Source organism: Scytonema sp. HK-05 (genome assembly GCF_963872035.1).
Taxonomy (GTDB): Bacteria; Cyanobacteriota; Cyanobacteriia; order Cyanobacteriales; family Nostocaceae; genus Kalymmatonema.
Genome location: NZ_CAWMYC010000111.1, coordinates 1 through 57671, shown reverse-complemented (window position 1 = coordinate 57671; position 57671 = coordinate 1). Strand labels below are relative to the sequence as shown.

52 protein-coding genes (1 of these 52 running past the window's edge) are annotated in these 57671 nt (G+C 42.8%); 24 read left to right on the top strand and 28 right to left on the bottom strand.

Features of this window, described 5'->3' with window-relative positions; all coding sequences use genetic code 11:
* Positions 1-414 carry the 5' portion of a beta-lactamase hydrolase domain-containing protein gene (locus AACT52_RS21865; RefSeq protein WP_073633352.1) on the bottom strand. The gene continues 12 nt to the left of window position 1, outside the view, so the window shows 414 of its 426 coding nt (coding positions 1-414); its start codon is at positions 412-414; its stop codon lies beyond the left edge, outside the window.
* A 156-nt stretch (positions 415-570) separates the two neighbouring features.
* Here AACT52_RS21865 and AACT52_RS21860 point away from each other — a divergent pair, with 156 nt between their 5' ends.
* Positions 571-1866: an APC family permease gene (locus AACT52_RS21860; protein WP_073633351.1), complete on the top strand. Its 1296-nt coding sequence runs from the start codon at positions 571-573 to the stop codon at positions 1864-1866.
* A gap of 332 nt (positions 1867-2198) precedes the next feature.
* Here AACT52_RS21860 and AACT52_RS21855 read toward each other — a convergent pair whose 3' ends face one another.
* From AACT52_RS21855 to AACT52_RS21840, 4 genes are all read right to left on the bottom strand, one after another.
* On the bottom strand, positions 2199-3044 hold the full coding sequence (locus AACT52_RS21855; protein ID WP_073633350.1) for a nitrate ABC transporter ATP-binding protein: 846 nt from the start codon (positions 3042-3044) through the stop codon (positions 2199-2201).
* A 168-nt stretch (positions 3045-3212) separates the two neighbouring features.
* Positions 3213-5216 (bottom strand): ABC transporter ATP-binding/substrate-binding protein, encoded by a 2004-nt coding sequence (locus tag AACT52_RS21850; RefSeq protein ID WP_073633349.1) that lies wholly within the window; start codon positions 5214-5216, stop codon positions 3213-3215.
* Between the two features lie 148 nt (positions 5217-5364).
* Positions 5365-6204 carry a nitrate ABC transporter permease gene (gene ntrB, locus AACT52_RS21845; protein WP_073633348.1) on the bottom strand — a complete coding sequence of 280 codons (840 nt, stop codon included), beginning with the start codon at positions 6202-6204 and terminating at the stop codon, positions 5365-5367.
* 38 nt (positions 6205-6242) lie between these two features.
* A complete protein-coding gene (locus tag AACT52_RS21840) occupies positions 6243-7604 on the bottom strand; it encodes a CmpA/NrtA family ABC transporter substrate-binding protein (RefSeq protein WP_073633347.1) in 1362 nt (453 codons plus the stop codon).
* A 719-nt stretch (positions 7605-8323) separates the two neighbouring features.
* Between AACT52_RS21840 and AACT52_RS21835 the strand changes: the two genes are divergently transcribed.
* A complete protein-coding gene (locus tag AACT52_RS21835) occupies positions 8324-9187 on the top strand; it encodes a DUF6671 family protein (RefSeq protein ID WP_073633346.1) in 864 nt (287 codons plus the stop codon).
* Positions 9188-9305: 118 nt separating this feature from the next.
* Here the strand turns inward: AACT52_RS21835 and AACT52_RS21830 are convergent, their stop codons facing one another.
* Positions 9306-10520 (bottom strand): RNA-guided endonuclease InsQ/TnpB family protein, encoded by a 1215-nt coding sequence (locus AACT52_RS21830; protein ID WP_073633345.1) that lies wholly within the window; start codon positions 10518-10520, stop codon positions 9306-9308.
* 389 nt (positions 10521-10909) lie between these two features.
* On the opposite strand from AACT52_RS21830, the gene prfB reads away from it, so the two are divergent.
* From prfB to AACT52_RS21795, 7 genes are all read left to right on the top strand, one after another.
* A protein-coding gene (prfB, locus tag AACT52_RS21825) for a peptide chain release factor 2 (RefSeq protein WP_096549389.1) occupies positions 10910-12029 on the top strand; the annotation gives its coding sequence in 2 pieces (ribosomal slippage) (positions 10910-10981 and positions 10983-12029; 1119 coding nt in all).
* A gap of 156 nt (positions 12030-12185) precedes the next feature.
* Positions 12186-12341 carry a DUF3285 domain-containing protein gene (locus tag AACT52_RS21820; protein WP_071838507.1) on the top strand — a complete coding sequence of 52 codons (156 nt, stop codon included), beginning with the start codon at positions 12186-12188 and terminating at the stop codon, positions 12339-12341.
* A 37-nt stretch (positions 12342-12378) separates the two neighbouring features.
* Positions 12379-12903, top strand: a complete 525-nt coding sequence (gene ybeY / locus AACT52_RS21815; protein WP_073633343.1) for an rRNA maturation RNase YbeY — start codon at positions 12379-12381, stop codon at positions 12901-12903.
* Positions 12904-13044: 141 nt separating this feature from the next.
* The gene (locus AACT52_RS21810; RefSeq protein ID WP_073633342.1) at positions 13045-13521 is read left to right on the top strand and encodes a diacylglycerol kinase; all 477 of its coding nucleotides are present in this window, start codon (positions 13045-13047) and stop codon (positions 13519-13521) included.
* 187 nt (positions 13522-13708) lie between these two features.
* Entirely contained in the window at positions 13709-14317 is a 609-nt protein-coding gene (locus AACT52_RS21805; protein ID WP_073633377.1) for an anthranilate synthase component II, read from the top strand.
* A complete protein-coding gene (locus AACT52_RS21800) occupies positions 14314-15084 on the top strand; it encodes an MBL fold metallo-hydrolase (RefSeq protein WP_073633341.1) in 771 nt (256 codons plus the stop codon). Before AACT52_RS21805 ends, AACT52_RS21800 begins: the two co-directional genes overlap by 4 nt.
* A 704-nt stretch (positions 15085-15788) precedes the next feature.
* Positions 15789-17459: an MBL fold metallo-hydrolase gene (locus AACT52_RS21795; protein WP_073633340.1), complete on the top strand. Its 1671-nt coding sequence runs from the start codon at positions 15789-15791 to the stop codon at positions 17457-17459.
* A 97-nt stretch (positions 17460-17556) separates the two neighbouring features.
* On the opposite strand, the gene AACT52_RS21790 is transcribed toward AACT52_RS21795, so the two are convergent.
* The 10 genes from AACT52_RS21790 to AACT52_RS21745 all read right to left on the bottom strand — a co-directional run bounded on the left by AACT52_RS21790 (position 17557) and on the right by AACT52_RS21745 (position 26330).
* A complete protein-coding gene (locus AACT52_RS21790) occupies positions 17557-17868 on the bottom strand; it encodes a DUF6679 family protein (protein ID WP_073633339.1) in 312 nt (103 codons plus the stop codon).
* Positions 17786-18037 (bottom strand): hypothetical protein, encoded by a 252-nt coding sequence (locus tag AACT52_RS21785; RefSeq protein ID WP_143172849.1) that lies wholly within the window; start codon positions 18035-18037, stop codon positions 17786-17788. The genes AACT52_RS21790 and AACT52_RS21785 overlap by 83 nt, the downstream gene beginning before the upstream one ends.
* Positions 18038-18940: 903 nt before the next feature.
* Positions 18941-20113 carry a glycosyltransferase gene (locus AACT52_RS21780; protein WP_073633338.1) on the bottom strand — a complete coding sequence of 391 codons (1173 nt, stop codon included), beginning with the start codon at positions 20111-20113 and terminating at the stop codon, positions 18941-18943.
* A 564-nt stretch (positions 20114-20677) separates the two neighbouring features.
* Positions 20678-21481, bottom strand: coding sequence for a Nif3-like dinuclear metal center hexameric protein (locus AACT52_RS21775; protein WP_073633337.1), 804 nt, complete (start codon positions 21479-21481; stop codon positions 20678-20680).
* Positions 21482-21566: 85 nt separating this feature from the next.
* Complete coding sequence (locus tag AACT52_RS21770) at positions 21567-22313, bottom strand: hypothetical protein (protein ID WP_073633376.1); 747 nt, start codon at positions 22311-22313, stop codon at positions 21567-21569.
* Positions 22314-22353: 40 nt separating this feature from the next.
* A complete protein-coding gene (locus tag AACT52_RS21765; protein ID WP_041041526.1) occupies positions 22354-22770 on the bottom strand; it encodes a secondary thiamine-phosphate synthase enzyme YjbQ in 417 nt (138 codons plus the stop codon).
* 27 nt (positions 22771-22797) lie between these two features.
* Positions 22798-23055: a hypothetical protein gene (locus tag AACT52_RS21760; protein WP_073633336.1), complete on the bottom strand. Its 258-nt coding sequence runs from the start codon at positions 23053-23055 to the stop codon at positions 22798-22800.
* Between the two features lie 11 nt (positions 23056-23066).
* Positions 23067-23549 carry a hypothetical protein gene (locus AACT52_RS21755; protein ID WP_073633335.1) on the bottom strand — a complete coding sequence of 161 codons (483 nt, stop codon included), beginning with the start codon at positions 23547-23549 and terminating at the stop codon, positions 23067-23069.
* A 143-nt stretch (positions 23550-23692) separates the two neighbouring features.
* Positions 23693-24772, bottom strand: coding sequence for a glycosyl transferase (locus AACT52_RS21750; RefSeq protein ID WP_073633334.1), 1080 nt, complete (start codon positions 24770-24772; stop codon positions 23693-23695).
* Positions 24773-25139: 367 nt separating this feature from the next.
* On the bottom strand, positions 25140-26330 hold the full coding sequence (locus tag AACT52_RS21745; protein WP_073633333.1) for an aminotransferase class V-fold PLP-dependent enzyme: 1191 nt from the start codon (positions 26328-26330) through the stop codon (positions 25140-25142).
* A 193-nt stretch (positions 26331-26523) separates the two neighbouring features.
* Here AACT52_RS21745 and AACT52_RS21740 point away from each other — a divergent pair, with 193 nt between their 5' ends.
* Together AACT52_RS21740 and AACT52_RS21735 are read left to right on the top strand one after the other, a co-directional pair.
* Complete coding sequence (locus tag AACT52_RS21740) at positions 26524-28068, top strand: TM0106 family RecB-like putative nuclease (protein ID WP_073633332.1); 1545 nt, start codon at positions 26524-26526, stop codon at positions 28066-28068.
* Between the two features lie 343 nt (positions 28069-28411).
* Positions 28412-29593, top strand: a complete 1182-nt coding sequence (locus AACT52_RS21735) for an esterase-like activity of phytase family protein (protein WP_073633331.1) — start codon at positions 28412-28414, stop codon at positions 29591-29593.
* Between the two features lie 8 nt (positions 29594-29601).
* On the opposite strand, the gene AACT52_RS21730 is transcribed toward AACT52_RS21735, so the two are convergent.
* Positions 29602-29874: a hypothetical protein gene (locus AACT52_RS21730; protein WP_143172848.1), complete on the bottom strand. Its 273-nt coding sequence runs from the start codon at positions 29872-29874 to the stop codon at positions 29602-29604.
* Between AACT52_RS21730 and AACT52_RS41470 the strand changes: the two genes are divergently transcribed.
* Positions 29771-29986 carry a CU044_2847 family protein gene (locus AACT52_RS41470; RefSeq protein ID WP_443216663.1) on the top strand — a complete coding sequence of 72 codons (216 nt, stop codon included), beginning with the start codon at positions 29771-29773 and terminating at the stop codon, positions 29984-29986. The two genes, AACT52_RS21730 and AACT52_RS41470, sit on opposite strands and share 104 nt — an antisense overlap.
* Here the strand turns inward: AACT52_RS41470 and AACT52_RS21725 are convergent.
* From AACT52_RS21725 to AACT52_RS21715, 3 genes are all read right to left on the bottom strand, one after another.
* Positions 29946-30224 (bottom strand): hypothetical protein, encoded by a 279-nt coding sequence (locus AACT52_RS21725; protein ID WP_073633330.1) that lies wholly within the window; start codon positions 30222-30224, stop codon positions 29946-29948. The genes AACT52_RS41470 and AACT52_RS21725 overlap by 41 nt on opposite strands.
* 204 nt (positions 30225-30428) lie before the next feature.
* Positions 30429-32165, bottom strand: coding sequence for a S8 family peptidase (locus tag AACT52_RS21720; RefSeq protein WP_073633329.1), 1737 nt, complete (start codon positions 32163-32165; stop codon positions 30429-30431).
* A 595-nt stretch (positions 32166-32760) separates the two neighbouring features.
* Positions 32761-32979 (bottom strand): hypothetical protein, encoded by a 219-nt coding sequence (locus AACT52_RS21715; protein ID WP_041041516.1) that lies wholly within the window; start codon positions 32977-32979, stop codon positions 32761-32763.
* A gap of 517 nt (positions 32980-33496) precedes the next feature.
* Between AACT52_RS21715 and uvsE the strand changes: the two genes are divergently transcribed.
* Positions 33497-34465 (top strand): UV DNA damage repair endonuclease UvsE, encoded by a 969-nt coding sequence (uvsE, locus tag AACT52_RS21710; RefSeq protein ID WP_083630473.1) that lies wholly within the window; start codon positions 33497-33499, stop codon positions 34463-34465.
* 101 nt (positions 34466-34566) lie between these two features.
* On the opposite strand, the gene AACT52_RS21705 is transcribed toward uvsE, so the two are convergent.
* Both AACT52_RS21705 and AACT52_RS21700 read right to left on the bottom strand, forming a co-directional pair.
* A complete protein-coding gene (locus AACT52_RS21705; protein ID WP_073633328.1) occupies positions 34567-34914 on the bottom strand; it encodes a hypothetical protein in 348 nt (115 codons plus the stop codon).
* A 9-nt stretch (positions 34915-34923) separates the two neighbouring features.
* On the bottom strand, positions 34924-35196 hold the full coding sequence (locus tag AACT52_RS21700) for a hypothetical protein (RefSeq protein WP_073633327.1): 273 nt from the start codon (positions 35194-35196) through the stop codon (positions 34924-34926).
* Between the two features lie 206 nt (positions 35197-35402).
* Here AACT52_RS21700 and AACT52_RS21695 point away from each other — a divergent pair, with 206 nt between their 5' ends.
* Complete coding sequence (locus tag AACT52_RS21695; RefSeq protein ID WP_073633326.1) at positions 35403-37001, top strand: Hsp70 family protein; 1599 nt, start codon at positions 35403-35405, stop codon at positions 36999-37001.
* Positions 37002-37303: 302 nt separating this feature from the next.
* Here AACT52_RS21695 and AACT52_RS21690 read toward each other — a convergent pair whose 3' ends face one another.
* A complete protein-coding gene (locus AACT52_RS21690) occupies positions 37304-37816 on the bottom strand; it encodes a L,D-transpeptidase (RefSeq protein ID WP_073633325.1) in 513 nt (170 codons plus the stop codon).
* 978 nt (positions 37817-38794) lie between these two features.
* Between AACT52_RS21690 and AACT52_RS21685 the strand changes: the two genes are divergently transcribed.
* Together AACT52_RS21685 and AACT52_RS21680 are read left to right on the top strand one after the other, a co-directional pair.
* Positions 38795-39358 carry a ferric reductase-like transmembrane domain-containing protein gene (locus tag AACT52_RS21685; RefSeq protein WP_073633323.1) on the top strand — a complete coding sequence of 188 codons (564 nt, stop codon included), beginning with the start codon at positions 38795-38797 and terminating at the stop codon, positions 39356-39358.
* A gap of 44 nt (positions 39359-39402) precedes the next feature.
* Entirely contained in the window at positions 39403-40806 is a 1404-nt protein-coding gene (locus AACT52_RS21680; RefSeq protein WP_073633322.1) for a WD40 repeat domain-containing protein, read from the top strand.
* On the opposite strand, the gene AACT52_RS21675 is transcribed toward AACT52_RS21680, so the two are convergent.
* The gene (locus AACT52_RS21675) at positions 40799-41431 is read right to left on the bottom strand and encodes a bifunctional 4-hydroxy-2-oxoglutarate aldolase/2-dehydro-3-deoxy-phosphogluconate aldolase (protein ID WP_073633321.1); all 633 of its coding nucleotides are present in this window, start codon (positions 41429-41431) and stop codon (positions 40799-40801) included. The genes AACT52_RS21680 and AACT52_RS21675 overlap by 8 nt on opposite strands.
* A 354-nt stretch (positions 41432-41785) precedes the next feature.
* Here AACT52_RS21675 and AACT52_RS21670 point away from each other — a divergent pair, with 354 nt between their 5' ends.
* The 6 genes from AACT52_RS21670 to AACT52_RS21645 all read left to right on the top strand — a co-directional run bounded on the left by AACT52_RS21670 (position 41786) and on the right by AACT52_RS21645 (position 49541).
* A complete protein-coding gene (locus AACT52_RS21670; RefSeq protein ID WP_073633320.1) occupies positions 41786-42628 on the top strand; it encodes a DUF2382 domain-containing protein in 843 nt (280 codons plus the stop codon).
* Between the two features lie 290 nt (positions 42629-42918).
* Positions 42919-43827: a DUF2382 domain-containing protein gene (locus AACT52_RS21665; protein WP_073633319.1), complete on the top strand. Its 909-nt coding sequence runs from the start codon at positions 42919-42921 to the stop codon at positions 43825-43827.
* 241 nt (positions 43828-44068) lie between these two features.
* Positions 44069-44965, top strand: coding sequence for a PRC-barrel domain-containing protein (locus AACT52_RS21660; protein WP_073633318.1), 897 nt, complete (start codon positions 44069-44071; stop codon positions 44963-44965).
* 1073 nt (positions 44966-46038) lie between these two features.
* Entirely contained in the window at positions 46039-47097 is a 1059-nt protein-coding gene (locus AACT52_RS21655) for a permease (RefSeq protein ID WP_073633317.1), read from the top strand.
* Positions 47098-47185: 88 nt separating this feature from the next.
* A complete protein-coding gene (locus tag AACT52_RS21650; RefSeq protein ID WP_073633316.1) occupies positions 47186-47959 on the top strand; it encodes a TIGR03943 family putative permease subunit in 774 nt (257 codons plus the stop codon).
* A 79-nt stretch (positions 47960-48038) separates the two neighbouring features.
* Positions 48039-49541, top strand: coding sequence for an Ig-like domain-containing protein (locus AACT52_RS21645; RefSeq protein ID WP_073633315.1), 1503 nt, complete (start codon positions 48039-48041; stop codon positions 49539-49541).
* 146 nt (positions 49542-49687) lie between these two features.
* Here AACT52_RS21645 and AACT52_RS21640 read toward each other — a convergent pair whose 3' ends face one another.
* Entirely contained in the window at positions 49688-50674 is a 987-nt protein-coding gene (locus tag AACT52_RS21640) for a KamA family radical SAM protein (protein WP_198940974.1), read from the bottom strand.
* Positions 50675-50855: 181 nt separating this feature from the next.
* Positions 50856-51038, bottom strand: coding sequence for a hypothetical protein (locus AACT52_RS21635; protein ID WP_143172846.1), 183 nt, complete (start codon positions 51036-51038; stop codon positions 50856-50858).
* A gap of 284 nt (positions 51039-51322) precedes the next feature.
* On the opposite strand from AACT52_RS21635, the gene AACT52_RS21630 reads away from it, so the two are divergent.
* Positions 51323-52756, top strand: a complete 1434-nt coding sequence (locus tag AACT52_RS21630) for a hypothetical protein (protein ID WP_073633314.1) — start codon at positions 51323-51325, stop codon at positions 52754-52756.
* 49 nt (positions 52757-52805) lie between these two features.
* Here the strand turns inward: AACT52_RS21630 and AACT52_RS21625 are convergent, their stop codons facing one another.
* Complete coding sequence (locus AACT52_RS21625; RefSeq protein ID WP_073633313.1) at positions 52806-54953, bottom strand: NAD(P)/FAD-dependent oxidoreductase; 2148 nt, start codon at positions 54951-54953, stop codon at positions 52806-52808.
* Between the two features lie 160 nt (positions 54954-55113).
* Here AACT52_RS21625 and AACT52_RS21620 point away from each other — a divergent pair, with 160 nt between their 5' ends.
* Positions 55114-55347: a hypothetical protein gene (locus tag AACT52_RS21620; protein ID WP_073633312.1), complete on the top strand. Its 234-nt coding sequence runs from the start codon at positions 55114-55116 to the stop codon at positions 55345-55347.
* A 275-nt stretch (positions 55348-55622) separates the two neighbouring features.
* On the opposite strand, the gene cimA is transcribed toward AACT52_RS21620, so the two are convergent.
* The gene (cimA, locus tag AACT52_RS21615; protein ID WP_073633311.1) at positions 55623-57239 is read right to left on the bottom strand and encodes a citramalate synthase; all 1617 of its coding nucleotides are present in this window, start codon (positions 57237-57239) and stop codon (positions 55623-55625) included.
* Positions 57240-57671 lie beyond the last annotated feature (432 nt).

Sequence of the window (57671 nt, the reverse complement as noted above, 5' to 3'; positions counted from 1 at the left end):
TTCCAAAAACTGTTTAAGGTGCGGCTGATTTATGTTAATTCCTAGTTCCTCTGCTTTTTTCAAAATCTGCTCGCGGCTTAACCCCTCCTTAGTGGCAAGAGCAATCAAAGCGAGGGCATCAGCTCTTGCCCCCGCACCGCAATGCAACAAAATTGGCGTTGGTAAGCCCGAAATCTCCTTGAGAACCTTAGCTGTCAATTCATCATCAGCCTTCTTGGGATTTAGCGGCACGTTGACGTAATTGAGTCCCGCCGCTTCCACCTGCTGCTGCTCATCCGAAAGAGAATCCGCTTCATCGGGAGAACGTAAATTAACGACAGATTTAAATCCCTCCTGAACTGCTTGTTGCAAATCTCCAGATGTTGGTTGCCCAGCAGTATAGAGTTCATCACTGACCTTTTTAGCGTTCTCCATAAATACTCCGGTATGTTGCTAAAAATAGTGTACTTTTATTGAACAGATCATACACGACTTATGCCATTTTATATATAGAAAAACGATATCGATATACGATAATATTAGCGCATCCAAACAAGTGGTAAGAAACTCAAGCTCACGAGGAGATTTCTTGTGTCAGGTAAAACGATAACACCCCAACTGCAACGAGAGTTGGGAGTGCTAGGTGCAACCATGATGGGGCTGGGGTCAATTATTGGCACCGGCGTGTTTGTGAGCATAGGTATTGCGGCTGGAATTGCTGGACCTGCGGTGATTGTTGCAGTAGCACTTGCCGCTTTTGTCGCTACCTGCAACGGTCTGAACAGCGCCCAACTAGCTGCTAATCATGCCGTGAGTGGTGGAACATATGAATATGGGTACAAATATTTAAATCCTTGGTTTGGTTTTATAGCTGGCTGGATGTTTCTTTTAGCTAAAACAGCATCTGCTGCCACTGCTGCCTTAGGTTTTGCCAGTTACTTATTGACCACAACCAATTTAATGGGGCGTGGCTTGCTCGTTCCCACGGCTCTTTTCGCTGTCATCGTTTTTACGGCAATTGTCCTAAGTGGAATTCGGCGCTCTAACCTCGTCAATATTATCATCGTATCGGTGACATTGCTGTCTTTGGGTTTATTTGTCATTGTCTGTTTGCCGCGTGCTGTCACCGTCGGTGCTGAAAATCTAACACCCTTCTTCTCAGGGAATGCCGCATCAGTACTCCATGCTACAGCCCTAATGTTTGTGGCTTACACAGGTTATGGTCGGATCGCTACAATGGGCGAGGAAGCAAAAGAACCGCGAAAAACCATTCCTAGAGCTATGATTGTCTGTCTGCTGCTGACAATGCTGCTTTACATTACAGTGGCAGCAGTTGGCATTGGGGCAGTGGGAGCAGGTGTGTTGGGCAACGTGACTCAACAAGCACAAGCTGCACCTCTTGAAGTAGCCATTCGTAATGTTGCTGGTCCTGCTGCTGGTTTGGTTGTAGCGATCGGGGCGATGACTGCAATGCTAGGGGTGCTACTGAACTTGATTTTGGGATTGTCCCGTGTTGTACTGGCAATGGGAAGACGCCGGGATTTACCACGGTTGTTTGCCAGATTGAATCAGTCAGGAAGCACACCCGTTTTGGCAGTGCTGGTTGTGGGAGTTGCGATCGCAGGCTTGGTTCTGATTGGAGATGTGAAAACCACATGGTCGTTCAGTGCCTTTAACGTTTTAATTTATTATGCAATTACGAACTTTGCAGCACTGCAATTGTCACCCGAGGAACGGCTTTATCCTAAATGGATAGGTTGGGCGGGCTTGGCTTCCTGTGCGTTTCTAGCCTTTTGGGTAGAACAGCAAATTTGGTTGGTGGGTTTAGCGTTGATTGTTGCTGGACTCATCTGGCGTACGGCAGTACAACTATTAACACAAAATTAGTATTTTGTCAACAAATATTTAGAGGATTTATCAGTTCTATTAAATAGATATCTTGTGGGATGGGCATCTTGCCCGTCCGTAATAGCTAACTCCTAATTTTTTGGCATACTCAGATAGCTTCATGACAACAACCAAAGATTGCTGTCAACTAGTCTAGCATATCTGCTGATGTCTGCTAATATTTGCTAATATTTTCATGAACTTGTTTTAATACCATTTTGAAAAAAGAATGTGACAAATAGATTTTGTAGAGACGCTTCAAACAGCGCGTCTCTACGTATGGATGTGTTGCAAATATTTTTTCAACCTAATGGGCAACGAGGTGTCAATCTCTATTCGTCGTGAGCAAAGCGGTGGAAGAGGAAATCAAGGGCGTGGTTCCGCAGTTTGTAGTATTCTGGGTCTTCCATAATCCGAGCGCGATCGCGGGGACGAGAGAAAGGAATGTTTAAGATTTCACCGATTTTAGCAGCAGGTCCATTAGTCATCATCACCAAACGGTCTGCTAGGAATAGTGCTTCATCAATGTCGTGAGTAATCATCAACACTGTGCATCGCCGTTCGTTCCAAATTTTCAATAATTCTTCCTGTAATTCTTCTTTGGTAATCGCATCTAACGCTCCAAAAGGTTCATCTAAGATCAAAACTTGCGGACGAATCGCCAAAGCTCTTGCAATAGCAACCCGTTGTTTCATCCCCCCAGATATTTGTGTCGGCTTTTTGTCGGCTGCCTCTGTGAGTCCCACCAGTGCTAGATGATCGCGTGCAATGGCTGACTTCTCTGCCCTTGTTTTATTTGGGAAGACGGCATTAAGAGCCAAGTAAATGTTTTCAAAAGTAGTCAGCCAAGGCAACAAAGCGTAGTTCTGGAAAACCATCATCCGGTCTGGGCCTGGTTGGGTGATGGGTTTGGAGCCGAGCAATACATTTCCATGGGTTGGCTTGGTAAATCCTGCAACCATGTTCAGCAGTGTTGATTTGCCACAACCCGAGTGACCTATAACGCAGATAAACTCTCCTTCATGCACTGTGAGGTTAACGCCTTGTAGTACTGTAAAAGGACCTTTTGGCGTGGGGTAGATTTTAGAAACTTCTTCAATGAGCAAGAAAGGATTGGAACGGCTACGTGTTGTAGACTCTCTTGATGTTTCCGTGTAAGTCAAAGTCCGGTTGTGCATATTTATTTTGGATTTTTGATTTTGGCTTAAGAAGTGGTAGAGATGCTTTAAACAGTGCGTCTGTTAATTATTCGTTGCTCCATAGTTTTCAGATTTTGGATGATGGGGTTACTCCTTGGAATTTCCGCATTAGCTATATCAGTATTCCCAATCCAAAATCTAAAATTCTTAGGCAGCCACTGAAGAACGTGAGTTAATCACAACTTCTGCCACTGAAACATTGCGTTTGATATCCAAACTATTGAGATAGGCAATGGGGTCATCAGCATTAAACACAGAGCCATCGAACAACTGGATAGGACCGCGATGATACTTGATATCAAGCAGACCTAGTTCTCGTGCTGCGGTACTGAACACATTGACTCGACAAACTCGTTCGAGGATTTCCATCCAGTTCCGGGGGAAGGGGATATCGCCCCAACGTGCCATTTGGGTCATCATCCACAAATGTTCCGTGCGGCTGGGACGATTAACGCCATCTCCGAAAAACAGATGATGGGCATACTGTCGCATTGGTTGTTCTAGGCTACAAGCATAGGAGTTTGGATCGCCAAGTTGGATGTATTCCTCATTGGTACTGACATACTCACGCCGAGATAAAATTTCACGAACTTCTTGAGAATTTCTCTCATCAGTGCAGTATTGACAAGCTTCTAATAAGGCTTTGACGAGGGCTACATGGGTGTTGGGATATGCTGCTGCCCAATCTTCACGGACTCCTAAAACTTTGCCTGGATGTCCTTCTAAAATTTCTAAATCTGTAGCGATGGTAAAGCCAATACCTTCTGTGGCTGCCCGCAAGTTCCAAGGTTCGCCCACACAGTAACCATCAATACTTCCTGCTTGCAGGTCAGCGACCATTTGAGCCGGAGGAATAGTTTTGAGGGAAACATCGTGGTCAGGGTCAATACCACCGGCTGCTAACCAGTAACGCAGTAGTATGTTGTGCATTGAGGAAGGATGAACCATCCCCAGAGTATGGCGTTGATTTGCAGACTTTTGCAGCACTTGTTTGAAGTCTGCTAGAGTATACACCCCCTGGTCATAAAAACGTTTATCTAGGGTAATGGCATTACCATTGCGGGTGAGAGTCAGGGCGCTCACAACTGGCACAGGGCGACCGTCATGTCCTCCCACAGTCAACCAAACTGGCATTCCACCAGGCATTTGAGCAGCATCTAAATATCCGCCAGTAATGCCATCGGTAATTCCACGCCAGCTGGATTCGCGCACCAAGGACACTTCATCTAGACCATACTTGGTAAAGAAGCCTTTCTCTTTAGCTACAGCTAGAGGAGCGCAGGCAGTCAGAGGGAGGAAACCAATTTCGAGGTTAACTTTTTCTAAACCGTGACGGGCGATAACGGCTGTTTTCCTTGCCCTAAGTTTCTTAATTCGTTTTTGTTGATTGAGGAAGTAAATCATCTCACTCCGCAAACTGTAGTAGCTGGGATGTTCTACCACTTCCATGCGCTTGCGAGGACGAGGAATATCCACTTCCAAAATGTCTCCAATCTTGGATTCTGGCCCATTTGTCAGCATCACAATCCGGTCGGACAACAGCACTGCTTCATCGACATCGTGCGTCACCATGACGGCAGTGACTTCGTTTTCCTGACAAATCTGCATTAACTGTTCTTGCAGGTTGCCTCGCGTCAGTGCATCTAACGCTCCAAACGGTTCATCTAGCAAGAGTAATTTTGGACGAATTGCTAAGGCACGAGCGATCGCCACTCGCTGTTTTTGTCCACCTGATAACATTCCTGGCTGTTTATCAGCATGAGGACGCAACCCCACCATATCGATATGCTTTTCTACAATTGCCTTGCGTTCACCCGCAGGCAATTCATTCATAACTGAGTCTACCGCAAGGGCAATATTTTCTCGTACTGTCCGCCAAGGCAACAAAGAATAATTTTGGAAAACCACCATCCTCTCTGGACCAGGTTTAGTGATTCTTTGTCCTTCTAGAGTCACGACACCCTCAGTTGGCAAATCCAGACCGGCAATCATATTTAATAAGGTAGATTTCCCACAACCTGAGTGACCAATGAGAGAAACAAATTCTCCTTTTTTAATTTGGAGGTCTATTCCTTTGAGGGCAATATATTTACCACCATCGGTTAAGGAAAAGACTTTATCAATTTGATCAACGGCAACAAAAACACTCATTTGTCCTTTGTCCTTTGTTATTTGTTATTTTTATTTGTTATTTCTTATTTGCCCTTTGCCATTTACTAATGACTAATGACAAAGGACCCTTTGGGTTCGCCAGTCGCCTGCGGAGGGAAACCCTCCTGCAGCGCTGGCTCACTAATGACTATTTCTGTTCTTCTGGCAAAATTCTTGACTGTACCCAAAGCATCGCTTTGTCAAGTATCAAGCCTACGACACCGATGTAGACGAGAGCCAAAATAATTTCACTGACTTTGTTATTTTGATAGGCATCCCAGATAAAGAAGCCAATTCCAACGATGCCGGACATGATAATTTCTGCGGCAATAATTGCTAACCAAGCCAATCCAATCGCAATCCTTAACCCTGTAAAAATGTAGGGTAGAGCAGAGGGTATGAGGATATTGAAGAAATAATCTCGACGAGAAAGTTGCAGAACTTTGGCTACGTTGTTGTAATCTTGGGGAATTTGCTTTACGCCCACTGCTGTATTTATCAAAATGGGCCAAATTGCCGTGATAAAAATGACGAAAAGGGCAGATGGTTCGTTTTGTCGCAAAGCAGCAAGAGCAATCGGTACCCAAGCCAGAGGGGGTACAGTTCGGAATAATTGGATCATTGGATCTAAAGCCTTGTACATGACTTTATTTGTACCAATCACAATACCCAAGGTAATACCGAGAATTGCCGCCAATGAGTAACCAATCGCTACCCGTTGTAAGCTTGCAAGAATCTGCCAAAATAAACCTTTGTCTATTCCGCCTCGGTCATAAAAGGGATACAAAATCAGTATCCACGTGTCTTGCACCACTTGGATAGGTCCTGGTAGTGTTGCTCCAGGAGTCCAAGAAAACAACTGCCAAATAACTAAAAAGATGGCGATCGCTGCAATTGGCGGAATAAGATCGGGATATTGCTTTTGCAGACGGGACAACCAAACATTCTGAACAGTATTTGCGCTATTGCGTCTTTGCAGCGTTACCATTATTAGAGTCCTCCTGAAATATCGCGTCTAAACTTTGACTAAACTTTGACTTTTTTAATTTTGAGGCTCTGCAAGTAAGCCTTAGGATTTTCTGGGTCAAACTTGATGCCATCAAAAAATTCTTCAACTCCACGAGATGTACTGGTGGGAATATCAGCAGCAGCAACGCCCATTTCTTTGGCGGCTTCTCTCCACAAATCCTCGCGGTTAACTTTATCTATAAGGGTTTTGGCATTTGTTAGGGTATCCTCTGGCAGGAAGCCCCAGCGCACGCTTTCTGTTAAAAACCAGAGGTCATGGCTCTTGTACGGATAGGAGACGTTACCTTTTTCATCTTTCCAGTACAGAGATGCCATTTTTTTATCGTTAATGGTGCGACCATCGCCCATTTCGTACTTGCCCATGAACGGACCGTCCAGAACGTCTGCAGGCACATTGAAGTAATTCCGCCCTGCAAGGATTTGAGCGAGTTCTTTTCTGTTGTCAAAATTGTCACACCATTGCTGCGCTTCAATGAGACCCTTTAAAAGGGCTTTGGTCGCTTTTGGATGTTTGTCAACCCAATCTGCCCTCATGGCAAAGTATTCTTCTGGATGGTTTTTCCAGATTTCTGCGGTTAATGCCGCCATGAAGCCAATCTTATCTTTGACAATCCGGTAAGGCCAGGGGTCACCCGTACTAAAGGCATCCATCGACCCCGTCTTCATATTTGCAACTGTCTGAGCTGCTGGTACTGTCAGGAGTTGAACATCACTGTCTGGATCAACACCCGATGCAGCTAACCAGTAGCGAATCCAGAAATCCTGATTGACTTGTGGGAAGGTGTAAGCAGCTTTGAAGGGAGCTTTTGCTGCTTTTAACTGAGCAAAAAATGTTTCCTTACCAGCAATCTGTACGCCAAGACCCTTGCCCAGATGCTTATTTGCGATCGCAATTCCATTACCTTGGGTAATCAACTGAGCCAAGACATACATGGGTATTTTTTTGTTGCCTTTGGTGATGCGCCCTTCTGAAATTTGATAGGGCATGGGCATCTGCCATTGACCTCCATCAATACCACCTCCAGCAGCCCCAATTTCTATGTTGTCCCTTGCCGAACCCCAGTTGGCTTGCTTGGATATATCAACATTGGTCATGCCGTACTTTGCAAAGAAGCCTTTTTCTTTCGCAATAATAAAGGGAGCAGCTTCAACAATGGGGATATACCCTAGCTTGACCGTGGTTGTTTCTGGTGCATCTGCTACACTGACATTGGTAGCAGTAACTTGTTTTGTTTGAATTGTGTTACCGGTTTCCGGAGGGTTTCCTAAACACCCCTTGAGGAATACAGAACCCACCGCAGAAACTCCAGCTGTTAACAGAAATTTACGTCTAGAAAATTGATTAGAAAATTCAGTCATAAACTCTCTTTTTGCTAATTTCAATTGTTTTTGGTCAAGTGAATCAGGGCAACAGAACAATTGTGTTCCTTGCTATCGCGGTTATGTATATGTAATGTGAAAACTATGACAGCCTCAATTACATTAACTAGAAGCTTCTGGGTGACTTAACTCATCTGTTGAAGATAAATTTATCACCTTTTCAAAAGAAATTGTTAAAATTTCAACGTGATTGTTAAATAAATATTATATACCTACCATAAGCAAATACTTATTCGCTCGCTTACCATCATTTAACAAAACTTATCCATAAAGACAAGTTGATAATAACTATTGAATATGATTGATGATACTCTTCATATGCCAATAAGTAAATCGCCGTAAAACATTTTTCTATGTAACGAAATGTAAAGCCAACGAATACCTTAAAAATAGGTCATTCCACAGTTTTTACAAAACTAAACATACATTGGTTTTATCGTGCCGACTTACTTACAGTTCAGATAAGCATTAGCCTATAAACGTGGTAACTTGTGCAAAACCGGGTTTCTTTGCCTTCAGCTATCCTTCATGGAACTGTATTGTTTCATATCCAATTCTTTTCATAAATAAGTTATTCATAGAATCCCATTTATAGCAACTATAAGATTTTGCGTATGAACATACGTGACTTGTAGAGGGCTGCCAAAGCTGCTATCAAGTGCTGTATGTTGAACTAAAATACGGAAATGCAGAGGAATATGAAACAACATCCGCTATTTGTTAATCGAGTAGCAGTACTAGCAACTATGCATCACAAAGAGAAAGTGATTGCTCCAATTATTGAACAAGAGTTAGGAATAAAAGTCATAGTACCGCAAGATTTTGATACAGACCGTTTTGGTACATTTACAAGAGAAGTTAAAAGGACAGGAAACCAAATCGAAGCAGCAAGGCTAAAAGCAGAAAAAGCCTTGGATGCCACGGGTGAGACTTTGGCGTTAGCTAGCGAAGGTACATTTGCTCCTCACCCTATTAGCCCGTTTATACCTTGTAATCGGGAAGTCGTCCTTTTATTAGATAAAACGAATGAACTAGAAATTGTCGGTCAAGAGTTGTCTATTGAAACAAACTTCAGTCATAGGATTGTAGAAAGTCTTCAAGAAGCACAAGATTTTGCAGATACAGTTGGCTTTCCTGAACATGCCCTAGTCGTCATGCTCAGTTCTTCACCAAAAAGTCAAGATGAAATTATCAAAGGTATTAAGACAACAGAAGAACTTGTGGAAGCAATTGAATTTGCTTTAAACAGTTCCGAAGATGGCAAAGTTTATATAGAAACAGATATGCGTGCTCTATATAACCCGACTCGGATGAAAAATATCGCAAAAGCTACCCACGACTTAGTCAGAAAACTAAATAATGCCTGTCCCAACTGTTCCTGTCCAGGTTTTGAATTAGTTCAAAGGAAAAAGGGATTACTGTGTGCGTATTGTAACTTGCCAACAGAGCTAACTCTGACAGCAATCTATAGATGTCAAAAATGCGGATTTTCTGAAGAAGTCTTTTTCCCAGATGGATTGCAAAACGCAGATCCATCTCAATGTATGTATTGCAATCCCTAATACAAATTATTAAAGATTTTACAAAAAGCAATCTCCCACGCTTTTCCACAGGTTAATCCGGGTATGGTCGCTTGACTATGTTACTAGGAACTATGAGGGAATTTTGACACTCACCGCCCTAAAAGTGCGGTGATTCTTCGCTCAACGACTCAGCTTGCTTTGATAGGATTACTCCAACCAAAGTAGAGGCTAAATCTCCCGAAGCGTTCGGGTCTATAACCCAAGTTCCCACATGCCCTGTGGTACTCAAGGCTAATTTCAGAATATTGATGGCAGCATTCCAGTCTCTGTCTAACACGAACCCGCATTGGCAAACGTGAGTTCTCGTAGACAGAGACTTTTTGATTAGCGTGCCACAACTAGAACATTCTTGGGACGTATAGGCAGGGTTGACTGCAACTGTTATCTTGCCGAACTTGACCCCAAAGTATTCCAGCCATTTTCTGAACTGATACCAACCTGCATCATTAATAGATTTGGCGAGACAGTGATTTTTAACTAAATTCCTAATCCTCAAATCTTCGTAGGCAACCAAATCGTTAGATTGGATTACGCAACGTGCCACTCGCTTGGCATGTTCTTCACGCTGCCTACTTATTTTGAGGTGTACTCGCCCTAACTTATTAATGGCGCGCTTCCGGTTGGCAGAGCCAATATTTTTACGAGAAACACGCCGTTGTCTAAACTTCAGCCGTTTCTCACCAATTCGATAAAACTTTGGATTCGGCTCGGTATGACCATTGCTATCGGTATAGAATTCTTTGAGTCCTACATCCAATCCAATGTTCTTGCCTGTTGGTTGCACATCCTGTACTTCGTTCTCTGTTCTAATGAGAAATTGAACGTAGTATCCGTCAGCCCGATGCACTAACCTTACTCGTTTTATCTGCTCTAGTTGATAGAAGTTTAAATCCCACGTTCCCTTAAGTTTAAGCTTGCCAATTCCTTTTTTGTCAGTGAAAGTGATTTGTTTGCAAGTTTCAGATAAAGACCACCCAGAAGTTTTGTACTCGACTGAACGGCAATTTTTCTGAAAGCGTGGATAGCCCTTTTTCCCCGGAATAGATTTTTTGCAGTTATCGTGTACCCTTGCTATTGCACTATAGGCTCTTTCGATAGCCGCTTGGCAAGCGCTAGAGTTCAGGGCTTTAACAAACGAGAACTCCTCTCTGAGCGTTTTGCTAAGGCGATACAGTTCTTTCTGTCCTACACCTCGGTTATCCATCCAGTGACGAATAGCCTTGTTGCGAACAAATTGAGTCGCTCTAATCGCCGAATCTATCGCTGCATATTGAGTTGTTTTTCCCTTAGCCTTAAACTCTAGGACGATCATTTGCGTGGAAAAAACCTACGCAAAAATCATACCACGAATAAAGCTGCCCTGGAAGGGCAGGGCTTTAAACCCAATTTTTCGGTAAATTCTCAGTTCTGTACCAATTCTCCATAACAATACGCTTAATAATTACCCCCCGCCGAACGCGTCCCCCCGCGAGTTCGGGGGGAGTACAGGGGTGTCGAATAAAGCTCAACTTCATAGAGATAGAGAAATGGTATGGGTACTGCGTTCTTCTGAGAAACCCCTGTAAAGAATTCAGAAAATTAATGTAAAAACTATAACATATAAAAAGCCGTACAAGTATGTATTTGGTAAAGTATAGGTAGAATTAAAAAGACAAGAAGCGATCGCATATCATTCAAAGCGCTCATTATCGATTAACTACTATGGAAGTTTTAGAACTCAAACGCGAAGTCGAAACGTTGTCTCATCGCCTGGGTAAAACCCAGGACTATCTTTGACATCCCTGCACTTAGCGCTAAAATTCAAGATTTGGAACAAATAGCAGCCCAACCAGAACTGTGGGATGACCAAACGAAAGCACAGGAAATACTGCAAGAACTTAACGACCTGAAAGCACACCTGCAACAGTATCACCAGTGGAAAGCTTCTTTGGAAGACACTAGGGCAGTGTTAGAGCTGTTGGAGTTAGAAACAGATGAAGGGCTACTGCAAGAAGCCGAGTCTACTGTCACTAAGCTCAACCATGAACTTGACCAATGGGAGTTACTCCAGTTGCTTTCTGGTCCCTATGATGAAAAGGGAGCTGTACTGACAATCAACGCAGGTGCTGGTGGGACTGATGCTCAAGACTGGGCTGAAATGTTGCTGCGGATGTACACCCGTTGGGGAGAAAACCACGGCTATAAAGTTCAGTTAAATGAGCTTTCCGAAGGTGATGAAGCGGGAATTAAATCTGTCACTGTAGAAATTACTGGGCGCTATGCCTACGGCTACCTGCGTTCAGAAACAGGTACACATCGCCTAGTGCGGATTTCACCTTTCAATGCCAACGGGAAGCGGCAAACCAGCTTTGCTGGCGTGGAAGTGATGCCCCAGATAGATAACACCATCCAACTGGAAATTCCTGAAAAGGATTTGGAAATAACTACAACTCGGTCTGGTGGTAAGGGCGGACAGAACGTCAACAAAGTAGAAACCGCAGTGCGAGTTGTTCACCTTCCCACTGGTATTGCCGTCCGTTGTACAGAAGAACGCAGCCAATTACAAAACAAAGAAAAAGCCCTCGCCCGCTTGAAGGCAAAACTGCTAGTGATTGCTCAAGAGCAACACGCTAAAGAAATCGCGGAAATTCGTGGTGATATGGTAGAAGCCTCTTGGGGAAACCAAATCCGCAACTACGTTTTTCATCCTTACCAAATGGTGAAGGATTTGCGAACTGCTGCGGAAACAACTGCGATCGCGGATGTGATGAACGGCGAAATTGATATGTTCATCCAAGCCTATCTCCGCCAAGAGAACCAATTAGTAGAGGCTTCTGCGTAACTTTGAATGAGGGAGATGAGGGAGATGAGGGAGATGAGGGAGATGAGGGAAGAAACATCCTCCTTATCCCCCTCATCCTTCCCTAAAGCCGGCAGAATGGCAACTTGATGTTATAAGAACTGTTACATTATTAGAAGACTTTGTTACAAAAATATTATGAGCGATTCTCCTTCTACCGAACCTCGACCTAGCTACGTGAAACTTGCAATGCGAAACATGGTGCAGAAGGGCGGCACCTCCGTGAAGCATTTTGTACTGACGACTGTAGGGCTTTTAGCAGTCCTTGTAGGTCTTGCTTACCTGACTCGCTAACGACATCATACGTAAGCTTAGGAGACTTTGTAGACAAGTGCAAGTTGAACTGTATGTACAGGATTGTTATCATGAGTTATCCCAACCGGAAGCTGTAGGCTCTGGTAACACGGATGCCCAAATTGCAACTGAAACTTGGAAAAAGTGGTTTGAGTGCTGGTTAGAAATATTACAAGCGAGTATTCCGCCAGCGCCAAAATATGAAGTTGGACTACGTTTAACAGATGATGCTGAAATGCGAACGCTTAACGCCCAGTATCGTCAGCAGAATAAACCCACAGACGTTTTATCGTTTGCGGCGTTAGAGGTTTTGCCTCAGCTACCAGAAATCGACGCCGATGAAGCGTTGTATCTCGGTGATATTGTTATTTCAATCGAAACAGCACAGCAGCAAGCTCAACAGCAGGAACACCCTTTGCCAACGGAGCTAGCTTGGTTAACGGCTCATGGGTTATTGCATCTTTTAGGTTGGGATCATCCAGACGAAGAAAGTTTGAGCCAAATGCTAAAACAGCAAGTAATATTACTGAAGACAATAGGTATTGATATTGACTTTGAATAGTGATTGCTGACTAGCTTTTAAGTGTTATTCTGTATTTAATATCTAACATTGTTTGGTTAAAAAGAGCTGATAAGTTCATTTATTTATTAAGATCCGCTAAAATCCCCTCCTCACGCACTTTGGTGTTTGATTTTTATGCCTATGTCTCAACAAGTTTCGTCCCCAGCACAAGTTTCATCTCCACCAGCGCCAAACTCCTTAGAAACAGTTGTGACTAAGCAACGTCCCCTGTCGTGGCAAATAGCCTCTAATTTATTTGTGAGTTTTAAGTATGCTTGGTGTGGAATTAGCTACGCTTTTCTAACTCAACGCAATTTTCGCATTCACGTTGTTGTCGGTGCTTTAGCTATTGGCTTGAGCATTTTTTTACATCTTAAGCCTGTTGAAATATCGGTTATTGGCATAACGAGCGGTTTAGTTTTGGCGTTGGAGTTACTGAATACAGCGATCGAGTCAATTGTCGATCTAACAGTTAAGCAGACCTACCATGAATTGGCAAAAATTGCTAAAGACTGTGCTGCTGGTGCTGTGCTTGTCTCGGCTTTGGTCGCGGTGCTAGTCGCTGCTACACTCTTACTTCCTCCCCTGTTCGCTTTAGTTTTGTCGGCGCATTCTTGAGTGCTGAATGCTGGAGATGCTATTTGGGCAGCTTCAGACAGGGTGCACTTAAACTTTATAACGATTTTTTAAATTCACTGGATACGACTTATCGTGTCTGTATCAAGATGACTTAAACTGCGATTAAAATCTTTTGGTGACAGTCAATCACAATTATCTGATTGCTAAAAACCAGGAGAAATCAACTTTGCTTATAATAATCGATAATTACGACAGCTTTACCTATAATTTAGTCCAGTATCTGGGAGAACTGGCGGCTGAGTTCCCAGTAGCAACTGATATTAAGGTTTTTCGTAACGACAAAATCACCATAGATGAAATTCGTGCGCTACAGCCAGATGGAGTCGTGATTTCTCCAGGACCTGGTCGCCCAGAAGATGCGGGAATTTCCCTGGATGTGATTTCTCACCTTGGATCAAGCGTGCCAATATTAGGCGTTTGCTTGGGGCATCAAAGTATCGGTCAAGTGTTTGGCGGTAAAATCATTTCTGCGCCAGAGCTGATGCACGGCAAAACTTCACCGATATATCACACAGGCGTAGGAGTCTTCAGTAACTTAGAAAATCCGATGACCGCAACCAGGTATCATAGTTTAGTGATTGAGGGCGATACTTGTCCAGATGTGCTGGAAATAACTGCATCGCTTGAGGATGGCACAATTATGGGAGTGCGACACCGGAACTATCCTCACATTCAGGGCGTCCAATTTCACCCAGAGAGTGTCCTGACAACTTCAGGGAAGCAGCTATTGCGAAACTTTTTGGAACAATTGCAGTCTCGAGAGATGAATCCATGAAACGACGACAGTTATTGGGTTACGCAGGGGCGGGATTAGTAACAACGTTGGTTACTAGCTTGGGTTCCGACCTTCAAGTGAATGCCCAATCTGGCGGTTCATTATCAATTCAGTGGTTGGGTCATACTAGCTTTCTGTTTACTGGTGGCGGAGTAAAAATTCTCACAAATCCCTTTCGGACAATTGGCTGTACCGCCGGTTATCGTGCGCCAAAAGTTGCGGCTGATTTAGTGCTCATTAGCAGCCAGCTGCTGGATGAAGGTGCTGTAGAAGACCTTGCAGGAAATCCCAAGCTTATTTACGAACCTGGAGCTTACGAGTTTAATGGCATTAAGTTCCAGGGAATTGCCATAAACCATGACCGCAAAGGTGGTAAGCAGTTTGGTATAAATACCGCTTGGCTTTGGAAGCAAGGGGGAGTTAGCATCCTTCATTTAGGAGGAGCCGCCGCACCCATTTCGATTGAGCAAAAAATTCTGATGGGGCGTCCTGATGTGGCGTTAGTCCCTGTGGGAGGCGGTCCAAAAGCTTATAATCCTCAGGAAGCTAAACAGGCAATTCAAACCCTCAATCCCAAGATCATTATTCCTACCCATTACCGTACACAAGCTGCTGACACTGCTAATTGCGATATTTCGCCATTGGATGACTTCCTGACGGTAATGAATGGAATGACAGTACGGCGTAGCACGAGTGACACACTCACTGTTAGCTCTGGTAAATTACCAGATAATGGTGCTATTCAAGTTTTGAGTTATAAATATTAACAATAACTTGCTGATTGTGGGGCAGGTGTTTCGCCTGCCTTTTTAATGGAAAAACACTTTCGTCGTAATCTTTCTTAAGACCATAGACAGCTTCGGCAAAAAGTTTTAAAATACGATTTATTATAGTAAGATTACTTATTGCACAATCAGCATAAGCATAGTAAAAATTTTCAGGTGATTTCTCCAGACATCGAAATCAGTCTATTAAAATCAGAAAGTCTTTCGTAAAGGGCAAAAAACTTATGGATGTAAAGCTGATTTTAGCTGGATTAACAATTGTCTTCACAGTTTCGTGCTTGTTCTTTGGCACGAAAAATGGATATTACGATTCAGATAACTATCATGGTAATGGCTCTGCCCATTAAAGTTACAAAAGCAATCAGTCCCGCTTCAGGTACGCCAATTGCCTGGGTTGGATAACCCCCCCACAGTCCTTAGTTTGAAGAATCTTCATCACTCACTTGTTTATATTACACAAGTTTGGTATGTCCACGTTAACCAAACGAAGATAAGCATTGCGATGGTGTGGGGATCGATAACTGAACTGGCGATGGACACTGTGTGGAAGGAAAAACTATCCACGGGTTGTGCCGTTTATGGACACCTGCTTTTGTTGGAAGGACGCTTGCATACGCAAGCGTCCTCCGCTATGGAATTGGCTTTGGACAAATGTCCATAGAGATGAAGTTAGAGGGGAGGAGAGCATGAGCGATCGCCTGTCGGTATCCTCTGGGGTTGATATGGGGGACGCGGCGAGTGGGTTAGAATGTTTGCCCTTTGGGGTTCACCACGACGATGAGGGCGTTTGTTTGTTGGTGCGGATGGGACCACACCGCATTCTACTTGATTGTGGTTTGGCGGATACTTCGCCTTTAGTCAGGGGGTTGAAAAAACCCGCACGTCGAGAAAGTTCACTACCAGCGGATTTAGTCTTGGTGAGTCATGCCCATCCAGATCATGCTAAAGGGTTGCTAGCACTGCACAAGGCATTTCCACTGTTACCAATATATGCTAGCGAAGTAACCAGCAAATTGCTGCCTCTAAATTGGCTTGATCAACATGGTGAACAAGTCGCGCCATTTTGTCAAGCGCTGCCATTGCGATCGCCAATAGAATTCAAAGATGGTTTGGTGGCAGAATTATTTCCCGCCGGTCATCTTCCTGGAGCGGTGGCAATTCTCCTGACGTATACTACCCCAGAACGCTCTTACAGGCTACTGTATACAGGCGACTTTTTTTTATCAAACTCGCGGTTGGTAGAAGGTTTGCGCTTGGAAGAATTGCGGGGAACAGAATTGGATGTGCTGATTATTGAAGGGAGTTATGGGACTTCCCGCCATCCCCACCGCCGGAGTCAAGAAAATCAACTTGCTGAAAGAATTAATCGAGCGATCGCTGAGGGTTCCTCTGTGATCCTCCCCACACCCACTTTGGGACTCGGTCAAGAACTGCTGATGCTTTTACGCAGTCATCACCATTTCACCGGAAGGGATTTAGATATCTGGGTTGATGGTACTGTTGCCATTGGATGCGACGCTTACCTAGAATTGCTACCCAATCTCCCCTCCTCAGTACAAAACTTTGCCCGCCATCAACCGTTATTTTGGGATGAACGGATACGTCCGCGCGTGCGTCGCATCGAACCAAAGCAGCGCCCTGAGATTGGCAATTCTTGTATTATTCTCACTGATTTTACAGCTGACTTGCGACAATACTGCCAACCTAATACTGGCTCTTGGCTCACCCTTTTACCAGAGAAAACCAATATAAAAATTAACGACGAATACTCACTGCTGTGTCCTGTCGAAACGTATCTCCTCGCCCAACATAGCGATGGTCCTGGAACTACGCAGCTGATTCATAATTTGCGACCGCAGCACGTCATCTTCGTCCACGGTTCTCCTGCTTACTTGGCAGACCTGACAAGCTTAGAAGAGTTGCAAAATCGCTACCATCTCCATTCTCCAGCAGCTGGCACATTGGTGGAACTGCCGATTGGTGAAACATTTATACAACCAGCTGCCCCGGAAACCAATTATGAAGGCGAACTTACAGAATTAGGAACTGTAGTCACGATTACCTTACCCGACGCGATTACTGCCGATCCCCGCTGGCGACAGTTTGCCGACACAGGTTTGATTGAAGCCCGCTGGCAAGGAGAAGAATTGGTATTGCGGGCGCTGTCACAAAGAGAACTGATTAATCAAAATAGCGATCGCTTCATTTGGTCAGACGTTGATTGCTGTGGTACCTGCCGACATCAAAGAGGACAGCGGTGTTGGAATCCCGCGTCTCCACTGTATAACTTCAAGGTGACTCTTGAAGGTTACTGCCCTGCCTTTGAACGTAACAGCGACAAAAGTGCTGACCTGTAAGAAAAGATAGAAGAACCAAGAAGCGAAGAACGAAGAAAGCAACACAAAAAAGGATAGTTTTTTTGTTCACTCTTCATTCTTCACTCTTCATTCTTGATTAGTCTGGATTTGAATCAGTGAAACGATTGCGGATGCGTTCAGCTTCCGGACACTCTTCAGTTAAAAGAGGTTCTACATTACCGCGTGGCACTGAAGCTAATTTTTGCGTTACAGCGCCAATGCTTTCAAGCCGAACCATTTCCTCCCAAGAACAAACTTCATCTTCTTCTTCTGTTTCATAACGTAGGGTGACTAAATCTCCCTCTATATCGAGGATGCGGGCGCGTTCAATCCAGCGTTGCTGGTCCCGCAAGAACACGCATACCTCCCGCCCATCGCAACACAATTGATAAATCTTGCGGTGTAGCATCTACTGCTTCTGCCTTTTTATAGTTAGTTAAATCTGTCAACATCTGGGCTGTGCCCCAAGTAGAGGAGACCTTTTCAAAGTTCGTTAACCGAACTAAGTCAAGATATCCTTCTTGACCCAAGCCAAAGACTTGTTTGTCGTTTTCAGTTATATGGGCTTTTTGGGTCATAAAGTTCCCGGTTACTGCACCAGTTGAACTCAATCTCTGTCAAGGTCATTCAAAAAATGTTGACTTCATAGAAGTCACATAATTCCGGATTTGTCCTGACCAAGTTAAGAGTTGCTGGTGAGTTCTTCCAACCATGTTGTAATAAATGATACTCCAAAACAGGCGTTACTTGCGGTTGTTTTAGTTGACTACTTGTAGTCATTGGCATTGCTGGGAAGTCTGGGGACTCTGCTTTACTTTTACCCCTATGTACTTGATCTTAGCTTATTCTCTTGTAACCTTCATGGTTTTAGACAACAACACCTCAAGGTTTTTAGCTTAATTTTTTTGCTTGATTTTACACGTTTATTAGCCTGATTAGCACGGCGTAAGCCTAACGCTTTTGCTCGTGTCAGCTTTTGGTAGTCCCTTAGGAAATTTATTGCCAGTTTCGAGGATGCTTCGCGTTCAATTTGACCTGCAGGAACTGCGTTGTGTAGGGCTGTCAAATCATCTGAGTCTTAGCATATCCCCAGCAGCTTGGATACTTGTATTTCCTGTTCATTGATGTAAATCAACCCCATCTGATAGATATTTTTTCTTATAGCATACTGCTAATTTTATAAGGTGAACTTATTTTTACAGATGTCTTTCCTCTACTATCGTTGCTTTTCATAGATATGAATGTACACAATTTTTACCAAAATGCACTGGTTATCAAAAAAAATTTAGTAAATTTTATACTATCAATGAATTCTCTACGTTCAACTACAAGACATAGACTGTGGCGCAAAGATATTGATAAAGCGCCACAGTACCTCTGTCTCAATCCCTATTCACAAAATTGCACCAGTACTGACTCTTAATTTTTCATCTTTATTCGATATAAATGAGATGCACCCTCAGCAACTGGTTCTGAGTATCTTAATCCACCAAAGCGAATTGGGGTTTTTGGTCGCAGCTTTCTGGTATGTTTACCATTTCGGTTAACTTCTTGAGATAAGCTTTTCGTTCTAGCATTCTTGGTGTGACATCAAGCCCCACTCTTGCCAAAATCTTTTCCCAGCGATAGACCCAGTCATGCCGTAGGAGCGAGTTAATAATGTTGTCTTGACGTATTTTTGCTAAACGTTCAGGCTGTGCATTCAAATCAGCAATGATATTAGATATATCTGGGCTATCGAAAGGAATCTCAATCACCGCATCTGACCAGTCAAAGTTGTCGGTGAAAGCCTCGCATTTGGGAGGAACACCTAGCATTATTGTTCCCCCAGCAGCACCTTCAAAAAAGCGTGGGCCTACTTCCTCTTGAGGATTTCTTTGACCTATTAAATCAAATTTTGCTTTATTGACTATCATATAACTGCTTCTCTTCACAAAATTCGTATAGAGACTTCGATGATATCTGTAGTCTGCCATGTATAAATCTTTTATAGTGTCGTAGATATAAAAGAGTTTTTCCTGTTCACTATGTTTTAGTAAAGCTTCGTGAGTAACTAGTGAACGGCGTCCAATACTTAAGACATCAATACAGCGGTAAAGGTCACGTGGATAAGGGCAGAAATTGACAGCATCAACTCCATATGCGAGAGAGTGGCAGGGACGTTGGACAATATCAGCAACCTCAGCCACACTAGAACTAAAGTTCATGAAAATATCATCGAATTTTTTTAAAAGCCGTAGTTGAACTTGCGAACTCTCAATATCTTTCAGCCAGATTTCATCTAACCAACAAACGGCATGCCGACATTTATCCCGCCAGCCTTTGATAGAATTGAGAACCAAAATATCTTGAATTGACTGGCAGAAAAAGAAAAATAAATCATATTCTTTATCTACCTTAAATTCATAGTTAACTAATGATGAAAGCAATTCGCCATTGTTTAGTATTTTTGCTGCCTGGTTTGCTATCTTGTTAGTTACTTTGAAAAGATTAGGATTGAATGTTGGTGTAATTAAATCAACTGTGTCACAACCACAAATGACATCCTCAAACTCATAAGGTGCGGAACGAGAAACATGTAATTTCAAATTACGCATTGATACCAGTAATACCCGAGGTTGTTCAGGAAAAATATTGGCGGTTTTTTGTGACATACAATTGACTTCCTTTCGTTCAAAAATAATTTTGATTGTTCCAAATCTGGCAAATTCTCCCTGGTTAATACTTACTGGCTACTCTTTACACTGAACAAGTTGATTGAAAAGCAAAATTTAGTAGGTAGATACAAAGAAACCGAAAATTTCAATGTCCAAATTCTGCTAAGATCTTCCAGCTTGCCGCGATCCACTCCCTTGTTGCAAAATTCCCGACTTGTGGGGTCAGGGAGTAAAGTTGTAGCTACACTAGTCCAAGTGGCGTTGCAGAATGGAAGTATGAAATAGAATATCTCTGATTTGAACCCTTGTAGATTTATTCAAGGGTTAATTAAGATTTTACGGAATCAGAAAAATTTATATTTCTTAGCATCATTCCGCGATTGAGTAACAGCGCCCAAGTTGACCAAAATGGTTAACACAGCTGTATAGCTAGCAATTGCTTTAACGCACAGCGTAGAATAATCTTTTATTAAGGATAGGTTAAAAAAGTTTTTTTTATTTAAAGATATCTTAAAAAAAATAGATAATTTGTGAAATTACCACTTTAAAGTTTCTGCATAATTATTGAAAAAACGACCGGAAATCCTCATCCTTTTGGCTTAACTGTACCCACTCTAAGTTTAAATCCTGAAACTTTTGCACCAGGCGATCGCATGCTGGGCGTTCTGTAGCGTAATGTCCAGCATCAATTAAAATCAGATTGCGATCGCGGCTTTCCTGAAACTGATGGAACTTACAGTCAGAAGTCAAATAAGCTTGAGCACCTGTTTTCACTACCGCCGAGATAAAACTAGCTCCCGAACCACCCAAAACAGCAACTCGAGAAATCGCCTGCTCTAAATTTGCCACTGGCGAGGAAACCAAATGAGAAGGAGCAAGTCGGGTTTGAATTGTTGCGAGTAATTCTTTTAAACTTAAAGATGGCTCTAAATTCCCAACGCGCCCATATCCTAAACCTGGTTGAGTGGGTACGACAGGAGAAACTTCCTTGAGTTGTAGAATTTGAGCTAAAACATCAGCTGTCCCATCCTCCACTTGGTCGAAATTCGTGTGGGCGCTGTAAATACCAATATTGTGGGTAAACGCCAATCGCGCCATTTCGCCTATGGCGTCGCCACTACGCAAAAACTTGGGTGGGCTGAAAATCAAAGGATGGTGAGCGAAAATCAGATTCGCAGCAATACCAGAGTTGCGCAAGGCGATCGCTTCTTCCATCACCGCCAAAGTTGGTGTTAGACAAACCAATACCCGCGCATCTTCCTGCAATACTCCAGGTTCAATTTGCCAGCCACAATTATCCCAGCTTTCTTGCCAAGCTGGATTTGCCCATTTTTCAAACCAGGTTATCAAATCAGCAATTTTCATTATTGTTTAGTCATTAGTCATTAGTCATCAGTCATCAGTCATCAGTCATCAGGATTGGACGACAGACTATTGACTTTGAACTATATTAACTATTTTTAGGAATATTAAGTTTTAATGATAACTGTTCGCGCAGTTGGTGGAAAGGTTTGTTCCAAACGGGGCGAGCATTCCAATTCCATGCTGGCACGGGAATAAGTTGTTGTGCTGCAAGATACGTCAGCAGGCGTTGCTCATCCTCTGGTTCTCGGGAAAAGCAGAAGGGATTGCGATAACATTGTTCACGAAGTTGATGATATCGGGCATCCCCAACACGAATAAGTTGTAAAATTCCTTTACCTTTTGAGATTAAACAATCCAAAAAAGTCAGACTGAAAGGTTCAATGACAGCGCGAGTTTGGGCTTCGTTTTGTACCCATTTTGCCCAATCAAACCCAAATATAAAGTCGTGGACGTAGCGAAAGCGAATTTCGGATTGGCTGCCAAACAGCTCCATCAGTGACACTATCTTATCGCCAAAAGATTCTACAAAAGACACAGCACTGGCTTCTGCTACCAAAGCCTGTTTGAGCATACTGCTGACAATGAAATCAAAATCCCAGAAAATATTTTCTGGAAAGTTGTGTAACATGGCACGAAGCATACGCTCCAATGTATTGCTTAGAGAATTTATCAGTTGAATATCACAAGTTTTTTCAGCAATTGAACTCCCCAGTTCTACAAAGCTGGTAGCGAAGGTCTTGTGTGGATTGAGTGACAAAGGACTAGCTGTATGCTGGGTGAGGATTTCATCAAGAAGTCGAAAAGCATGAGTTATTTTCCGATTTTGCTTCATATCATTAAAACCACTCAACACTTCGGCTAAAAAATTATTTTCACGAACCAGAAATGTGAACAACCAATTCTCTAGTGTGGCTTCTTTGCCTATGTTCCCAGATATAAATTCCTTGCCAAGTTCCCAATACTAAGTGACCTCGATTTATAGGAATAATTTCTGATGTGTGGGTCAAAGCTGTGCGAATATGTGCTGGCATATCATCAGGACCTTCAGCATCATGAATGTACTGGGCTGATTCTGGCACGATTTTTGCCATAAAGTTGGCTAAATCCTTGAGTACATCTGGATCGGCATTTTCTTGAATCAGCAAACTGGCTGAGGTATGGCGCAAAAACAGAACGCACAGCCCTGTCTCAACTCTTGATTCGGCGACTGCGTCTTCAATTTTTTGGGTAATGTTATGTAAAGATTTACCAGTGGTGGAAACCTTCAATAACTTTTGGTAGTGCGTCATCTTTAAACATTATTTATCAATCATGAATCATGAGTCATCAGTCTCTGGTTCAGAGTTTGTGGACTCTTGAGTGTTGAGTGTTGACTCTAAATCGTCCTCTTTGCCTTCTTCTTGTGGATGATTTTCTTCGCTCTCTAGCCAAGGAGAGTCGAAGTGAGTCCAAGGAAGAATCGGTTTATTAGGTAAGTTGGGGGTTAGAACTGTAATATTTGCTGCATCTGGTTTTGGCAAACGCAAAGACCTACTATCAGATTCTGTGGCATTAAATCTTTTGGAAGAATTCATAAATGTTGCTGCTAATCAGGTATAAAATAGAGAGCTACTACATGCGACAAGGCAACCAACGCAATTCCCCAAGTTACACCAGCAGCATAGAATAACGACTGCAAGTTGCCGTTGATAGGCTGCTTGTTAGCATTATAAGTCTCTACTTGATTAACTAGCATCTGCAACTGATATTCTTCAGGTGGCATTGCTAGATAACCCTCCAAAAATTTTTCATTTTCTGGGTTGGGAGTAATGACGAATTGCCGTGGCAGCAAAGCATTGATCAGTAGTGTAAAGTTTATCAAAAATAATGTAACTTCTGTAATACTGAACAGGCTGAAGACGGAAAGCAGCCTTGCGATGGTAAGAACGCTGAGCAATGCACTGTTTGCCACAAACAGGATATTCGTCTGAGTGAGTAAAATTTGCCGTTCTTCCTTTTGTTTGTCTAAGACTCGACGTATATCCTGGGAGGCTAAGCTCAAAGTCAGGGAAGATAGATTTTGTTCCATGACAAAACTTAGAAATAGATAAATTAGTATAAAAAAAACTTAATTTACAGCACCTGTTACGGCTTAAAGCTGTAAAAAGCTTATCCTCCTTAGCAAGTAGCTTCCCTTAAAAAGCTGTGTTGTTGATTTTACGGCTTTAGTTTTTAGAGATGCAAATAGTTGAGCACAGCTTGAGCTATGGTCTCATTCCCATCCTTAGCAATAGGTTGGGATTGCTTGGGTTGATTGGGTTGTTGGTTGAGAAAATCCCAAGTTCCCTGAAAAAACTCAGATGGGGTAAGAATTTGATGTTGGTTGTAATGAGTAATACCTTCTAATAAAAAAGCTGCTTCTGCAAACTCATGGCGAGTGATTGAAACAATTGGCACTTGCAGACGTGTAGCTTCAGCAAAGGTACTGAAACCCGGTTTAGAAACAACTCGCCCACAAATTGGCATAAAATCAACAGGGCGGTATTTGTGGTCAGTGACTGGCACTATATTTGGCAAATCGGGGGCAGACTTATCAAAGGCGATAAATTGCCAATCTGGAAATTGCTTTAGATTATCGTAGGGAATTTGCTGCAAACCCAAGCCGCCAAAGGTAAGTAAGATAGTCTTTTCTGTTGGGGCTGTGATTCCCCATGTGGATCTTACTTCTTCACAAGAGTAGCGAGGAGAACCGCCTGTTAAGCCTACATCTGTGATATTGTTGAACGCTTGCATCGGTTCATGAAAAGGAAGACGAAACAGGCGATCGCACTTCGAGTAACAATCACTTATCCAATCGGCGATCTCTGTAAAGCTACTACCCCAATCTCGATAGATAAAGTCAAAGCCAAAGTTACTCATCATCCAACAGGGTATGTCAGCTACTTTGGCAATTTTGCTGGCAAGGAAGGGGATATCCGCCAAGATAAGATTAACGCGATTTTGGCGGATAAAATTGACTTCAGAAGCAATGATGGAATTTTGGTTTTTCTTGATCTCAAGTAATTTTTCTAAAGTTGCAGTTTTATCCATTGTCAAGCTATCTGCTTGCACCACACCTAAATCCATTGCCCGGGGACGGTGGATAAAGTCCCCTTCTATGTAGCACTCTAGCAACCATCGTGGTGCTGTGCTGACGATAATAAGTAACACTTCTGGACATAACTTTTGAATTGTCGCGGCGACGGCTGCGGCGCGGGTTGCATGACCAAAGCCGTGATTGGTGATAGCTATGTATAAAATTGGTCTATCCATTGGAGATATGACTTAATTATTCATGATGAATTGTTCGTTGTAGAGACGTAGCATGCTAAGTCTCTACGTGAAACCTCTTGCGAAAGTCAATTTTATGAAAAAAAACCACAGATGGACACAGATGGACACAGATAAATTATCTACGTTTTTCTGCGTGTATCTGCGGTTGTAAATGTCTATTAATCATACTTATGCAAGAAGTCTATTTGTTAATTATTAGGCATGGGTATGGCTCCATACGGTTCAGTTCAGGTTGATGTGTGAAAAATTACCTGTGGTAGAGACGCGCTGTTTGAAGCGTCTCTACATTCTGTTCCTGATAAGGGTTCAGATAAGATCAGAACCGCATTGGGGTATGGCTTAATACCTAAATTTGACAAAATCGTTGAATTCCTTCAACCAGTTGGTCGATTTCTGATTCTAGAGTAAAATAGTGAACACAAGCACGTACGCAATCCGGATCGGCTATTGTCCGAGTAAATAATCTTTGTGACTCCAAAAAGACAACGAGTTCACGGCTAGCGTTAGGTTTTTGATTTGTGAGTTGAAACGAGACTAAGCCACTTTCTGGTGGAGAAGTTCGCAAACATTTGACATCGGATATCGCTTGTAATCGTTGCCATAAGTATTCGCTGTAATGGCAAATTTGCTGGTAACGTTCCTCTGGTGTTCCCCATTGCTGATGAATGGCGATCGCCTCCCTTAACCCTGTGTACAGTGGATAATGAGATGTAGCTACTTCATAGCGTTGTCCATCTGGTTGCCAACCCACAGGCTGACCTTGATTATCACGCACAATACTGCGCCAACCGATAAACGTAGGTTTGTGGCTGTCTCGTACTTCTGGTCGTACATATAAACCTCCGACACCCTCAGGACCGCATAACCATTTATGACCGGTAAAGGCGTAAAAATCAGCTCCCAATTCAGTTAAGTTTAAAGGCAATAAGCCGACGGACTGAGCGGCATCTATCAAAAGTCTGACAGAGTTATTTCTGCATATTTCAGCAATTTTATCAATAGGCAAAACTTGACCTGTATTCCAAAGAACGTGACTTAAGATCACAAGGCGAGTCTTTGGACGCAAATGTTGAGTGATGACTTCAACGGGGTTCCCTTGATTTAAAGTTGCCATTAAGGGACAAGTACTTAGTTCAACACCGAACCTACGCCCGATTTCCTGAGCTGTTGCGATGATACCTGGATGTTCGCAGTCGCTAAGCAGAATGTGGTCGCCAGGTTGCCAATCAAGACCCCACATAGCAATATTACAGCCAACAGTGACATCCTCAGTTAAGGTGATTGTTTCGGGTGGTACATTTAACTCAGAGGCGATCGCCACTCTAGCAGCTTTCACCTCTTGTCCAACCCAACGACCGACTTCATTACCAAAAGGACCTATTTGCTGGATATAAGCTTCCGCATGAGAAATAGCATCCAAAGCGGTTTGTGGCATTGGTCCTTGACCGCCATAGTTAAAATACGTCTTATTTGCCAAAGCTGGAAATAGCTGTCGGTACTGATGCAACTTGGTTGGTGATGCGGAAATACTAGTCATTGAGCATTAATCTTTAGTCACTAGATATTAGTTATTCTCCCCCTACTTTTCCTACTTTTCCTACTTTTCCTACTTTTCCTACTCTCCTTTGCTTATAGACTTTCCCCACTTTCCCAAAAAGTATGCATAGTAACATCAACTTTAGTTATTTGGATCACTGCCAGAAAGTGCGAATTCTTGTTACCTTAAGAGAATGTTAATTAATGCTGAACTACTGCTGCAATACCAACGCTGCAAGCGCCGACCTTTTTTAGACATTCACGGTGACAAAAGTCGGCGAGATGCTGCTAATGACTTGCTGCTTAAACTGTATCAGGACAAAATCGCTCATCAGATGAGTGTTTTGACACAGTTTACATATCAGGAACCACAATATGGGCACAGAGATTGGAAAGCAGGAACTGCAGCAACTTTAGAGTTGATGCAGCAGGGGGTTGAGTGCATTCATCGAGGGGTGCTGTTAGCAAGTTATTCTGAAAGACACACGCTACTAAGCCGTCCAGATATTCTCGTTAAGCACAGAGGACAATCGCGCTTTGGAGATTGGATGTACGTTCCAGTAAGTATTGAACTGGGTAAGCGTCCTAAACAAGAGTATCAGGTTGTAGCAGCATTTCACGCTTATGTGTTGGCGATGGTGCAACAAGTTGAGTTTGAAACAGCTTGGCTGATGTTGCGTGGCAAAGAGGTGAGTTATCCTGTGGATATATCCAAATGGATGCCACAAATGCAGCGCATTCTGGAGGAGTATATTCAAACTTTGGAAACAGACGAAGCGCCGGAAGTATTCATCTCTCGTCAACGATGCAGTCTTTGCCCTTGGTACAGTCATTGTTATACAGTCGCCCAATCTCAGAAACACCTGTCTTTGTTACCAGGTGTGACACCTGTTCGCTACAAACAACTCCAAGCGTTAGATATAACAACAGTAGAATCTTTAGCGACAACTCGCGCCACTGAACTGGAAAACCTACCTGGTTTCGACAGCATAGTAGCGCCCAAGCTGATATTGCAAGCGCAATCTATCCTAGAAAACCGTCCGCTAATTATACCATACTTATTATCAAAGCAAGAATATCTTGTAGATGGTACTGTTAACACTGCTGTTTGCCTCGACAAAGCGACAAACACTGCTACAGATGCTACACAGGTAGATGATTATAGGGACGATATCCTATTTACAGCTCCTGTAGAGATATATTTTGATATTGAGGCGCAACCAGACTTGAATTTAGATTACCTCTTGGGGGTTCTGGTTGTTGATAGGCAAGCCAAGACAGAACAGTTTTATTCTTTTTTGGCAGAAACAAAAGAAGAAGAAAAATTTATTTGGCAACAATTTCTGGATTTGGTTTGGCAATATCCAGATGCACCAATTTATCATTTTTGTGTTTACGAATTTGATACAGTCAAACGACTCGCAAAGGAGTACCACACTCCGTACACCTCTGTATACCCCGTACTCAGGCGGTTTGTAGATGTGTATGAAGTGTTAACGCAAAACGTGGCGTTGCCTGTAGAAAGTTATGCTTTAAAAGCAATTGCTCGATGGTTGGGGTTTAAGTGGCGTGATCCAGAAGCAAGCGGTGCTAAGTGTATTTACTGGTATGATGAGTGGTTAAAAACAGGCGATCGCTCTTTACTAGAAATTATCCAACGTTACAACGAAGACGACTGCCGCGCAACCCACAGCGTGAAAGACTGGCTTGTGAACTTTTTTCAGAATACTCGTTCGTAGTCAGCGCTTAAGCCCTTAATACAAGCCAACTACCAAGTTAATTGCTAGTGTGATATCGTGTTTGTGGTTTTCACATAGCAATAAACAAGAGTGCAAAAGTCAATCTTTTTGAAAATGAAACCACAGATTAACAACAAGATTCCCGACTTCTCAAAGAAGTCGGGAATCTGAGCGCTTTGATTTTCACTATAATCATCTGTGTTAATCTGGAGGACACTGCACCTTGGGAGTTCCCCCTGTTGTTTAAAGCAGCGTCTCCACAGGAGATAGCAAGTGTCCGTTGTGCATCTGTGATTCTAAATATTCATTGACCATACTTTTGCAATAAGTCTAATAACTCACAATGCAGCACCTCAAAAAGTTTTTGAAGTTTCGGCTAATTATTTTCTTTCTTATTCCGATTTTAATTGTCAGTATATTTTTCATCAATCTACCTGCTTCAGCTTTTCCGATAACTGAAATAGATTTTATAGGTTCTGCTACTTTCCCCACAGATTTTTCTTTTCAAAAAACTCCAATGGGAGGATTTTCTGGAATTACATACGACGCAAAAAAAGAACTTTATTACACAATATCTGATGACCGTAGCGAAAAAGCTCCTGCTCGCTTTTACACCTTGAAAATTGACCTCAGTAAGGGTTCGCTAACCGATGGTGGGGTTGTACCTGTTGGCGTCACCACACTATTAAACGAAAGTAGCCAACCTTTTCCTACTGGTAGTATCGATTCAGAAGGTATCAGCTTAACTAATAAAGAAACTCTTTATATTTCTTCGGAAGGCGATAATAGTAAACAGATAAAACCTTTTATTAAAGAATTTTCAATATCTTCTGGGAAGGAACTGACAACGCTACCAATTCCTAATAAATTCTTACCAAATCAAAGCGGGAAACAGGGTATCCGTGAGAATTTAGCGTTTGAATCTCTAACTATCACACCTAACCAAAAGTATCTGTTTACAGCTACAGAAAATGCTCTTGTTCAAGATGGTCCCGAAGCCAAACCAAAAATGGGTAGTCCTTGCCGGATATTACAATATAATTTGCTTACTGGTGAGCCAGAGAAAGAATTTCTTTACCAGACTGAACCAGTCACACCATTTTTGAATTTCTCTCGTCGATTTTCGAGCGGGTTAACTGATTTAGTTGCTCTTGACAATCAAGGTCATTTCCTAAGTTTAGAGCGGACTTTTACTGGCTTTGGGTTTTCTATTGCGCTGTTTCAAATTTCCTTGGAAGGTGCTGATGATATTCATGATATCGATAGCCTTTTAACTGTTGACCTTAAGAACATCAAAGCTACAGAGAAAAAACCGCTTTTTGATTTGAGACAACTGGATGTGGCGCTAGACAATATCGAAGGCTTAACTCTCGGTCCCAAACTACCTGATGGTCAGTCATTAATCCTTGTGAGCGACAATAACTTTAATCCTCTTCAGAGAACGCAGATACTCGCTTTTAGACTCAAGGTGGAATCACCCCTCATCAGATTATTGCGGCGTTTAGTTCCTAAGTCTAATCGTTAATAAGTAAGTTAATAAGTAAGTGGGGAAGTGGAGGTAATACGGTTAGTTATGTTAATGTATTCAAAGCGATCGCTACTGATTTGCCCCTCTTTGCCAGCGTTATAGTGGTTCAAGTGTTGAGTGCAATACATTAAGAAATAAAAACCACAGATGAACACAGATGGACACAGATAAATAATGACTTCATCCAAAGGAGAAGCGCTATATTTACCAACAATTCTTTTTAGTGCAGCGGAGATTGAGGAAGCGTCACTCAAATTTAGTGTGAAAATGGCTGGCAAAGCTGGTATTTTCTACATTACCGAAGGCTCAGCCGAAAGTCGTTTAAAATTTGATGTTAAATCTAAGCTCCTCATCTACGATTCAGCAAACGCATTTTTTGAGACAGCTTGATATATTGCACCCAAGGCTGTTCCGACAACTGAGAAATTGCGTTTGGTGATAAGGTTGCTGTGAAGATATCCTTTCCCGGCGTCACATCAGCGACGCCTAAATTTTCTAACATGGCAGGTGCATCTGTCGAGTTTCCATCTGGTTGGGTCTGAATGAAAACATTCAAACTAGGTTCTTGTGGGTTATCGACATCATTCAGCGCTACTGCAAGGGCGCTATCCAGCTTTTGATAATTCATAAAACCTCCCAGTAAGTTAACAAGGGCAAGCAAAATAGCTTGCCCTATAATTAACCTATCAAATTTATGAGGTTGCGATTAACTACCTTTATACTGACATCTTGCAACAATCTCAATAAGAGGCGGAGCCTCTATATTCTCGTTCCCAGGCTCAGCCTGGGAACGAGGGCTGGGAGGCTGGGGCCTCCTCCTTGCTACGTCCAACTAGAGATTAAGCGCATCAATCAGTCCATAGCCCCATTTATAATCAAAGGTTCCTGCTGGTTTACCTGGTATGGAACTATTTTTACGAAGCAACTCTTTGATAGCAGCGGGATCGAGGTTGGGGTTACGCTGCAACAGCAGTGCTACCAAGCCGCTGACGAAGGGCGCTGCCATACTCGTACCAGCATTCGCCATAAACTTGGAATTAATAATCATTGAGTGGTCGAAATTGGCATTCGAGGAGAGGGCGGAAACAATCATTGCGCCTGGTGCTGCGACATCCGGTTTTTGAACATCATTTCGCAGCGGTCCTTCACTGCTGAAATCAGAAATTGTATTCACAGGGAAGCCAAAGTCTTCAACTTTGCCGTCTATGTCAGTGTACTTCACTTTAGTTGTATAAGCAGCAACTGTAATTGCATTGCTGGCACATCCAGGGGAACCAACTTTCACCGAGTCAGCCACACTTCTACCTGTGAATAATGTTGCTCCATCTAATGTCCACACATCCAACCGCACATCTTTGGATGAAGTGTTTTTGAACCGCAATTGCCAAATTCCACCTTGTACGGGGGTACTAAACTTGTTGTTAGCTGTACCGCGAATTTGTACTAAAACGTTATAGTCCCCGTTAGCTGGATCGCGTCTTGGTGTTGCGACTTGCACCCGCGAATCTTGCAAGGTGTATTCCTTTGTATAATTACCTTCAGCAATGACTGGTTGGAAGGGTGTGACGAAACCGTTAGGACTACGTAGAGACACTTCCAATTGACCAGCACTAGAGTACCAACCGTTTAACAACGCGATACTTGATTGATTTAATGGCACGTTGAAACGCATGGTATGGCTTTTACCAGCCTTGACAATTGCTTGAGCGTGAATGTTATCGTTGCCTTCGTTACCCGCAGCACAGCAAACTATACGTCCAGGACCAGTTTCAGAGTCAATAATTTTTGACAGCGAGTCGCTTCCGTCGTGAGGGTCAAAGTGTCCGCCCAAGCTCATATTAACGACTGCTGGACGCCCCAATTCTCGGGCCACCCGGAAAATATAGCGAACAGCATCAGCAATGTGACCTTCATCCAAATCACTCCTGACGATGATCAATTCTGCTTCTGGTGCGACACCGCCATATGTCGCATCCACACCAGCAGCAATTCCAGCAACGTGAGTCCCGTGACCGTTTGTATCTTGAGAAACTGTGAGTAGTGAGCCAGTTAATTCCGCTCCATATTTGCCCTCTAGCACTCCAGGACCAGACAGTGTTTGATCCCAAATGCGTAAAATACGCCCTTCAAAGGCGGGGTGCTTCGGGTCAATACCGCTGTCGATAATACCAATAAGAACTCCCTTACCAGTAAGCCCGTTATTTTTCTTTATAAACTCCGGTATATGAACTGCGTTCTTGGCAACGTCCATGCGCAGTTTTAGTTTACGTGATGGCTTGATGCGCTCGATAGCAGGGTCTTCAGATAAGGTGTCTAAACTTTCTATAGGTAAGAAAGCCGTCCGGACGTGTCCTACATTTTGGTTGACTTCAATACCTTGTTGTGACAAATGGCTCAAGTCTGCATGCTCGTCACAGTAGATAAAAACTACGCTACGGGTTGGCTTGAGATTGTTTTTGGGAGGAATGATACTCAGCATTCGTACCTGTGGAGTTAAAGCTTGCTGTCCTTCCCGTTGATAATCTTCAAATGCTATTAGCAGTCCTGGAGATAGTTTTTCGTGTCTCATTTGACCTCAATTGAAGTGTAATTCTGGAACATCTTAGCAAGATAAGTCGAATAAGTATGAATTATAAATTCTGAAAATTTTTAGATTATTTCGGTTTTGGGCGGTTATGAAAACTAATTGATTCTCGGAAAGTCTAGCTTGCACTTAATTATCCTCTCGCTACCTCGCCAAAAGCAAATTTTTGACCGCAAATCTAAAAAACTTAATTTCTTAATTTATAATTCATTATTGAAAAGTTTTTAAGTTGCTTTAAGTAAATACAGCGGCAGGGTGAATCTTTACGGAAGAAGTTGAAATTTTTTTCCTATGTGCCACAATATGACAGGAAGCTGCTCCTTTCCCCTAAATCCCCTTAAATATACTTAAAAAATCGGGGGAATTTTTAGATTTCTCGAAATTCCCCCGATTTTTGCAAATGCAAGGAAATAAACACACCTTTGGCGCACCCTCCATTGCCGTAAAAAGTGCTTTGTTTCAGATACTCAATCTTCCAATTTTTTAGAAAACTAGCGCCAATCAGGACTATTGTCCTCGTATCTTACTATTTGGTTTTATGACTGCTACATTTGCATTCCATCAAACATCAAAAATGGAATTATGCCTTAGATGTGGGCTTGAGAAATAACCAAGCCACAAAGAAAGTTGCAGCGGTAAAGAGTTGCGTTAGATCCAACGCAGACAGATAGCCATCGGAAAACGAAGCAATGCTGCGATCAGTTATACCAAATACCCAAGATGAAATGCCAAACACCCAAATTCCATTCTTTAGATTTCCCACAAATTGATTAGAGTCTGACTGTTGCTGGTTATTCATGATTTTCTCCGTTGTTGAAGAATCTGATGGTTAAAGGATGCACCAGCGGCGGATGCTCGCTACTGGTAAATTTTTGGTGCGATAGTTTCCGCATCTGATAACTTTTTTGGCTCTGACTGCTAAAGATTAAATTTCTTTACTATATTAATAAATATTTAAGGTACTTGACATCACCGCCAAAAGATACATATGGAGAATTTGACATTCCTGTTTTGGAAATTTATCTTTGAGTGCTTTTTGTCAAGAGATTTTTCAGACCTAAGTGAATAATTTTTGTAAAAAACTTTATATTTAATTTAAGAAATCTTTACTTTTACTAATAAATCTTTCTGTAGCCAGATATACTTCTACGACATTGTCTTGTGTGTTCTCAGGAACCGGAAGGACAAAGATGCTCAACTTTGACTGTATTTTGTAGCAATGAGATGCGTTTGCATTGAGTTCTGCCTTTAGATACTCACTACTCAAGGGTAGAAATGAGTTAAATCAAAGAAGTGGCGTAATAGTGATATGTAATATGTCAGCAGTGCGGGAGTCTAAATCCCTATCAGGGATTGCAACTAACAATTCACCTAATGCACAGCAGTTGGAAAAAACTGCCCCACCGTACTTAGGGCTGGTTTGCATTACATTTTCCAAAGAGGTGCGCTTCCGGACAATAACGCGCACGCGCTACTTAGAACTGCCAGAGAACCAACGGGAAACTGCGCTGAAAGTACTTTATCGTGATAACTTACAGCGCTTGGATTTGGCGTTAACTTTTTGTGTGCGGAACTCACTGCGGCTTTATCGGATGACTTCTAATTTGTTCCCCATGAGTGACTGGGAGGACGAAGTCGGCGCAAGTGTTTTAGAGAAGATGAGCGCAGATTTAGCCAAAATCGGGCAAAGGGCAGAAAGATTGGGCATCAGAATGGTACTACATCCAGACCAATACGTGGTGCTGAGTTCTGATTCACCACAAGTGGTGGAAGCTAGTATGAAAATTTTAGATCGCCACGCCCGCACATTAGACTTACTAGGTTTACCACGTTCGTCTTGGTCATTGATGAATATTCATGGTGGTAAATCCCAACGCCCAGATCAACTGGTGCGCGTGATTTCAGAATTGCCAGAAAATATCAAAAGCCGCTTGACTTTGGAAAATGACGAACATGCCTACGGTGCCAATGAAATTTTAGAAGTTTGCCAACGCGCTGGCATACCATTGGTCTTTGATGCCCATCACCATGCCTGCCATGAAAATTTAGAGAGTTACGATGATCCGAGTGTGGCGGAAATGTTTTATGCTGCACGAGAAACTTGGGATAAGCCTGAGTGGCAGTTGGTTCATATTTCCAACGGTGAAGAAGCTTTCCAAGACAGAAAACACAGCGATTTAATCACCGCGATGCCGAGTGTTTACCGAGAAGCGCCTTGGATAGAAGTCGAAGCCAAACATAAGGAAGAAGCGATCGCCCATTTGCGCTCTTGGTGGCTGCAATAAATTCCCTAATCTTCGCTGTCTGAGGGCGATTTGATTGTCTCTAGTAGTCCAGGGCGTAAATTCGGATAGGGTTATTTAGACCGGAAATATTAACAGTATCCTTAAATGTTGACCCTGCCTAAACTTACGCCGCAGTGTACTAGGCACTTTTTTGATTTTTCCAAGAGTTCCCTGGTTTCCTGGATATGCTTGTTAGATCTTTCTATACGTTTCTGCGACGACTTCTCTAAATCCTTTGATTTCTTATGAGCAATATCCTTTTTTAAAGGATTTCTTTGAAGACTTAACCTGTCTGTCTGTTGCAATTCTTCTGGTTTAACTTTTTCGCCATAAATAATAGTGAGCAGCTCAGCTACAGACTCACTCTTCAATTTTTCACTTTTCAAAATTGTCTTAGCTAGTTCCTTCGCCTCAAAGAGTGTTAAGCCTGCTAAATTTTTTAGACGCAAGTTGCCCCTTCAGGGGCAACTTGCGTCTAAACTGAGTGCAGTAAACAACTCTTCGTTTGTCATCTGCAATTCTTGCTCTAGCTCTTGCAGTTGGTTCTCTTTGTGCTGCAAATATAGCTTTTGACTCTCTACCAACTCACCCAAAAACTCTACCTGCTCGCGTAAAAACTTTATCTCCTCAAAAGCAGCCAATATTTCATCAGTACAAGCTGCCTGTTGTGGCATCTCGGGCTGTTGTTGATTTTCTTGCATAGCTTGTAATGATATTTTGCTAGCAGGCATAGCACACCATCTAGCTTTGTTATGATCTTTACATATAGATTTTAGAAAAAAAATCCTACTCTCGAGCATTGACTTTTTTTGCTCAATTATCATAAGGGCGTAGTCGTGGGAAAACTGCTGTCGGCATAACTGCGCTCTTAAAAATACATTGGCTAATGGGAAAATAATCTCACGCTTTGCATCTTTGCGTGAGATGATTAAAAATTATGGCAATAGCAATAGATTTTGGTACGAGCAACACAGTCATCGCTCGCTGGAACCCGGTTACCCAACAACCAGAAACTCTCAACATACCTGGTTTATCGATTCAACAAAGTCTCAATCCCCCACTGATTCCCAGCTTGGTTTATGTTGAAGACGCCTCCAAGGGGCAAGTGTTGGTGGGACAACAGGTGCGCGATCGCGGTCTTGACCTGAAAAACGACCCACGATTTTTCCGCAGTTTCAAACGCGGTATTGGTGCAGACATCCAAGGTTTCTTACCTGAGATAGATGGACAAAATATCACCTTTGAGCAAGTAGGGCAATGGTTCCTCTCGCAAGTTATTGAGCAATTGGCACCAATGCAAGGGGGAATAGAGTCTCTGGTGTTAACGGTACCTGTAGACAGCTTTGAAGCTTATCGTCACTGGCTAGGACAAGTTTGCCAAACCCTAAGCGTTGAACAAGTGCGGATGTTGGATGAACCAACAGCTGCTGCTTTAGGTTATGGGATGGCAGATCAAGAAATTCTCTTGGTGATTGACTTTGGCGGCGGAACGTTAGATTTGTCGCTGGTGCGCCTGGATAAAAGCGTGCAAAGCACTCAAAAGCCTTTAGGGTTTCTTCTCAAGTGGGGGAATAAGTCCTTAGCCGAAGACTCTAAGCAAAAGGTAAAAACCGCTCGTGTACTGGCGAAAGCTGGGCAAAATTTGGGTGGTACTGATATTGATAATTGGCTGGTTGATTACTTTGCCAAAACCCAAGGGTTGGTGGCTAGTCCCTTGACAACGCGACTGGCGGAAAGGGTAAAGATTCAGCTTTCAAGCCAAACCCAAGCGAGTGAAGTTTATTTCAACGATGAAACATTTGAAAGTTATGAGTTAGAACTCAACCGCGATAGCCTAGAAAGTATCCTCAAAGAACACTCGTTTTTTGAACAACTTGATGAGTCGATGAGTTCGCTATTGCAGCAAGCACGACGCCAGGGAATAGAAGTTTCAGATATTAATGCTGTTTTACTCGTCGGTGGAACTGTGCAACTTCCAGCCGTCCAAACATGGGTGAAGCAGTATTTTGAACCAGAAAAAATTCGTTGCGAGCGTCCTTTTGAAGCGATCGCCCAAGGTGCTTTGCAGCTTGCTCAAGGTGTGGAACTGAAAGATTTTCTTTACCATAGCTACGGTATCCGCTACTGGGACCGCCGCAACAAATGCCACAACTGGCATCCTATCATTAAAGCCGGGCAACCTTACCCGATGAGTCAGCCTGTAGAGTTAGTTTTGGGCGCTTCTGTGGAGAGTCAGCCGAGTATTGAATTAATTATGGGGGAATTGGGAGCAGATACAGGCGGTACCGAAGTTTATTTTGATGGCGATCGCCTGATTACTCGCTCAATCGCCACCGGGCAAACAAACGTCAAATCCCTCAACGATAAAGATGGTGCAAGAAGTATTGCTCAACTGACACCGCCTGGATTTCCGGGGAGCGATCGCGTCAAAGTCCGCTTTCAAATCGATGAGCAACGCTTTTTGCGAATCACGGTTGAGGACTTATTGACGAGTGAAACGTTGTTGGAGAATCAACTCGTGGCGCAGTTGAGTTAAACATGGCTTGTAGTGAGCGCTTACTACACCAGTACAAATTGACCTCTCCCCTAAAAGGGGAGGGGAAATAGCCCCCTTCCCTCGTAGGGAAGGGGGTTGGGGGTTAGGTGTGTGCTGCTGTACTTGACTCAACCGCCGAACCGCCATAACCCATGACCGTTTTTTGAATTCAAAATTCGCGAATTGGCTCGTTCAAAATTTAAGAAAAAAATTTTGAATTAACAGTTGGGATACAAGCCCTTGGCTTTAGCCATGAAGTATTATTTTTGAATTTTGAATTTTGAATTTTGAATTGTTTTGACCTACCTTTGCACCACCACTGGTGTTCCTATAGACGCCCAGTTAAATAGCCGCTTAGCCTGCTTGGGAGGCAGATTGACACAACCGTGGCTAATCGGTGTGCCAAATTTTTGATGCCAATATGCACCGTGAATTGCATAGCTTCCACTGTAATACATAGTATGTGGAACGTCGGGAATATCATAGTCAGTACCCTGCATTCGAGCAGACTTGAGCTTGGATTGAATTTGAAAAACACCAGTGAGAGTTGGGGTGGATTTCTTACCTGTGGAAACCATGATTGCATAAAGACGTTTGCCTCCTTCCCAAGCAACTAAGCGTTGGTCTGAAAGGTCAATTTGAATCCAACGCTGATCGGATTTTTGTAGCGCCTCTACTTGTTCTTTAATTATCTGGCTTTTGGATTGCGCCCAAACCTCATTTGAAGCAGCAAAAAAAATATTCAAGGTCAGTGCCGTCCCAGTGAGCAATAGTTTCACAGGACGCATCCATATAGGAAAAATCAGGCTTTTCATAGCATATATACTCAAATAACAGCGGTTTGGGGAAAGTTTTCGCTTTCTCCTATACTTCCCAGTTTATTGCTACTACATGGCGGCGTTTTGTCTGATTTCATCCTAATGGAAGCACCAGCGATAATATCTGCTTGGAGTTATAAGCCGAATGGCACGCTTATTAAGGTGGAACCTGTCATTAGCCCTGACTTTTCACGGGATGTGGAGAAGGTGGAATGGTTCGCGAAAGTAATTTGCGAACAAAATCAAGTTGAATGATTTCAGGTATTGTGGTTGGGTGTAATGTTTTTGGGTACAGATGAAAATATTAGAAACAAATCCGTTGAAAAAGGCTGTCTTTCCTTCATAGAATCGTTGGAGAAAGATTCATTGTGCCTACGACAAATCGGTTTACCTGTGCAAAACAAATCAATCTGTGAACCACTTCAAGGTTGAGCTAGCTCATAATATCGTGCCACAACAACTTTGAGGAAATCAAAGAATGGTTCGTGCAAGGAAATCCCGCAATTGTTTTACGGAGACAACCAACTCTGGGTTCACTTCATTTCTCATGCCTAAGTTGAATGTTAACTAGCTAATCTTGACTGGTTTCAACTCGAATGAAATTGAATAATATAGTTCAGTTGAGGGTGAAGCATGACTTACCGTCGGCAGCAAACCATCTCAAAGGTAGACCGTTCTTGATTCCTTTGTTGCTCAGACTGTTAAAAAGCGAGGTTTGATCGCAACTTATCCAAAGCCGAAGGACAAGCTTGGGATATTAATGATGCCATTCCGTTGTTAGAGGAAATGGATGTCATTCCCTCCAATCGCTACGAAGATTTAGCCGATTCCGACATCATTGTTGTGACTATTGGCACAACCCCAACACCCGGACGTCACGCACGCAGTCCATGCTGATTTCTTGTCTGTGTCGTGGGTTAGAGAACCATAGCTGCATCACTCGCTGTTAATCAATTAGCAAATGAGAGATTAATCATGTTGACATTGGATCTACCAACACAGGCTAATATTCTGGGATTTTTAGCATTATTCAGCTACATTGTCACATTACTGCCCACAATACTGAGAATTGTTTTCCCTCGCACAAAAGAGACTGGAATTCCTCAATGGCTTCTAAAACAGCGCCGTCTTACAGGAATTTTGGCGTTCTTCTTTGCTTTGGCTCATGCCTATCTATTAGTGATAAAAAGAAATATTGATTTTTTTGACTTAAAGACATTTTTGATTTATGTCCAAGGAGTAGGCACTTTCACGATTTTTACACTTTTAGCTATTACATCTAACGATTGGAGTGTAAAAAAGCTCAAGAAAAACTGGAAGCAATTGCATAAACTGACTTACTTTGCCATGTTTCTTTTAACCTGGCATATTTGGGACAAAATGTCAGGTCATTGGACATATTTAACACCTGTTGGAATTGTTGCTATTTGCGGAATAACAATTGTATTTCTTATCCGCTTTTGGATGGAAAGACAAAGTAAACAAAAAAGAAGTAAGGAAAAAGCAAGCAAAGAACAACTACCAGCAAAAGTTCAATAGTAACCACCAAGTACAGCACTGATTCCAAAAAAGGAACATTTTTTATGGTGTTAAAGCAAAGTTCTTGGAAAATTTTAGTAGGATTTGTAATCACTACAACAGCCGCTGTTTTTGGGTTGAGTTGCTGGAAATTATCTTCACTACCAAATAAGCTTGCACCAACCTCTCAATCTTTGCTAACTACTCAACCTATTCGCACTCTTAAAGGGAATTCAATTTGGGTATATGCAACAGCAATAAGCCCGGATGGCAAAACTTTAGTCAGTGGTAGCTACGATGGGACTCTGAAAATTTGGAATCTGCAAACTGGCGAATTACTTAAAACTATCAAAGGTCATAGCGATGCAGTTGAGTCCGTCGCCATTAGTTCTGATGGGCGTCTGCTTGTCAGTGGCAGTTGGGATAACAATATTAAGTTGTGGAATCTCAAAACTCGCAAACTTATTCGCACTTTGTTAGGACATTTAGACGAAGTTGAATCTGTTGCCATTAGCCCAGATGAAAAGATTTTAGCAAGCGGCAGTTGGGATAAGACAATCAAGCTGTGGAATGTGGAGACTGGGGAGGTGATACGCACATTGCAACAAGAAAGCCCAGTGAAAACCGTAGCGATTAGCCCAGATGGACAGTTTCTTGCCAGTGGCAATGAAGACGGCAAAATTATGATTTGGCACCTCAAAACGGGTAAGTTAAAAACACCTTTGGCAGCGCATGACAAAGCCGTTTGGTCTGTTGCCTTCAGTCCAGATGGCAAGCAGATTGCAAGTGGTAGTTATGACCGGACAATTAAGTTGTGGAATACCCAAACAGCAGAGTTGCTGCACACTCTTTCTGGACACCAGAATGCAGTTTGGTCTGTGGCTTTCAGTCCAGATGGTAAGCAGATTGCAAGTGGTAGTTATGACCGGACAATTAAGTTGTGGAATACCCAAACACGGCAGTTAATTAGGACTTTTGTAGGGCATAATAAAGCCGTTTGGTCTGTAACTTTTAATCCTCAAGATCATACCCTCGCTAGTGGCAGTGCAGACGAAACTATTAAGATTTGGCAAGTGCCTTCAAAAGCAGTTATGAGTACGCCGCTTTCGGCTTCAGAATTAGCAGCGGTTCTGACTCAGCAACCTGAGAGTACAGATTCCACCCTGTTTTATCCTTTGACTCAAAAAGTTTATAACCAAGCGAATACAGCTTGGCAAGAACGGGGGCGAGGTGAGGAAAATTTAGTTTACCGTGTTGGTGTAGGCTTTGATGGAGCAATTTTAGGTTATCAGTTAGTCAACTCAAATGGTGGTCAATTAAGTAAACAAACAACGAAGAATGACTTACTCTACAAGCTAGTGAAAAGACGACCAGCAACTAGGGAAGCGATTGTTCATTTTAAGGTGGTGTTTACCAAGCAAGGCATACTTCAAGTCAGCCCTTGGCGAGGATATAACACGACTAACTAATTGTTTGGATCAGGTTTTGTGCTTTTTGAGCGATCGCCTCCCAATTTCCAGTCTCTACAAACTCTTTGGGAAACAACTGACTACTCAAACCAACTGCTGCTGCCCCTGCTTGTAAAAATTCCTTGGCATTTTCTAAAGTCACACCCCCTGTCGGAATTAAGGGAATATGACCCAAAGGTCCTCGCAAACTTTTTATATACCTTACCCCTCCCACCGCTTCCACGGGAAACACCTTGACACAGGTTGCGCCACTAGACCAAGCCGTAACCATTTCTGTTGGGGAGAGGGCTCCTGGTATGATAGGTACGCCTATATCGACTGCTGCTTTAATCATCACTGGATCAACGTGGGGAGTGAAGAGAAATTGTGCCCCCGCAGCAATGGCTTCCCGCATTTGCTGTAGATTGAGCAGCGTACCTGTTCCAATTGTACAGTTAGGTAATTCTACCCTGAGTTGCGCGATCAATTCAGTCGCACCAGCACTATTCCAAGTAATTTCAATTAACTGCATTCCTCCAGATGCCACAGCTAAAGCCAATTGGCGTGTCAATGACACTTCTGGGGCGCGGACAACTGCAATAATTTTGTGTTCTTTAAGCTGTGATAACCAAGATTGACCAGACATTTTTCTCAGGTTTTCTTTTAGAGTTTAAATTTTGAATTGGTAGTCTCAATCACAATAGTCTGAACTTCTCTACCTTTTGGAAATCTTATCTCTGTCTTAATAATGATTGACTAAGTTTTCACATCCTACCATAGAGAGATTGAATGAAAAGAATCAGAAGCTCAACCCAAGTGAAATTATATCTTTATAAGTATATATTGAGTTATTTACTCTTCCGTCAATAGTCTCCCAACTAAAGAATGATGACTCATGACTGATAATTAATTACATAAATTAAGTCGCCAGCGAGATGGCAAGCATCAAATCTATTTTCTACTCTAAAGAATAGATGTTCTTAAATGTAAAGACAAAATTATGCCTCTCTACAAACTTGCAGACTTTGACCCAAACTATAGAGAAACTTTTGGTGGTGACGATATCAGGGCTTTAGATTTATATACAGAAGGCGGAGTAAAAATTGGCTCAGTTGCCGATGTGCTAGTTGATCCAGATGGTCGTTTTCGCTATCTGGTTATAGACACTCAATACGATTCTTCTGATAAAAGAATATTATTACCGATTGGTCTTTCCCGTATCGATTATAATCAGCACCGCGTTTATGTTGATGGGCTCAGCAAAGAGCAAGTGCAACGTTTGCCTGAGTACAGAGACAACATAACCGTTGATTACGATTATGAAGAGCAGGTACGCGGCGCGTATCGTCCAATATCAAGTGACGTTGCTCACAATCGCGATACGTACAATTATCAACAAGATGCATCCTTGTACAATTTGAATGACGAGAACCATCAAACTTTCAAACTGTATGAAGAACGCCTCGTGACCAGCAAAAGCCGTGTGAAGACAGGGGAAGTAGCAGTTGGTAAGCACATTGAAACAGAAACAGCACGAGTTTCAGTACCAATTGAAAGAGAGCGAGTTGTTATTGAACGAGTTAATCCAACAGATGCAGGGGCAGCAGTTAATCCCAGCGAACTTCACTTTCAAGAAGGGGAAATAGCACGCATAGAAATCTATGAAGAAACGCCTGAAATTCACAAAGAGGCGTTTGTGCGTGAGGAAGTCCGGGTCAGAAAAGTGGTTGATCACGATACAGTTGAAGCACAAGAAACAATTCGTCGGGAAGAGTTAGATATTAACACTGAAGGGGATTTGCCCATAAATCGAGTTGATACGACTCCAAATGATCCTGTTTAAATTGCTTAGCAAAAAAAATCTCAATTAAAATTTTACTGTAAAATAATACAGGCAAAAGGGGGAAATATACATCTTTTGCCTGTGTTTCTTTTTGATGTAAAAAACATTTGAAGTTAGTGAAAGAACTATGAAAAAGTGAAGAAAAGATGAACTATACAAAAATCAAAAAAAACTACGACTCTTGAGCATTAATAATATCATTTAACTCATTCGTTAGGGAGATGGAGTATAGTCGCGAAATTCTTTAAAGTAGTTGATAGGAGATACAAATACTTTGAGGGGAAAATAGCATGCCTTTACACAAAATTGCAGATTTCGATCCAAACTACAAAGATAGTTTTCAAGGTACTGATGTCAAGGGGCTAGGTGTCTACACAGAAGGAAACGACGAAAAAATTGGTACAGTTAGTGATGTTTTGGTAGATGAAGAAGGTCGTTTCCGCTATCTAGTTGTTGACTTAGGTTTCTGGATTTTTGGTAAGAAAGTTCTTTTACCAGTTGGTCGTTCTCGCATCGACTATAACCTTGATCGTGTTTTTGCGCTTGGGTTGACCAGAGAACAAGCTGAAAATTTACCTGAGTTCAACGAGCGTGATACCGTTGATTACGATTACGAAGAGCGCGTACGCGGTGTCTATCGCACCCCCGGAAACCGACCTGTAGATACATCAGCTTCTCTGGAAGCATCAGCTCCTCTAGAAGCATCGGCTCCTTTGGCGGGTGCAGCTTATCCAGCAGCAACAACTTCCACTTACGACCGTAATACCTACAATTACGACCACGAGCCGTCTCTGTTCCAATTGAACGAGCAGAATAATCAAACCCTGAAACTATACGAAGAACGGCTAATTGCCAATAAGAGACGCCAAAAAGCTGGAGAAGTAGCTATTGGCAAGCATATTGAAACTGAAACTGCGCGAGTTACGGTTCCAGTAGAAAAAGAACGAGTCGTTGTTGAGCGAGTCACTCCAGCCGATGCTGGTAGAGCAGTTGCTCCTGGCGAAGCTAACTTCCGTGAAGGAGAAGTTGCTCGTGTGGAAATCTACGAAGAAACAGCTGACGTTCGCAAAGAAGCATTTGTGCGTGAAGAAGTCAGAGTGCGGAAAGTCGTAGACCACGACACAGTTGAGGCTCAAGAAACAATTCGCCGTGAAGAATTGGATGTGGATGCTCCTGGTCTTCCCATTGATGAACGCTAAATCAAACTTTGTAGTTGCCTGATCAGCCGCCCGCAAATAGACAAATTTGTGCGGCTGAGAGCAAAAGTCCTTTCTAAAAGAACTCGAAGAGCCTTTTAGTTCACTTTCATCAATGTAGAGACGCGCAATTGCCTCACCTAACAGTAGAGCAAGGCTTACGCGTCTCTATTTCCCATTTATTTATAAATAAATGGATAAATTATTTTAGAATTTTAGGGTAAGCAGTTACTAAGTGCTAACAATGACTTACAAAACATTTCCTATAACCAATGAAAAAGCAAGTAAAATCACAAGAATTAGCGCCTTGCTGGAAAGCTTGAGGGCAAAAGTGAAAAATTATGCTGTCATTGATAGGCAAGGTCAGGTAGTAGGTGAGGTTCAAGATTTAATCATAGATGGCAATCGTCAGTTAAACTTTGTGGTATCTGACTCGGATAATCAGGTAAAGGATCAATTGTTTCTATTAAGTAGTAAGGTAGTTGAAAAAATTGATTCACAAATTAAACAAATTTTTATAAACGTGGATAAATCACAAATAGAACAAATAGAATATTTACCTGAATATATACAAAGAGAAAGCCAAGTCAGTGAAATGGAACAAAATTCAAACACTCCAGAAGCAAATACACAAGACTCAGCGCTCAATTCAGCAGTAGCAAATGCTACCGATATCCACATAGATTCAGTAGAAGAAATTATTCGTTTGCTAGGAGAACGATTAGTCATTGACCGCACCAAGCGTAAAATTGGCGAGGTAATTGTCCGTAAAGAAATTGAAACTGAAATAGTACAAGTTCCCATCAGGCGGGAGAAACTGATAGTAGAACAAGTTAGCCCAGAACGCAAACAGCTTGCAGAAATAGATTTGGGACAAGAACAAATTTCTGGTATTGATTTGACTCAAGCCCAAACGCCAGAAGGGGTGAGTGAAGGAGAAACAGCTGCATTTGCTAATTTTGATGGCGGTTTAACCGTGAGTGGTGAATTTAGCTCTCCTAAAATAGCTAGTTTACTTTTAAATGCGATCGCCCTTGAGCGAAATCATGGATGCAAAGCGGTGCGAGTCACAATTCTGGTAGAAGATGAAGAACACCAGAAAACATACCAGGAGTGGTTTGCTCGCACATCAAAAGAGTAATAACAGCCGCGTAGGCAACACAATTGCTCTCCCTAAATTTAAATTTCGTGTAAAGACACAAAACTGTAGAGACGCGCCATGGCGCGTCTCTACTTTTGCGTCTTTGCGTTTTTGGATGATGTTATCAATGTTTGATGATATTCCACCCCTGTGTATCAGCGGCAGCAGATTTGTCTTTTCAAGATAATGGTGTTAAAAGGTATCTATCCTATGGATGATTTGCTAAAATTTAATCCCACGCTGGCTGGAAAACTGTAACGCTTTTGCTTGGGACGCATACAGCACCAATTCCTGAGCCAGAAGTCAAATTTGCTCTATGTCTGGCTTTTAGACAAGAACATTGTACTTTATGCACGAACAATGTGCTGTATGTCGTCCACAGAGCCTTCTGCTCCTAGGGTAGGGTTGATTTTTAAATAAATTCAGCCTCACTACGAGAGCGAATTCGTTCCATTTTGGTCTTGCAGGTCGAAAATTTTTGTAGTAAGTATTTATCCATAGTCATATGGGATGTTGCCAAAAATAGTAATATCTCATAATACTTAGTTACCAAGAGCGATCCCCAAATGTTTAAAAACTGTGAACCCTTTATGAAAATGCGTCAGAGATAACATAATATCAAGCAGAATTTAGTGAGCTAACCGTAGATTGTGCACCCTAAGTGCTGACACTCCGAGAATGGAACTATTTGTTAAGTTTAACAATCTAGTGCTTAAAGGCAGAAGGCAGCAGGAACTGTAGGGCAAAGCCCTAGGCTAAACGAAGGAAATAATGTTTGTGATATCTGCCTTTTGACTAGTTCTTAACTACCCTTGTTATTTCCGCCACGCTGCACTAGGAATAAAATTCATCTTTTGTACATGGAGGCAAGTATATACAGCTAGATGAAACGGGTTATTGCTAATGGATCATGCCCAACTAAAGATTGGCAACAGACATCTGTCACAATTAGCATTAAAAAATCTTGTGACTTGAGTGCTGTTTCATTGTTCCTACCTGTAGGTCATACCGATTTTGAAAAAAATGATTTGGCACAACCGAAAAACTCAACAGCGCTTTGATCAGCGAGACACATGAATCAACTGAACAATGGTTTTACCCTTTTTCTCAGTCTGCTCGTCGAGGCGATACCTTTCTTGTTGCTTGGGGTTTTGTTCTCTAGTTTGCTACTGTTTTTTGTCGATGAGCGCAAACTGGTGGAAAAAATGCCCAAAAATCCTTTGCTGGGTGCATTAGCTGGTAGCCTAGTGGGCTTTTTATTTCCTGTTTGTGAATGCGGTAACGTACCAGTAGCACGGCGGTTGCTGATGCAAGGAGTACCGATACCAGTAGCAATTGGCTTTTTGCTAGCAGCACCGACAGTCAACCCCATTGTCATTTGGGCAACTTGGACGGCATTTCGCGATCAGCCAGAAATAGTGGTGTTACGAGTTGTATTTTCCCTATTGATTGCAGTCATTGTTGGCTTTGTCTTTAGTTTTCAAAAAGACTTAGCAACGATTGTAGAACCTGCGATCGCTCGTTATCTGAAATTCAACCCACCTGCAAACTCACAAGGCAAACGCCGCACCACAAATCAATTAGTACAACAGCAGCAAGCAACCGTACCCACCTTACTACAGTCTGGGACTTATTTGCTAGGAGGGCAAGCAGGTCAAACGATGCGGATAGATGCTAATGCCGTGCAAGCAAATATCGCAACCTCTAAACCCAGTAAACCCTTAGCAGATAAACTGCGGTTGCTGGTAGATAATTGCGTGCAAGAATTGCGGGAATTAGGGGCGGTGTTAGTTATAGGAAGCGCGATCGCTGCTGCTATTCAAGTATCAGTCCCTCGTGAATTTATCATCAGTTTAGGCGCTGGTCCAATTAGCTCAATCACTGCCATGATGATATTAGCTGGAGTGGTGTCAATTTGCTCTACAGTTGATTCATTTTTTGCCCTTTCTTTTGCTTCAACTTTTACCAGTGGTTCCTTGTTAGCTTTTCTAGTATTTGGACCAATGATTGATATTAAAGGCATTGGTTTATTGTTATCAATTTTTAAACCAAGGGCTGTCGTCTACTTGTTTGTTTTAGCAGGACAGTTAACATTTTTATTCACCCTCTTCATTAACTTACATGTCATTTAAAAAAGAAGTTATTTTTCATTTGTCATTTGTTCGTTGCTAATAACAAATGACAAATAACAAATGACTCATGACTAATGACTAAACACCAATGACTTCAATACCAAAAACAAAATCTAAAACTCGTCATTATAAATTACAGTCTTGGCTGGATGTTTTAGCAATCACAGCTTGGGGTATTTTAATCCTCAAGTACTGGCTAACTAACAAACTCAACTTGTTAATTCACCCCGATTACTTTTGGTTAGCAATTGCAGGTGCCATTGGCTTGCTGATTGTCGGTGGCTTCAAGACACTGCAACTTTTGCAGCAGCGGCGTGAGGTGACTCCAAGTGTGCAGCACCTGAGTTTCTTTCCACCAGGTTGGGGTAGTGCAATACTCTTAACAGCAGCAATCCTAGGATTAACAATTACACCCCAGGTTTTTGCCAGCCAAACAGCGCTTGCGCGAGGTGTGACAGATTTAGTAGGAGCAACACGCGCCCAACCTCAAGCATTCCGGGCTTCCATTCGTCCAGAAGAGCGAACACTCGTAGATTGGGTCCGTACGCTGAACGTCTATCCAGAACCTGATGCATATAGTGGACAAAAAGTCAAGGTGCAAGGATTTGTTATCCACCCACCGGATTTAGGAAAAGAATATTTATTCTTAGCACGATTTGTCATCACTTGCTGCGCTGCAGATGCCTATCCTGCGGGATTACCCGTAAAACTGAAAGAGACTCGCGATCAATATCCACCCGATACCTGGCTGGAAATCGAAGGACAAATGATGACGGAAAATTTGGCAAATAAACGCCAACTGACCATTGATGCAACTTCCTTAAAAAAAATTCCCCAACCGAAAAATCCATATTCTTACTAGTCAAGAGTTGATAGTCCAAAGTCATCAAAATCGACTAATGACTAATGACTAATAACTAATGACTAATAACTAATGACTAATGACTACTAGTAAAACTTTTTTCCAACCACTAGATCGTATTGCTATAGGGCTGATGCTCATCCTCAGTCTGCTGATTGGGTTATTAATGTTACAGGGTGATGCAGTTAAGCCGAGTGTGCGTCATTTTAGCTGGCAGAACCAAGAAGTTGGAGCAGATGATATATCCTTCACCCTCACCTTTAGTCGTCCAATGGACTCAAAAAGCGTAGAGGATAACATAAAAATCGATCCGCCCTTAGCAGGTAAAATGAGTTGGGCAGGACGGCGGATGGTTTACACACTCCTGACACCAGCCCCTTATGGAACAACGTACAAAGTACAGCTACAGGCAGCCAAGGATAAATTTTCGGAACAAGAAGGAAAAAACAGACAAATACAACCGTTTACAGGAAGTTTTCGCACACGCGATCGCGTCATTCTTTACGTTGGGGCAGATCAACAAGACAAGGGGCGATTAGTTCTGTACAATCTCACCGAACAACAAAAAAAGGTACTCACGCCTCAAGACTTACTTGTGATGGATTTTAAGCCCTTTCCAAATGGGGATAAAATTTTATTTTCTGCTCGCAAACTCGGAAGCCAAGACTTACTTTCATCTCAGCTTTATACTGTCACAACCGGTATTTCTGCACAATCTGAAAAACAAGCAGAAGCACCAGGTAGAGTTGACCTACTTTTGGATAACAAGGAATATCAAAACCTGAAATTTGACTTATCGCCTGATGGACAAATTCTTGTTGTCCAACGAGGCAAAAAAGATGATCCAGGCGACTTTGGGCTGTGGTTTATGCCCGTAAACAACGGAAATTCTCAAGAAAAACCAACCCTCAAACGTCTCAAAAGCCAACCAGGGGGAGACTTTCTCATTACGCCGGATAGTAAAGCTGTCGCAGTAGCCCAAGGTCAAGGTGCAGCAATATTAGCCCTGGAAGCAGAGACCAGCAAACCCCTAGATTTTTTACCACAGTTTGGCTTAGTGCAGGCTTTCTCTAAGGATGGTTCGCAAGCGGCAATGGTCAAGTTTAATTCAGATTACACGCGAGATTTGTTTTTGGTGACTAACCAAGGCGTGCAAAAACAAATGCTACGCACGAAAGGCTCAATTATTAGCTGCCAGTTTGATACCGCCTCACCCACCCTTTATTGCTTGTTAACTCAGCTATTGCCAGGAGAACTGTATCAGGAACAGCCATATTTAGTGGCGATCGACCTCAAAAGTGGGCAACAAAAACCACTGCTGGTATTGCCCCCCGACCAACGGAATGTGGAGATGAGTTTAGCACCTGATGGTTTGGGGTTGTTATTTGACCAAGTTGTACCGCAGACAACCCCCACCGGCTCATCACAAGCAAATATGTTAACAACTGATGACGGACAGACAATAGCTACCAGTAGCCTGTGGTTAATGCCGCTGCTGCCCATCTCCGACCCTGCTGCGGCAAACGAGATTAAGCCAGAACAACTTCCCTTAGTTGGATTTCATCCCCGTTGGCTGCCGTGAACAAGAAGGGGTAAAGAAGGAAAATAGCCCCCCCCTTTTTAAGGGGGGTTGGGGGGGATCTTCGCGCGATAAACAAGCTAACCGAACCGTATTGACATAGGTAGGCAGTGCCCACCCTACAAATTACTGACCTCAATCTCAATCGGCTACGTTTCCGTTTGGAGAATTTCGTTTAACTGCTTCTCATAAAAAAACTCTTGTTCTCCCAATGCAGGAGTATGTTCAGTTAACCAGCTTGCTTTATCGTCATATCGAGCAAAAAAGGGGCGTTTACACCAGTTAGGGTTGCGTCCTTGAAGGAAAGAAAGCACAAACACCTTCTCCCCAAAAATCTCAGCAACACCATCCACTAAGACTTTACCTGGTAGGGCTGACATAACTGGATCCCTAACAGTTCGAGCTAACCCAGACAGCTTTTGAATCGCTTGTTGAAAAATTTCCCAAGCCCGGATTATTGGAACTTCAAAGTACTGTTTTGCCCCTGTGTCTCGTTCCATAAACATATAGTAGGGAACGCAACCTAAGCGAACCTGTTCCCGCCACATCCGAATCCACACTTCTTTTGAGTGATTAATCCGGTGCATGAGCGGTGCTTGGGTGCGAATCTGCGCTCCTGTTGAGCGGATGCGTCTAATAGCCTCTTGAGCAATCTCGGTTTCCATTTCTTTCCAGTGGTCATAATGCCCCATAATGGCGAGATGCTTACCTGCAAGAGTCACCCTTTCAAACAGACGCAGGATATCATCAGCATCTTCATCAGTAACAAACCGATAAGGCCAGTAAGCTACTGATTTAGTTCCAATCCGAATCGTCTGGATATGTTCAAAGCCAGAACCCAGAAGAGGTTCGATATATAGAGAAAGATGCCTTGCTTTCATGGTCAAAGGGTCTCCTCCGGTAATCAAAACATCCGTTACCTCTTTGTGTTCGCGGAGATAATCTTGGAAGATTCCTGATTCACGGGTCGCAAATTTTATACCCTCCATTCCCACAAACTGGGGCCACCGGAAGCAGAATGTACAGTAGGCATGACAGGTTTGACCTGCTGTGGGAAAAATGAGGACTGTCTCAGGATATTTGTGTTGAATCCCAGAAAAGTCTAGCCCTACTAAAGATGAGTAGTGATACCGCATCTACACCTAATGGTAATATCCTTATAGGCTCATCGAAAATTATGGGTAGAAACCCCGTGCTAGAAGCACGGCTTTATATTTGAATGCTGGTTTTTAAATGGATATAATCCCAGGAACCAGCTTTCCCCGTAGTTAGTCCCCTCGCCCACCTAATCCAGGATGTCTTGGCATTACCCAACGCTTAACCAATCAAGCTTAGAGATAAATCCTCCCTTATGGGAAGCATCCGGAAGTCCGTGCCAGAATTAGGCTCCCAGGGGCTATTCACCGCTTGCGTCGCCCGAATTGGTTCGGTCAATCCTCGTCCATGACGGGCTCGGTTGGTGAAAGATACTGCCTGCATTACATATCTTATCAAAGTCATCGTTGTATTTTTTCAATGAAAACTGCTACAACTGTTTAGCACAGAGAAACAGGGTGAGACGATTCAACGGCATATGTTGCTTGATCAAAAACGGGAGTATTTTTTTATTCTGTATTTTTTTGCAAGCAGCACTGAGGAAAAGGTATAACTAGCTCATGTTTAGTGACTTAATGACACAAGAAGCTAAACTTGCCTTCGATAGTCTGTTTTAATGAGACAGCATTTATATGTCATGCTATCGCAGTCTCTGCTTTGTAATTTAAGGCTGGTGGGTGAAGAGAGTGATGAATCAAACTGACACCCCAAACAATGGGGATTTTGTTGAACCCCTAACAACTACGTATTCGCTGCAACCCGAGCAGGTGAGTTGTCCATTCTACTCAGTTAACAATAGTGGAAGCACTGCTGTTGCTAAGCAGCCACTACTGGCACCAACACAAAACAACCAGTGCGAAAGCGAAATTGTATCAGAACAAGATGCACTGCAGCAAGACTGGGTTGCAGAACCTAACAGCGAAAAACAACAACTCATAGACGCTGAGTTCCAGAAATTGCTGGAGTTGAATCAAGAATTACGTTCTGCCAATAATGAGTTGTATGACAAAGTAGAGGAGCTAAAAGCTACCTTAACTGAATCGGAGATGGCTTTGCAGTGGCAGAAAAAGCGCTCAAGTGTAGCAGAGTCGATGCTTAACCAACAAACTCAGGAATTTACTGCAGCTCAAGAGCAAGTAAATTCCTTATTTCAACAGTTGGAAACTGCTGTGCAAACGGTTCAGCGTCAGGAAAGTTTGATTGAAAATTACAAAGCGCAGCTAGAAATTAGCCAACAACGCCTTGCTCAATTAGAGCGGGAATGTACGCTGATGACATCCACGTGCAACGAACAGTCTCACCAGCTATTGCAATCAGAAAACTCTTGTCGAGAGCTACGGACGAGGCTGATGCGACAACAACGCCAGACTCTACAATTTAAAGCAGCTTTGGAAAAGTGTCTGGAGACACCAGTTCCTGGCTACGATTTGCTTGATAATAATCATATAGGCAGCAGTCAAACAAGACCATCTAGGCACTCTAGCTTTTTCTTTTCCCAAGCGCAACCGATTCGACCTTGGTCAGTTCAAGCTGAAGCTGAATCTTTTACAGATAGTGTAGATAATCCTTGCGGGGAAACGATCGCATCACCTCCACACCAATGGGATCATTCCACACCTAATCCATCGTCTAGTTGGGACACCTCAGATGCAGAAGAAACACCTACACATACGCAACCAGTTGACACACCAGAACCAGAAATTCAAACAGTTTCATCTTTGGGTTCAACAAGCTTAGAAGAGCAATTGGATGGTGTGATCCAAATGTTTTTCGTTGCCAACCCTGTGTCCACATCTCCACAACCTGCTGCTGAAAAAGATGCAGCCAGTACCTTGGCGTCTGAAGCTATTTGGGAAACTTCTGTAATACCCCAGGCTTGCGAACCAGAAACTGCTCAAACATCACTAAGTATTGATTCTCCAGAGGAAACTGAGGACTATTGGATACAGGTATCCCAATTGTCATCTGTGGAATTGTCAAAAAATACTGACTCTCAAGAGCCGACCAACTACGATACCAACTCCAATTCTCCTTCCCCAGTGCTTTACCCGCAGCGTGCGCCCAAGCGACGAAAGTCTTTGGCTGCTGTGGAGCTACCAAATTTTAGACCAAAGAGTCATTAGTCATTAGTCATTTGTCATTAGTTAAGAATTTTTGACTAATGACAAAGAACTAAATGGCTTTTGGCTTTTGAAGTGTCGTTTCCGATGTAACTTGAGCTACTGAATTTTGGGGACGTGCAATGCCTGTGGTGAGAGCATAGCTAATCGCTAATAGCCGTAACCACAATGCTGGATATCGGGGTTCCAGCCAAGGACCAATTTGCCGAAGAAAGCGTGGGAACCATCCACTTAGCAAAGTGCGTAAAAGAGAATGGCGACTGAAGTCAAAATAGTTGCCAGTCCATCTGAGTAAATCCTTAGCACCTGCAAGTTCCCAAATCCACAGTAGCAATGTAGGATTGTTCCAAGCTGCTTTGAGCGCTAGCCGATTAAAGGTCAACCAATCGAATCTATCTTTTATGAAATTATCTGCCACCTCTAGAGGTTCATCTGCCAACAACCCAAAAAAGTTGTTGAGCATAGAGTTGATTCGCTGGGGTGGTATAAATTTCCCAGTAGGAACCATCATTCCTTTGGAAAACATCCAAGTGACGGCAATATTATTTTGAAAGGCGCGAATTTGGTTTAAATGGCGGAAACTCAGCAAGTCATGTTTGAGCGCGGTATCTAAAAGAGTTGTCAAGCGTTCTAGGTTGCGAACCAAAGAACCAAAGCCAGTGAAAACTAAGGGAGACTGGAGTGATGCTGCATCGCCGATCGCAATCAAGCGGTCAAAAGCAACAGTGCGATCGCGACTTCCCACACTAAAATGCCCCGGTATATATCCAAAAGTCGGCTTTTTCCACACCAGCTGATCCATATCGCAGCGGCGGTACTCAGGCAAAATCGTGAAAAAGTCCTCGTACATCTCCAGCAAGGAACCGGGGTTTTTGGGATTGACTTGGTGGTAATGAAATAAATAAATCGTCAATTCTTCATCTGCGCCAGGGAACAACTCCCAAATTAACTGCCTTCCTCGCGAAATATCCCCATGACTGTATAGCACATCGCCATACTGAGAATCCCATACTCCCGGTTCAAATCCCCGCTCAATCACTGCTCCCACAGTCGGACAAACACTGTCGAAGGCACGACTGCCATTCAATTGCCATGCAATCGGTGAAGCGGTTCCCATCGCATCAACTACCAGTCGCCCACTCACTTGCTTCTGTATTTGACTGGTTAAATCCTTGACAGTAACAACAACTTGTGTATTATATACATCTACCTGCATGAACTCTGTCTGATCCCAGATTTCACCACCTGCGGCTCGCAGCTTTTGGCCACACATTTGCAACCATTTCTCAGAATCTAAAGCCACATTGAGCACGGTAGGTGTGTGTAAAACAGGCGCTTTTAGCTTGCTGGGATTATTAGCATCAAAAAATTTATTAAATCCGTCTTTATACTCCCGTGCAATAATCGATTCCACTTCTGCAGTCGTCACCAAACCCAAATTGAGTAAACTTTGAATCTCATCGCGGGAAATATTCCATTCTCGGTTCATTCGCCCAAAAGGCAATCGTTCTAACAGCAGCACTCGATAGCCCAGTTTTGCCATGACTGCTGCATGGATAACACCAAGCGCCCCGCCAATGTAGATGAGATCGTATTGGGGCGAGGATGAGGAGGATGAGGAGGATGAGGAAGAGACTCTAATGCTTGAATTTTGAATTTTGAATTTTGAATTGATTTCTCCCCCTACATGGGAAAACACGACTTGACGCGGCTGTTGGGGATTTCGTACACCTTCGCGCCATCTTTGCTCCCACCAGTAGGCTCGCTTCAAGTCATATTCGCCGTTGGGCATTTTTTGAAAATATTTAACAGTCAGCGGGTAGTAGGGAGCAAGCGCCTCAAAAATTGATTGCTCAGACAAATCAAGCGTTGGAGGTTCAGGGTATTCATGGGGGAAGCGACTTCTCAACCCAGTGGTGAGCTTTTTAAGAATTTGTTGCTCTTTAGGAAAGGGTTTATCTGCCCAACGGAACGCTTTCAAGTACGTCGTTCGCTGCACTGACCAGATGAAGACAGAAAGTTCAACTGGTAGCTTTTCCGAAATAGTCCCAGTACTAGTTGTAGTATCAGAAACTCTCAAGCGAAAGCCTTGCGGGGTGAGTACTTTTTCTCCAATTCCTGGTTCAAAATCAGTATGTAGCCAGTTGCATACAGCGCTTGTCTCGGGAGTAGGGATTTCCAGGTAAAGAATCTCTTGCATTTTTTTCTAAAATCTCCGATAAATCTATAAATTAAGACCGATTTAACAAAGGAATAAAGTATGGTAAACTCCGCCCTATCGGTTGAATGAAAATTCAGTAAAGAAATATTAAGACTTTCTCACATTTGTTGTTCATTCTTTGTTTCTGTAAACGTACGCCATGAATTATCCCATTCCAGACAGTCCACAAGAAATCGTTGCCTTGAGACAAGAGCCGATTGATGAAGAATTGGTTGCTGCTGCGATCGCTGGTGTCATCAAAATTGTTCGTTCTCAGGGTCAATCTTTAGAAGAGTTAACCGCCCAGTTGCTAGCTGACGATAGCCTGCTAGACCTACAACAAAGACGGTGGCTGAGCCAACTCGTTGCTCAAGCATGGGAAAGTTTCTCGTAAGAAAAGCGAGTAGCTAGTAGTGAGCAGTGAGCAGTGAGCGGTAAGTGGTTATTAAACAACTAACAACCAACAACTAACATACAGTGAATTCTTCAACCAAATTGCCAATCACCTTCGTGGTGTGGGAGTTTCAATAAATTGTCTGGGATTGGCAATTGGACTTTTGAAAGAACTCATAACCAGAGAACTCAGAAATCAGAACTCATCACTCAGCATAAATCAGAGGAGACGTTGAGAATTCTCCTTGCCCTCGTACGCGAGTTGGCGGATGAGTTTCAACTCGAAGTACTCAAAGCCGCTTCAGCTTGAGAGTGCAACAGAAGACCATATTCCAAACCTTCTACCACTGCTTGATAAGACGCCTCCAAAATATTCGTGGAAACACCAACCGTTGTCCAGCGTTGATGACCGTTACCCGACTCTACCAAAACCCGGGTTTTCGCTCTTGTCCCCGTGTGTCCGTTGAGAATCCGGACTTTATAATCTGTCAACTCAAACTGAGCCATTTGGGGATAGAAGTTTATTAAAGCCTTGCGTAAAGCCGCATCCAAAGCGGCAACTGGTCCGTTTCCTTCGGCAGCTTCTAGAATATCCTTACCGTTGACAGCGACTTTTACAGTGGCAAGAGCGTTAGAAGTTTCTTTCCCCTCAACCAAGTCACAATGGACTTGGAAACCTTTGATTTCAAAGAAAAGCTGGCGACTTCCTAAAGCTTCGCGCATCAACAGCTCAAAACTTGCCTCCGCCGCCTCAAATTGAAATCCTTCGCTTTCTAAAACTTTAAGACGTTGCAGGATTTGCCCTGTTGTGGGGTTATTTTTATCGAGTTCAATCCCAAAAGTGCGTGCCTTGGCTAAAACATTACTCATGCCAGACTGTTCAGAAATGACGATCCGGCGACGGTTTCCGACTTGTTCCGGTTGCATATGTTCGTAAGTCAGAGGATTGCGTTCCACCGCCGATACATGAAGACCACCTTTGTGAGCAAAAGCCGAACGTCCCACAAACGGAGCATGTTCGTCAGGAGCAAGATTTACAACTTCGCTCACGAAGCGGCTCGTTTCTGTCAGCTGAGACAATCGGTTATCTTCAATACACTTGTAACCCAACTTCAGTTGTAAGTTGGGAATCAACGAACAGAGATTGGCATTGCCGCAGCGTTCACCATACCCGTTAATCGTACCTTGAACCATCTTCACTCCTGCCATCACACCAGCTAACGCGTTGGCAACTGCCGTATCTGAATCGTTATGAGTGTGAATTCCTAGCTGAATATCACTAGGAGTAGAGTTGACCACATCTGTGACAATTTGAGTAATTTCATGAGGTAAAACGCCGCCATTAGTGTCGCAAAGAACTATCCATTCAGCACCAGCAGAGATTGCTGTGTGTAATGTCTGTAAAGCATAATCTGGATTTCGCTTGTAGCCATCAAACCAGTGTTCTGCATCGTATATAATGCGACGCCCTTGAGAGCGAAGATACTCAATCGTATCCTGTATCATCGCCAAATTTTCTGCAAGAGTTGTCCTGAGTCCTTCTGTGACATGTAAATCCCAAGACTTGCCAACAATTGTCACCCAACGGGTACCAGCAGCAAGAATTGCTGGCAACATAGGATCATCTGCTGCTGTTTTTTGAGGGCGTCGGGTATAGCAAAAGGCGACAATCTCTGCTTGAGTCAGTGGTTCTTCTTGGAGATGCCAGAAAAATTGTACATCCTTAGGATTTGCCCCAGGCCAACCACCTTCTATGAAGGGAATTCCAAGTTGATCTAGCCTGCGAGCAATGCGTAACTTATCTTCTATGGACACTGATAACCCTTCACGTTGAGTGCCATCCCGTAGCGTCGTGTCATAGATCCAAAGTTGGGGTGAGGAATTTGCAGTCATAAGATAAGAACTCTTGGAGACAATTTTCAAGGCAATGTGTAAGTATGGTTAAGGATAGGGCAAAACGGAAGTACTACAGGATACTTGTTTAGTTCTTAAAAAAAGATTTTACCGTTCCTTAGGCTCACTTAATAAGAGTGCTGAGCCGGATAAAGGAAACAAAAAGCAGAATATAGAATGCAGTTGGGATTTCTGAGGTTCTATAATAGCGACTTCTCAGTTGTTCCCGGGTGTAGTCATAAGTGGTTGGTAGGGGGGTTTGAAACTGATAAGGTGTATTATGACGTTTGATAGTTTGGAAGATGAACTCCCGAGCGAATCCCCTAACTAACACAAGAGAGTGTCAACACCCCTGCCCTACGGTGAGGGGGCTTAAGCGCCTCAAACCTTAGGATTAGTTGACCAGACTCAGTAACTTCGGTTACTACGTTA

Bases quoted from the DNA above. Each gene is read 5' to 3' on its own strand.
- AACT52_RS21640 (WP_198940974.1), bottom strand. From the start codon at position 50,674: ATGCGGTATCACTACTCATCTTTAGTAGGGCTAGACTTTTCTGGGATT.
- AACT52_RS21775 (WP_073633337.1), bottom strand. From the start codon at position 21,481: ATGAAAATTGCTGATTTGATAACCTGGTTTGAAAAATGGGCAAATCCA.
- AACT52_RS21735 (WP_073633331.1), top strand. From the start codon at position 28,412: ATGCAGCACCTCAAAAAGTTTTTGAAGTTTCGGCTAATTATTTTCTTT.
- AACT52_RS21795 (WP_073633340.1), top strand. From the start codon at position 15,789: ATGAGCGATCGCCTGTCGGTATCCTCTGGGGTTGATATGGGGGACGCG.
- AACT52_RS21800 (WP_073633341.1), top strand. From the start codon at position 14,314: ATGAAACGACGACAGTTATTGGGTTACGCAGGGGCGGGATTAGTAACA.
- AACT52_RS21755 (WP_073633335.1), bottom strand. From the start codon at position 23,549: ATGGAACAAAATCTATCTTCCCTGACTTTGAGCTTAGCCTCCCAGGAT.
- AACT52_RS21625 (WP_073633313.1), bottom strand. From the start codon at position 54,953: ATGCAAGAGATTCTTTACCTGGAAATCCCTACTCCCGAGACAAGCGCT.
- AACT52_RS21820 (WP_071838507.1), top strand. From the start codon at position 12,186: ATGAGCGATTCTCCTTCTACCGAACCTCGACCTAGCTACGTGAAACTT.
- AACT52_RS21685 (WP_073633323.1), top strand. From the start codon at position 38,795: ATGTTGACATTGGATCTACCAACACAGGCTAATATTCTGGGATTTTTA.
- uvsE (WP_083630473.1), top strand. From the start codon at position 33,497: ATGTCAGCAGTGCGGGAGTCTAAATCCCTATCAGGGATTGCAACTAAC.
- AACT52_RS21835 (WP_073633346.1), top strand. From the start codon at position 8,324: ATGAAACAACATCCGCTATTTGTTAATCGAGTAGCAGTACTAGCAACT.
- AACT52_RS21760 (WP_073633336.1), bottom strand. From the start codon at position 23,055: ATGAATTCTTCCAAAAGATTTAATGCCACAGAATCTGATAGTAGGTCT.
- cimA (WP_073633311.1), bottom strand. From the start codon at position 57,239: ATGACTGCAAATTCCTCACCCCAACTTTGGATCTATGACACGACGCTA.
- AACT52_RS21665 (WP_073633319.1), top strand. From the start codon at position 42,919: ATGCCTTTACACAAAATTGCAGATTTCGATCCAAACTACAAAGATAGT.
- AACT52_RS21670 (WP_073633320.1), top strand. From the start codon at position 41,786: ATGCCTCTCTACAAACTTGCAGACTTTGACCCAAACTATAGAGAAACT.
- AACT52_RS21840 (WP_073633347.1), bottom strand. From the start codon at position 7,604: ATGACTGAATTTTCTAATCAATTTTCTAGACGTAAATTTCTGTTAACA.
- AACT52_RS21765 (WP_041041526.1), bottom strand. From the start codon at position 22,770: ATGACGCACTACCAAAAGTTATTGAAGGTTTCCACCACTGGTAAATCT.
- AACT52_RS21780 (WP_073633338.1), bottom strand. From the start codon at position 20,113: ATGTCACAAAAAACCGCCAATATTTTTCCTGAACAACCTCGGGTATTA.
- AACT52_RS21650 (WP_073633316.1), top strand. From the start codon at position 47,186: ATGACTTCAATACCAAAAACAAAATCTAAAACTCGTCATTATAAATTA.
- AACT52_RS21725 (WP_073633330.1), bottom strand. From the start codon at position 30,224: ATGAATTATCAAAAGCTGGATAGCGCCCTTGCAGTAGCGCTGAATGAT.
- AACT52_RS21715 (WP_041041516.1), bottom strand. From the start codon at position 32,979: ATGAATAACCAGCAACAGTCAGACTCTAATCAATTTGTGGGAAATCTA.
- AACT52_RS21745 (WP_073633333.1), bottom strand. From the start codon at position 26,330: ATGACTAGTATTTCCGCATCACCAACCAAGTTGCATCAGTACCGACAG.
- AACT52_RS21695 (WP_073633326.1), top strand. From the start codon at position 35,403: ATGGCAATAGCAATAGATTTTGGTACGAGCAACACAGTCATCGCTCGC.
- AACT52_RS21675 (WP_073633321.1), bottom strand. From the start codon at position 41,431: ATGTCTGGTCAATCTTGGTTATCACAGCTTAAAGAACACAAAATTATT.
- AACT52_RS21750 (WP_073633334.1), bottom strand. From the start codon at position 24,772: ATGGATAGACCAATTTTATACATAGCTATCACCAATCACGGCTTTGGT.
- ntrB (WP_073633348.1), bottom strand. From the start codon at position 6,204: ATGGTAACGCTGCAAAGACGCAATAGCGCAAATACTGTTCAGAATGTT.
- AACT52_RS21655 (WP_073633317.1), top strand. From the start codon at position 46,039: ATGAATCAACTGAACAATGGTTTTACCCTTTTTCTCAGTCTGCTCGTC.
- AACT52_RS21620 (WP_073633312.1), top strand. From the start codon at position 55,114: ATGAATTATCCCATTCCAGACAGTCCACAAGAAATCGTTGCCTTGAGA.
- AACT52_RS21740 (WP_073633332.1), top strand. From the start codon at position 26,524: ATGTTAATTAATGCTGAACTACTGCTGCAATACCAACGCTGCAAGCGC.
- AACT52_RS21770 (WP_073633376.1), bottom strand. From the start codon at position 22,313: ATGAAGCAAAATCGGAAAATAACTCATGCTTTTCGACTTCTTGATGAA.
- AACT52_RS21810 (WP_073633342.1), top strand. From the start codon at position 13,045: ATGTCTCAACAAGTTTCGTCCCCAGCACAAGTTTCATCTCCACCAGCG.
- AACT52_RS21700 (WP_073633327.1), bottom strand. From the start codon at position 35,196: ATGCCTGCTAGCAAAATATCATTACAAGCTATGCAAGAAAATCAACAA.
- AACT52_RS21645 (WP_073633315.1), top strand. From the start codon at position 48,039: ATGACTACTAGTAAAACTTTTTTCCAACCACTAGATCGTATTGCTATA.
- AACT52_RS41470 (WP_443216663.1), top strand. From the start codon at position 29,771: ATGACTTCATCCAAAGGAGAAGCGCTATATTTACCAACAATTCTTTTT.
- AACT52_RS21690 (WP_073633325.1), bottom strand. From the start codon at position 37,816: ATGAAAAGCCTGATTTTTCCTATATGGATGCGTCCTGTGAAACTATTG.
- AACT52_RS21790 (WP_073633339.1), bottom strand. From the start codon at position 17,868: ATGCTACACCGCAAGATTTATCAATTGTGTTGCGATGGGCGGGAGGTA.
- AACT52_RS21630 (WP_073633314.1), top strand. From the start codon at position 51,323: ATGAATCAAACTGACACCCCAAACAATGGGGATTTTGTTGAACCCCTA.
- AACT52_RS21850 (WP_073633349.1), bottom strand. From the start codon at position 5,216: ATGAGTGTTTTTGTTGCCGTTGATCAAATTGATAAAGTCTTTTCCTTA.
- AACT52_RS21830 (WP_073633345.1), bottom strand. From the start codon at position 10,520: ATGATCGTCCTAGAGTTTAAGGCTAAGGGAAAAACAACTCAATATGCA.
- AACT52_RS21680 (WP_073633322.1), top strand. From the start codon at position 39,403: ATGGTGTTAAAGCAAAGTTCTTGGAAAATTTTAGTAGGATTTGTAATC.
- AACT52_RS21855 (WP_073633350.1), bottom strand. From the start codon at position 3,044: ATGCACAACCGGACTTTGACTTACACGGAAACATCAAGAGAGTCTACA.
- AACT52_RS21635 (WP_143172846.1), bottom strand. From the start codon at position 51,038: ATGACTTTGATAAGATATGTAATGCAGGCAGTATCTTTCACCAACCGA.
- AACT52_RS21720 (WP_073633329.1), bottom strand. From the start codon at position 32,165: ATGAGACACGAAAAACTATCTCCAGGACTGCTAATAGCATTTGAAGAT.
- AACT52_RS21785 (WP_143172849.1), bottom strand. From the start codon at position 18,037: ATGACCCAAAAAGCCCATATAACTGAAAACGACAAACAAGTCTTTGGC.
- AACT52_RS21660 (WP_073633318.1), top strand. From the start codon at position 44,069: ATGACTTACAAAACATTTCCTATAACCAATGAAAAAGCAAGTAAAATC.